The sequence below is a fragment of the Nocardioides pantholopis genome (assembly GCF_003710085.1).
Lineage (GTDB): Bacteria > Actinomycetota > Actinomycetes > Propionibacteriales > Nocardioidaceae > Nocardioides > Nocardioides pantholopis.
In genome coordinates this window covers 227621-283672 of the sequence record NZ_CP033324.1, presented here as the reverse complement: position 1 = coordinate 283672, position 56052 = coordinate 227621, and the positions used below count along the sequence as shown (strand labels likewise).

The window sequence follows — 56052 nt, the reverse complement described above, 5'->3', positions numbered from 1 at the left end:
CCACGGTCGCCGGCGTCCTGCTCGGCTTCACGGTGCCGGTGCTGCGCAGCCACGCGGCCGGCGGGCCGGACGCCGGTCCGGGGCTGGCCGAGCACTTCGAGCACCGGATCCGGCCGCTCTCGGCCGGCTTCGCCGTCCCGGTCTTCGCGTTCTTCGCCGCCGGGGTGGACGTGGGGGGCCTCAGCGGCCTGGTCGAGGCGCTGGCCGACCCGATCGCGCTCGGCATCGTCGCGGGACTCGTCCTCGGCAAGACCGTCGGCATCACCGGCGCGACCTGGCTGCTGGCCAGGTTCACCCGCGCCACCCTCGACGAGGAGCTGTCCTGGGTCGATGTCGTGGGGCTGGCGATGCTCGGCGGCATCGGGTTCACGGTGTCCCTGCTGATCGGCGAGCTCGCCTACGGCCACGGCTCCGACCAGGTCGACCACGTCAAGGTCGGTGTCCTCGTCGGCTCGCTGCTGGCGGCGCTGCTGGCCTCGGTGGTGCTGCGGGCCCGCAACCGGGCCTACCGCCGGCTCGCGGAGCTCGAGACTGTCGACGCCGACGGCAACGCGATCCCCGACGTGTTCGAGACCGACCGACCGGGCACCGAAGGGCCGGCCTGACCCCGACGGCCCGTGTCGTAGGGTCAGCACCACGCCCAGACCCACGAGGAGAACCCCCGCATGGCAACCGCACCGGCCCCGGCTCCGTCCCCTGAGGACCCCACGATCGGCCGCCTCGTCGCCGACGCCAGCCGGGACATCTCGACGCTCATCTCCAAGGAGATCCAGCTCGCGAAGTCCGAGCTCAAGGTGAGCGCGCGTTTCGGCGCGCTCGGGATCGCCCTCTTCGCGGCGGCCGGCTTCATCGCGGTCCTCGCGATCATCATGCTCTCGGTCGCGATCGCCTACTTCATCCACTGGAACGGCAGCGGCCTGTCGCTGCACTGGGCGTTCCTGATCGTCTTCGGCGCCTACGTCCTGCTGGCGGGCCTGCTCGCCTTCGTCGGCGTGAAGAAGATCAAGCGGGTCAGCCCGCCCACCCGGGCCATCGAGCAGGGCCGGGAGATCCCCCGGGCACTCCAGGGCCACGCCTGATCCCTCGGCCCCGCCAGGGTCCGCTCAGGCGCACCACGCCTCCTCCACGCGGCGCACCGTCGGGTCGGTCACCGGCCTGAACTCGACGGTGGCGCCGCCGCGGTCGACGAAGCGAGCCTCCCGCTCGCCGACGCGGGCCATGACCCCGACACCCCGCCACCCCCTGGGCTGACCGCCTCCCCACCCGAACTGGCCCTCGAACGGCACGTTCCACAGCTCCCCGTCGAACTCGACGGGGAGCACGAAGCAGTGCCCCACCGCGACCTCCCCCCGGGCCGACGCCGGTGTCGGGGACGGGGAGTCAGCCGCCACCGGTGCGGGCTCCGCCCGCTGGGGTGGCGGCCCGCTGTCGGTGGTGGCCGCGCATCCGGTCAGGAGGAGCGCCGCGGCCGCGGCCGGGGCGAGGAGTCGACGCATGCCGGTGGGACGCGCGTGGGCCCCGTCCGGTTCCGTCGGCCCGCTCAGCCGGCACAGGCGCCCGTCGACACCTCGGCGGTGCGGTCCCGGCCGGCGTCCCCCGCCGCCGACACCTGGTCGGCCGTGAGCGCGTAGCCGGTCTCGCTGTCGGTGACCGACGCGGCGAAGACGACGCCGACGACGTCGCCGTCGCGCGCCACGATCGGCCCGCCGGAGTTGCCGGGCCGGACCAGGCCGCGCAGGGAGAAGACCTCCCGGGTCACCGACCCGCTGCCGTAGATGTCGGGCGAGCGCAGCCGCTGCTCGGATCGGATCCGGGCGGCCTGGGCGTCGTACGGGCCATCCTCGGGATAGCCCAGGATCACCACCGACTCCTTGGGCTGGGCCGAGGAGTCCAGATCGAGGGCCGCGCGGTCCCCGCTGTCGAAGGCCAGCACCGCGAGGTCGAGGCGGGAGTCGTAGAGGACCACCTCGGCCGGGATCGGGGAGCCGCCGTCGACCACGACCTCCGGGTCGGACACCCCGGCGACGACGTGGGCGTTGGTCATCAGCCGGTCCCGGGCGTAGACGAAGCCGGTGCCCTCGACGCCGCGTCCGCAGCTGTTGGAGCCGCGGATCTTCAGCACGCTCTCCTCGGCCGCCGCCACCCGGGGCTGGCCGAGGAGCGCCTGCTCGCCGGGGGCCACCTGGACGATCCGCTCCGGCGCGAACGGCTCGAGGTAGCGGGGGAAGAACGTGGTCCCGACGACCGAGTCGAAGGAGCGCAGCAGCGAGGAAGCCGACAGCGGCAGCGTGTCGTTGACCTTCGCCAGCACCGTCGACTCCCGCACCACCGGGGTGATCGCCCCGATCCGGCTGCCGGAGATCGCCACCCCGAGCGCCCAGGCGACCAGCAGCACGGCGACCGCGCTGAGCGCGGCGCCGCCGACGGCGTCCAGGGCCCGGGCCGGCTGCCAGGTGATCCGCGAGCGGATCCGGGCGCCGGCGTACTGGAAGAGGGCCTGGCCCAGGGACGCGGACAGGATCACGATGAACAGGGCCGCGAGCGAGACCACCAGCGACTGCTCGGCCTCGCCGAGGGCGATCGGCGCGAGCCAGATGCCGAACAGCCCGCCGAGGAGCAGCCCGGCGGTCGCGAAGGCACCGGTCACGAAGCCCTGCCAGTAGCCGGACAGGGCGTAGGCGAGCACGACCACGACCAGCAGCCAGTCGAGGACGTTCACGGCCGCTCCCGTCGTTCGTGCTCCTCGTCGGAGATGTCGAGGAGCCCGGCCCGCGCGTTGCGCTGGGTCCGGGAGTCACCCTGCAGCATGTACGCCGGCAGGTCACGCACCCGCGAGGAGTCCCAGGGACGGGTCCAGCCCAGGTAGTCGAAGAGCCGGGCGACGATACCGCCGGTGAAGCCCCAGAGGATGACGTCCTTGTCGGTCCCGATGAGGAAGCCCGGGCTGGTGTAGCCGTTGGGGTGGCGCACGGTGACGCGGTGCTCGGGGTCCATCAGCTCCGCGATCGGCGCGTGGTGGATCGCGTGCACCTCGGCCTCGCTCACCACACCGACCTCGGCCGGCTCGCGCCACCAGCCCAGCACCGGCGTGACCGCGAAGTTGCTGGGCGGCAGCCACAGCTCCGGCAGCATCCCGAAGACCTCGACCGAGCTCGGCACGACGCCGACCTCCTCCTCGGCCTCGCGCAGCGCGGCCTCGACGACCGACTCCCCCGGATCGACCGAGCCGCCGGGGAACGAGACCTGGCCGGGGTGGGAGCGCATGTCGTGGGCCCGCTCGGTCAGCAGCACCTCCCCGCCCAGCGGCCCCTCGCTGAAGAGCATCAGCACCGCGCCGCGGCGCACGTCGGCGCCCTCGGGCGGCACGTAGCGGGTCAGCTGCTCGGCCTCGATGGTGCCGCAGGCCTCCCGGACCGGGAGCAGCCAGGGCGGGAACGGCTTCACAGCGCGATCCCCAGGTGCTCCTCGACGAGCTCGACCAGCTCCTCGGCGGACTCGATCCCGCCGCCGACCATCGTGGTCTCGCCGTCGGCGTCGAGGAAGGCGAAGGTGGGATAGCCGATCGCGCGCAGGTCGGTGCCCTGCAGGTCCCCGCCCGGGTCGGCGAGCTGCGGGTAGCGCGCGCCCGTCTGCTCGGCCAGCTCGAGCGCGGCCTTCGGCATCACGTCCATGATGTCGATGCCGATCACCGGCACCCGGTCGCCGTACCGCTCGTAGAAGTCCTGCACGGCAGGCATCTCCTTGCGGCACGGCCCGCAGGCGGCGTACCAGTAGTTGAGCACGAGCGGGCCCTCGAGGCTGGCCAGGTCGACCGCCGGCCCGCCGCCCAGGCAGGCCAGGGTCAGCGAGGGCAGCCCTCCGTCGGTCGCGGGGCCGGGGACGCACGGCTCGATGCCGGCCCGCTTCTTCAGCGCCCGCAGCTCGGGGGTATCCACGTCGATGTTGGACGCCGAGGGTCCCCCGGACTCGCCGTCGCCGGGCTCGTCGGCCTCCGGCGCGCAGGAGCACAGCAGCGCGGTCAGCAGCAGGCCGACCACGGCCAGGATGCGGACCCTCACGCGCGGCCCTCGGTCTTCACCAGCTTCGCGGCCTCGGCCGCGTCGGTCGGGCCCTCGCCGTACGCCGGGCACCAGCGGGCGACCGGGCAGGCGCCGCAGGCCGGGCGGCGGGCGTGGCAGACCCGGCGGCCGTGCCAGATCAGGTGGTGGGAGAGCATCGTCCAGTCCCGGGGCGGGAACAGCGCGCCGATGGCGTGCTCGACCTTGACCGGGTCGGTCTGCTCGGTCCAGCCGAAGCGGCGCGCCAGCCGGCCGAAGTGGGTGTCGACGGTGATCCCGGGGATTCCGAAGGCGTTGCCGAGCACGACGTTGGCGGTCTTGCGGCCCACGCCTGGGAGCTTGACGAGGTCGTCGAGGCGGGGCGGCACCTGGCCGGCGTACTGCTCGACGAGGACGGCGCTGAGCTTGAGCAGCGACTCGGCCTTGGCCCGGAAGAACCCGAGCGGCCCGAGGATCTGCTCGAGGTGGGCCCGGTCGGCAGCGGCCATGGCGGCCGGGTCGGGGTAGGCGGCGAACAGGGTGGGCCGGACCGCGTTGACCCGCTTGTCGGTGGTCTGCGCGGACAGGACCGTCACGACCAGCAGCTCGAAGGGGTTGTCGAAGTCGAGCTCGCAGCGCGCGTCGGGGTAGGTCTGCGCCAGCACCCGGTCGATCTTGCGGGCGCGGCGCACCAGTCCGGTGGCGGTCTCGACGGCGGGCACGGGGCAAGGGTACGGCGCGGCTCCGACAGGCCGCCGCGCCGGCCGAATACGTTCCTTGGGGGACCAATGGTTCCTGTGATCTAGGGCACTGGATAGGATTCCCGCGACGCCGCGCATGCCAGCCGGCGCAACCAAGGAGGAACCGTGGACAACGACGTGCTGCGTCAGGCACCGCTTTTCAGTGCTCTGGACGACGAGGCCGCGACCGCGCTGCGCGCCTCCATGACCGAGAGCCGACTGCGACGCGGCGAGGTGCTCTTCCACGAGGGAGACACCGGCGACAAGCTCTACGTCGTGCTCGACGGCAAGGTGAAGCTCGGGCGCACCTCGGCCGACGGCCGCGAGAACCTGCTCGCGATCCTCGGCCCCGGCCAGATGTTCGGCGAGCTCTCGCTCTTCGACCCGGGCCCGCGCTCCGGCACCGTCACCGCCGTCACCGACGCCGGCTTCGCCTCGCTCTCCCACGAGGACCTGCTGCGCTGGCTCGACGGTCGGCCGATGGTCGCCCGCGGCCTGCTCGCCCAGCTCGCCAGCCGGCTGCGCAAGGCCAACGACGTGGTGGCCGACCTGGTCTTCTCCGACGTACCCGGTCGCGTGGCCAAGGCGCTGCTCGACCTCGCCGACCGGTTCGGCCGCACCGCCGACGACGGCGTCCACGTCCACCACGACCTCACCCAGGAGGAGCTGGCCCAGCTGGTCGGCGCCTCCCGCGAGACCGTCAACAAGGCGCTGGCCGACTTCGCGGCCCGCGGCTGGCTGCGCCTGGAGCCCCGCTCGGTCGTGATCATGGACGTCGAGCGGCTGGGCCGCCGGGCCCGCTGAGTTGAGTCGGGACTTGCGCGGGTCGAGTCGGGAGTCCTGACGGTCGAGTCGGGACTCCTGGTCACCACCTGCGGTTGGAGTACGCCGGAGCAAGCGCCGCGCTGAGCTCGGCGAGCCACCGGTCCCGCGCCTCGCCGGTGAAGTCGCCGGCTCGCACGACGATCACCACCCACCCGTGCTCGCGCAGCCACCGCCGGCGACGCTCGTCGTAGGCGCGCTGCTCCGGGCTCGAGTGGGCCGCGCCCCCGTCGTACTCCACGCAGACCTTGCGGTGCTCGTAGGCGAGGTCGAGGCGGTATGTCGGCACCCCGTCGACCTCGACCCAGACCTGGGGCTCCGGAAGCGGCAGCCCGGCGTCGGCTATCTCGAGCAGCGTCCACGCCTCCCGCTGGGACTCGATCCGGGGATCCACCAGGCCGGCGAGCTCGCGCAGCTGGACCACGCCGCGGCGGCGGCGATATCGCCGCATCTCCCGGACCAGCTCGGAGGCGGTCAGGTGATGCAGCCGGGCGAGCATCACCATGGCGGCGAAGGCCTCGCGCCGGCGCAGGCAGCAGCCGAGGTCGAGGGCGGTGCGCAGCGGTGTCGTCACGCGTACGCCGTGGAGCGCCATCACGTCGCGGGGAGCGAGGTCGCGGGTGCGACCGTCGACCCCGGGGAGGGTGGTCGGCTCGTGCCAGCGCAGGGCGCACGACTCGATCAGGGGCGGACCGTCGTGCTCGGCGTACCCGTGCGTGTCGACGCCGTGCAGCCAGGCGGCGGTGCGGTCGGTGACGACGTGGTGCGGGCTGACCACCTTGGCCACCGCCCGAGCGCGCAGCTCGATGGTGTCGGGCAGGTGCGCCGCCAGGAACGCGCCACGCACCACCGGACGGACCTCGCCCTCGGCCAGCCCGCGCCGCAGCTCGGCGGCGGTGATGTCGAGCCCGGACAGCTCCGCACGTGTGAACGGCTCGTCAGGCCATCGGCTCCGCATGCCGCGACGATGCGTCGGCCCACGCCCGCGGAGGCGCCGGACGCCGTAGCGCTGTGGACAGGGGTGCGCCCCCACCGGCCTGTGGAGAGCAAGCGGCGCGCACTGCCACCAGAAGTCCCGACTCGAAGGTCACAACTCCCGACTCGGCCGTCAGAGGTCCCGATTCAACGGGAGGAGAGGTAGGCGAGCTGGGCGCGCACCGAGAGCTCGGCGGCGTCCCAGAGGACCGGGTCGACCTCGGCGTACACGACCTCGACGACCCGACGGGGCAGGGAGTCGTCGTCGGCGAGGTGGGGCGAGACGGCGACCGAGAGGTGGGCGAGCGCGGCCTCGACCTGGGCCAGCCGGTCGCGGCGGTGGGCCAGGTAGAAGTCCAGGACCGCGCCGGCGTCGTCGAGGACCGGGCCGTGGGCGGGCCAGATGGTCTCGACCTCGCCCGCGGCCACCAGCGCCCGCATCCGCTCGATCGAGTCGAAGTACGCGCCCAGCTGCCCGCCGGGGTGCGCCACGACAGTGGTGCCGCGGCCGAGCACCATGTCGCCGCTGAGCAGCACCCGCTCGGCGGGCAGCACCAGCGAGATCGAGTCGGCGGTGTGGCCCGGCGTGGTGAGGACCCGCAGCCGCAGCCCGTCGACGTCCAGCTCCTCGCCGTCGGCGACCGGGTCGCCCGCGAAGCAGTACGCCGGGTCCAGGGCACGCACCGCGCAGCCCTTGGCCCGCGCGAAGGTCTCGGCCACCTCGGAGTGGTCGAGGTGGAGGTGGGTCAGCAGCACCAGCCCCACCTCGCCGGTCTCCGCCACCAGGCGGTCCAGGTGGCCGTCCTGGATCGGGCCCGGGTCGACGACCACGGCGCGCTGCTGGTCGGGGCCGGCCCCCGGCTCGCGCAGCACCCAGGTGTTGGTGCCGTCGAGGGTCATGATCCCAGGATTCGGGGCGAGCAGGCACTCGGCCCGCGGCGGATAGCTGCCGCCGTTCCAGGCGCCGCTCATCCGCGCTCCCGCGAGGCCAGCAGGTCCCGCAGCCGGGGCGGCACCGAGAGCGTCCAGTCCGCGCCGTACGGCTCGGCGGTGGGGCAGAACATCCGCACCGAGCGGGACGCCGCGGTCGCCAGCACCTCCTCGGGGTCGGCGTGGGTGCCGACCTCCAGCGAGGTGAGGTACGTCGGGGGCATCAGCGCCAGCTCGCCCGCATCGGCCTGCTCGGCCGCGACCCGCGCGGGGAGCCAGGTCACCGAGGAGGACTCGGTCGAGACGTCGCGGGTGCGCTGGCCCTGCGGCAGCGCGGCGACGAAGAACCAGGTGGCGAAGCGCTTCGGCTCGAAGACCGGCGTCACCCACGCGTCCCAGACGCCGAGCAGGTCGGTGCGCAGCACCAGCCCGCGGCGGTTGAGGAAGTCGGTCATGGCCAGCTCGCGCGACTCCAGCGCCACCCGGTCGGCCTCCCAGTCCGCGCCGGTGGTGTCGGCGACGACCTCGTCGGCCGACGGGCCGGCGAGCAGCACCCCCGACTCCTCGAAGGTCTCCCGCACCGCGGCGGCGACCAGCGCCCGCGCGGTCTCCTCCGCGCACCCCAGTCGGCTCGCCCACTCGGCGGGACCGGGCCCGGCCCAGCCGACGCTGGCGTCGAAGTCGCGCGGGTCCACGCCGCCGCCGGGATAGACAGCCATGCCGGCCGCGAAGTCCATCGAGACCTGCCGACGCATGTAGTAGACCTCCGGCCCGCGCTCGGAGGGGCGCATCAGGATCACCGTGGCCGCGTTGCGCGGCTCGGTGGGCGTGCGGGCCCCCTCGGCGTACTGCTGGGCGAGCGCGGCCACCTCGGCCGGCAGCGGCACCGGCGGGAGCGGGACCCGCATCAGCCGGCCGCCACCCGGACCATCAGCTCGACCTCGACCGGCGCGTCCAGCGGCAGCGACGTCACCCCGACGGCCGACCGGGCGTGCACGCCGGCGTCCCCGAAGACCTGGCCGAGCAGCTCCGAGGCGCCGTTGGCCACCTGCGGCTGCCCGGTGAAGTCGCGGGTGGAGGCGACGAACACGACCACCTTGACCACCCGCTCGACCAGGTCCAGGTCGCCGAGCTCGGCCCGCACGGCGGCGATCGCGTTCAGCACGCACTGCTGCGCGCACGCGTAGGCCTCCTCGGTCGTCACCTCGGCGCCCACCTTGCCGGTGGCCATCAGCTCGCCGACCCGCATCGGCAGCTGGCCGGAGGTGAAGACGTGGTCGCCGGAGCGGACGGCGGGGACGTACGCCGCGACGGGCGCGGCCACCTCCGGCACCGACAGGCCCAGCGCGGCGAGGCGCTCCTCCGCGGCGCTCATCAGCCCGCCAGCGGCCGCTTGAAGTAGCCGACCATGTTCTCGGGGTTCATGCCGGGTGCGACCTGCACCAGCTCCCAGCCCTCGGCCCCGAAGTTGTCCAGGATCTGCTTGGCGGCGTGCGTCAGGATCGGCGCGGTCAGGTACTCCCACTTCGTCATGGCGCGACCCTACTCCGCGCCGGCAGCCCGGCGCCGGGCCCCGGGTCGGGTCATCCCGTGGTCGGACGCCCGGACCCGGCCGCGGGGTCTAGCGTGACCGCCGTGGACCGTCTGCTCACCCCGCACCAGCCCTGGCGCCTGGACGAGCGCGGCCGCCGCTGGTTCGACCGGGCCCTGGTCGCGGGGCTGATGCTGCCGGTCCTGGCGATGCTGGTGGCCGGGAGCGAGCCGGTCGAGGTGCTGCTGAGCACCGCGCAGATCCTCCCGCTGCTCTGGCGGCGCACCCGGCCGGTGGCTGCCTTCGCCGCCGTGGCCGTGGCGAGCGCGGTCCAGGTGGTGCCGCTGGATCTCCCGCTGTGGGGCCAGGTGGCCTTCCCGATCGCCGTCTACTCGGTCGCGCGGTTCGGCTCGGCGGTCGCCGGGGCCGCGGCGCTGGCGGTCGGCGTGTGCGCCGCCGCGGTGGCGACCGAGGACTGGCTGGACGGCTTCGGAGGGCAGGTCACGGCGGGTCCGATCGCCATCTACTTCCTCCTGATCAGCACGATCGTGATGACCGCCTGGGCCCTCGGCACCCTGGGCCGGACCCGCGCGGCGTACGTCGCGGCGCTGGTCGAGCGCGGCGAGCAGATCGCGCGGGAGGCCCGCCAGCAGGTCGAGCTGGCCGCGACCGAGGAGCGCGCCCGGATCGCCCGGGAGATGCACGACGTGGTCGCCCACGGCCTGAGCGTGATCGTCGTCCAGGCGGACGGGGCGAGGTACGCCGCCGAGCACGACCCGCAGGTCGCTCCGCGGACCCTGGAGACGATCGCGGCGACCGGGCGCGAGGCGCTCACCGAGATGCGCCGCCTGCTCGGGCTGCTGCGCACCGACGGCGCGACGGGGACCCGCCCGCAGCCCCGCCTCGGCGACATCGCGGTGCTGGTGGCCGAGACCCAGGCGTCCGGCGTCGCGCTCCAGGCGCGGCTGCCGGACCCCGCCGCCGAGGTGCCGCCCGGCGTCGCGCTCACGGCGTACCGCGTCGTGCAGGAGGCGCTCACGAACGTGCGCAAGCACGCCGGGCCGGGGGTGCGCACCCGGGTCGAGGTCGCGGTCGGCCCGGAGCTCACCGTGCTGGTCGAGGACGACGGGCGCGGCGCCGCCAGCCTGGACGACGGGCGCGGGCTGGGCCTGGTCGGGATGCGCGAGCGGGTCGCCGTCCACGACGGCGAGCTGGAGGCCGGACCCCGCCCCGCCGGCGGATACCGGGTCTCGGCGAGGATCCCCCTGTGAGCTCCCCCGACGCCCCGATCCGGGTCTTCCTCGTCGACGACCAGCAGATGGTGCGCGCCGGGTTCGCGATGCTCGTCGGCAGCCAGCCCGACCTGGAGGTCGTCGGCGAGGCCGGCGACGGCCGTGAGGCCCTGGAGCGGCTCGCGGCGACCCGCGCCGACGTGGTGCTGATGGACGTGCGGATGCCGCGCCTGGACGGCGTCGAGGCCACCCGGCTGCTGGCCGCCCGGCACCCTGCCGGCGAGGGCCCGCGGGTGATCGTGCTGACCACGTTCGACCTCGACGAGTACGCCTTCGCGGCGCTGCGCGCGGGCGCCGCGGCGTTCCTGCTCAAGGACGCCGCCCCGCCGGACCTGCTGGGCGCGATCCGCGCCGTGCACCGCGGCGACGCGGTGGTCGCCCCGAGCACGACCCGCCGACTGCTGGAGCACTTCGTGGCCGCGCTCCCCGAGGACCCCGGGGCGGCCGGCGACCCGCGCGAGGACCCCCGACTGGCCGCGCTGACGGATCGGGAGCGGGAGGTGCTGGTGCTGATCGCGCGCGGCCTCTCCAACACCGAGATCGCCGCGGAGCTGGTGGTCGCCGAGACCACCGTCAAGACGCACGTGGGCCGGCTGCTGGCGAAGACCGGCTCCCGGGACCGGGTCCAGCTGGTCGTCCTGGCGTACGACACCGCGCTGGTCTCTGCGACCTGAGTCGTACGCCGGGTCCCGCCCGCGGGCTGACGCCCCGGGCCCGGCCGGCTGGAAGCGTCGTGGCCATGACGACCACGACCGCGGGGAGCACCCCGCCCGCCACCACCCACCTGGCCGCGACCGCCCGGGGCCTGACCCGCACCTACGGCCGCGGCGACGCCGCCGTGCACGCGCTGCGCGGGGTCGACCTGAACCTGCCCGCCAGCCGGTTCACCGCGATCATGGGCCCCTCGGGCTCCGGCAAGTCCACGCTGATGCACTGCCTGGCCGGGCTCGACCAGCCCAGCGCCGGCACCGTCACCGTGGCCGGCCGCCCGCTGCACGGGCTCGACGACGACCAGCTGACCCTGTTCCGCCGCGAGCACCTCGGCTTCGTCTTCCAGGCCTTCAACCTGTTGCCGATGCTCACCGCCGGGCAGAACGTGCTGCTGCCCCTGGAGCTGGCCGGCCGCCGGGTGGACCGGGACCGCTACGAGCGGCTCACCGCCACCCTCGGCCTCGCCGACCGCCTCGGGCACCGGCCCGGGGAGCTCTCCGGGGGCCAGCAGCAGCGGGTGGCGATCGCGCGGGCGCTGATCACGAACCCCGCGGTGGTCTTCGCCGACGAGCCGACCGGCAACCTCGACAGCGAGGCGTCCGCGGAGGTGCTCGGCCTGCTGCGCACCTCGGTGCGCGAGCTCGGCCAGACCGTGGTCATGGTGACCCACGAGCTGGCCGCGGCGGCGTACGCCGACGACGTGGTCGTGCTCGCCGACGGCGCGGTCCGCGCCCACCTCGTGGACCCGACCGCCGACACCCTGATCGCGACCCTGCGGGGGGACCGATGAGGACCGTGCTGCTGGCCTCGCTGCGCACCCACGCGCGCCGCTACGTCGCCGCCGTCGTGGCGATCACCATCGGCGTCGGCTTCATCGTGGTCACCGGGGCGCTCGCCTCGGCGACCCGCAACGGCGTCACCGCCGGCGTCGGGCTGCCCTACCGCAACGCCGACGTGGTGGTCTCCGAGCTCGACGGCAGTGCGGCGGCCGAGGTCCTCGCGCACGCGGCCGAGAACGGCGGATCCGCCGCGGTGCTGGGCTGGAGCATCCAGCCGGTGACCTCCGCGGGCCGGCTGCTCGACGAGCGTGCCGACGTCGGGGTGCTCGCCGAGGACCCCGCCCTGCGCTGGCAGGAGCTCCGCTCGGGCCGCTACCCCGGGGCCGTCGGGGAGACCGTCGCCGACACCAACGCCGCCAAGGTCTACGACATCGAGGCCGGTGACGTGCTGCGGGTCGGGACCGGATCCCGGGCCACCGAGGTCACGGTGGTCGGCCTGGTCGACACGCCGTCCGCCTGGGCCGGGGCCGCGTTCTACCTGCCGTGGAGCACCGTCGGCGCCTGGGCCAGCAGCCTGCAGGTGGACTCCGTCGCCTACGCCGGGCCCGGGTCCGCCGCGGACCAGGTCGAGGAGCTGGGCGCCCTGACCGGGGCCAGCGTGCAGCCGCGGCGCGAGTTCGTCGAGCAGCGCCAGACCACGCTCAACAACGAGATCGACGTGATCGCGGGGGTGCTGCTGCTCTTCGCCGCGATCGCGCTGTTCGTCTCGGTCATCGTCATCGCGAACACGTTCGCGATCCTCTTCGCCCAGCGCACCCGCGACTTCGCGCTGCTGCGCTGCGTGGGCAGCACCCGCCGCCAGCTGCTGCGGGCGGTGCGCGTGGAGGCCCTCGCACTGGGCGTGGTCGCCTCGGCCCTCGGCCTCGCGGCCGGCACGGCCGGCGGCCACGGCCTGGTCGCGCTCACCGCCGACCTGCTGCCCGAGGGGATCATGGGCGCGGTCGAGATCTCGGCCCGCTGGTACGCCGCGGGGGCTGTCGTCGGGATCGGCGTCACGCTCGTGGCCGCCTGGCTGCCCACCCGGCGGGTGGTCCGGGTGAGCCCGCTAGCCGCGCTGCGCCCCGACACCGGCGTCGACCTGCGCACCAGCGCGGGCCGGTGGCGCACGGCCACCGGCGCGGTGCTGGTGCTCGGCGGCGGGGCCGCGCTCGCCGCGGCCATCGCCGCCCACTCCGCGCAGCTGATGGTGGCGGGCGGGGCTGCTTCGTTCGGCGGCGTCCTGCTGCTCGGCCCGCTGCTGGTGCCGGCCCTGATCTCGGCCGCGGGCGCGCTGACCCGCCGGCTCGGCGGCCCCGCCGCCCGGCTGGCGACCGGGAACGCCGTCCGGCACCCGCGCCGGACCGCGGCCACGACCGCCTCGCTGCTGATCGGCGTCACGCTCACCACCGCCGTGCTGACCGGGCTGGCCAGCGCCCGCGGCTCCGTCGCCACCGACATGGACCGCTCCCACCCGCTCGACGCGGCGCTGACCACCACCGACGGGCCGCTGCCCCCGACCCTGCTGCCCGACGTGCGGGCGGCGTACGGCGTCGTCGACGCGGTCGCGCTGGACGGGACCGACGCGGTGGTCTCCGGCGTGGGGCCGCTGCAGGTGCTCGCCCCGCCGGCCGCCGCCGCCGACGTGGTGCGCGACCGGCGGGCACCCTCGATCGCGGCGCCGCGCCCCGGCCGGATCTGGCTCCCCTCCGAGGAGCTGAACGGCGACGTGCCGTCCCGGGTGCGGGTCACCGCCGGGGACCGCACCGTCACCCTGGACGTCGACACCGGCGACACCTGGGGCAGCGCGGCCCTGGTGGCCCCGGCGACGCTGGCCGCGCTCACCGACTCCCCGACCCCGCGGGCGGTGTGGGTCCGCGCCGGAGCCGGCACCGACGCCGAGGACCTGGCCGGGGACCTGACCGCGCTGGCGGCGGCCGCGGGCGCCGACCTGGTCAGCGGGCTCTCCAGCCGGGCCTGGGTCGACCTCCAGCTCGACGTGCTGACCGGCGCGGTCGTCGCGCTGCTCGGGATCGCCGTGCTGATCGCGCTGGTCGGCATCGGCAACACCCTGGGGCTGTCGGTGATCGAGCGGGCCCGGGAGAACGCGCTGCTGCGGGCGCTCGGTCTGACCCGGCGCCAGCTGCGGCGGATGCTCGCGACCGAGGCGGTGCTGCTCTCGGTGGTGGCCACGGTGCTCGGCACCGCGATCGGGGTGACGTTCGCCTGGGTCGCCGTGCAGACGCTGGTCGCCAACGCGGTCGACGAGGCGCCGCTGGTGCTCCCGTGGGGTCAGCTCGCGCTGGTGGTCCTGGTCGCCGGCGTCGCGGGCCTGCTGGCCGGCGTACTGCCCTCCCGCCGGGCGGCCCGGGTCGCCCCGGCGGCCGGGCTGGCGCTGGACTGAGGCCGGACTTCTGGGGCACTCCCCGCGCTCCTGGGGGCGTGCAGTGGCCGAGAACCCCGAGGATCCTCGGCGGGCCTCACCCCGGCCGGCGCCGCTGCGGGTACGGCGTCTCGTGGCGGGCCAGCATCTCGACGAACGTCGCGATCCGCCGGGCCCGGGTCTCCGGGCGCTTGGCCTGGCCGACCCGGTGGATCAGCGCGAAGCGGTTGGCGGAGGTCAGCACCTCGAACATCGCCTGGGCCCGCGGGTCGGCGGCCACGGCGGCCGCGAGGTCGGCCGGCACCTCGGCGGTGGCCGGGCCGGCGTACGCCGCGTCCCACCGGCCGTCGGCCCGGGCGGCCTCGACGGCGGCCCGGCCGGCGTCGGTCATCCGCCCCTCCGCCTCCAGGCGGGCCACCCGGGCGACGTTGACCGCCGACCACGCGCTGCGCGGGCGCCGCGGCGTCATCCGGATCAGGCTGGCGTGCTCGTCGCGGCGCCGCTGCTGGCCGTCGATCCACCCGAAGCACAGCGCCTCGAGGACCGCGTCCTGGTAGCCGAGCGCCGTGGCCGTGCCGCCCTTCTTGGTCAGCGTCAGCCAGACCCCTGCCCGGTCCGCGTGGTGCTCGGCGAGCCAGGCGCGCCAGCCAGCGGCGTCGGGGACCAGCAGCTCCTCCAGCTCGGGTGTGGTCTCAGGCACCGGCCAGCCATTCCTCGAAGGTCACCGAGCCGCGCGGGCCGCCGGCGGCAGGGGTGAGTGCGCCGCCGCGCATCGCCCGCCCGGACGCGCCCGGGACCGGGACGCCGACCACCCGCCGGCCCAGGCCGTGGGCCTCGGAGACCCGCCGCGCGAGGTCCACCATCTGCAGCCGCTCGGGCCCGGCGAGGTCGGGCGCCAGCCCCGACGGGCCCGCCTCCACGACGTCGACCAGCGCGTCGCCCACCTCCCGGGCCGCGACCGGCTGGCTCAGCATCTGCGGCACCAGCGAGACCGGGCCGACGCGGGCGAAGCCGAGGACCTGCTCGGCGAACTCGTGGAACTGGGTGGCGCGCAGGATGCTCCACGGCACCGGCCCGAGCGCCACCAGCCGCTCCTGCAGCTTCTTGCCGGCGTAGTAGCCCAGCCCGATGTGGTCGATCCCGACGATCGAGAGCGCGACGTGGTGGCCGACGCCAGCGGTCTGCTCGGCGGCCAGCAGGTGCCGGGTCACGTTCCCGAAGAACGCCTCGGCCGCCCCGCGCCGCTGGGTGCTGATGTTCGTGGTGTCCACGACCGCGGCGACCCCCGCCAGCCGCTCCTCCAGGACGCCGGCCGCCGTCTCGGTGGTCAGGTCGACCCCGGCGGCCCGGGTCAGCTCCACGACGTCGTGACCCCGCTCGCGGGCCGCCGCCACGACGTAGCGCCCCACCACACCGGTCGCACCGGCCACCGCGATCCTCATCGGCCCAGGGTGCCGCAGGCGATGGCCCCGCCGCCAGACCAAATCGGTCGGGACCGGTCAGAGGAATGACAGGTTCTCGACCAGGACGTCGCGCAGCTCGTTGGCGCCCAGTACCAGGAAGAGGACCGCGCACAGCCCCAGCAGCAGGTTCGACAGCCACCCGTTGCGCCACCGGTCGGGCACCTCGGAGTGCGGCAGCGCGCCTGCGCGGCGCTTGTTGAGCAGCACCAGCAGCGTGATCGCGAGGAACGGCATGAACAGCGCGCCGAGCATGCCGTAGGCGAGGATCAGGCCGACCGGCTCGTCGAGCAGGAGCAGCAGCATCGGCGGAAAGGTCAGCCACAGCAGGTACGCCCGGAAGTACCGGCCGCCGGTGCGGGTGTCGGGGTGGCCCGACGGGAGGTCGCGCAGATTGCCGACGAAGTCGGCGAACATCAGGCTGACGCCGCTCCACACCCCGATCAGCGAGGAGAACGAGGAGGCGAAGAAGCCGATCAGGAACACCTTGCCGAAGACCTCGCCGTACCGGTCCTCGAGCACGTCGGCGAGCTGGACCAGCGCCTGGTCACCGGTCTCCACGGCGATGCTGGCCGAGTAGTACAGCTCGGCCCCGACGATCAGCATCGAGACCACGAAGACGCCGGTGACGGCGTACGCGACCCCGTTGTCGAGGCGCATCACCCGCATGAAGCGCGGGGTGGACCAGCCCTTCTCCCGCAGCCAGTAGCCGTACGCCGCGAGCGTGATCGTGCCGCCGACGCCGCCCGCGATCGCCAGCACGTTGACGACCGAGTCGTCGGGGAGGATCGGCCGCAGCCCGAGCAGGATCTCGCCGAGGTTCGGCGTGGTGAGCGCCGCCGCGCCGATCACGGTCACGAACATGACAGCCACGAGGACTGCCATCACCTTCTCGAAGGCGGCGTAGGAGCCGAACCAGACCATCGCCAGGCCGACCAGCCCGATCGCGACCGCCGTCCAGCGCAGCGGCAGGTCCGGGAAGAGCGCGACCAGCGGCAGCGCAGAGGACGACATCGCGGTCGCGCCGTACACGATCCCCCAGATGACGATGTACGGCGCGAAGTACCACGTCGTCCACCGGCCGAGGCTGCGCCAGCCCTCGAAGATCGTGCGGCCGGTCGCCAGCGAGTAGCGGCCCGCCCCCTCGACCAGCACCACCTTGATCACGGCGCCGAGCACGGCCACCCACAGCAGCGTGTAGCCGAACTTCGCCCCGGCGACCAGCGTGGCGACCAGGTCCGCGGCGCCGACGCCGGTGGCCGCGACCACCAGCCCGGGCCCGACGACCTTCCACCGCGGTGGCTGCTCGGCGCTCAGGTCCGGACCGGCGTGCTCGGTGCTCATGACCCCAGGGTGCCCACGGGACTCAGCGCGTGAACACGCAGAACTCGTTGCCCTCGGGATCGGCGAGCACGCTCCAGGAGATCTCCCGGTCGGGGGGCCGCACCATCCGGGCGCCGGCGCCGACGAGCAGGTCCACCGAGGCGGTGTCGACGTCCCAGTGGATCCGGTTCTTCACGGCCTTGCGCTCCGGGACCGCGGCGAAGACCAGGCTGTCGAACGGGGCGCCGGGGATGTCGGCGACGGCGTACCCCTCGCCGTGGGGCTCGGGACGCACCGGCGCGCCGAGCACGTCGCCCCACCAGGTGGCGAGCCGCTCGGGGTCCGCGCAGTCGACAGCGATCTCGTAGAGCCGCTCCTGCGGGACCTCCTGCCGCTCGAAGACGCACAGCTCGCCACCCTCGGGGTCGCGCAGCACCCGCCAGTCGAAGCTGTCGGGGTCCAGCGGCGTGGCCCCCAGGTCGAGCACGTCGTCGACGCTGGCGGCGTGCACGTCGAGGTGCACGCGCTGCTTGACCGTGACCGGCTCCGGGACCGGGTTGATCCAGACGCTGTGGCCCGGGGTCGCGCCCGTGAGGAGTCGCAGGTCGCCGCGGCTCTCCACCTCCCGTCCCAGCAGGCCGCCCCAGAACCGAGCCATCAGGTCGACGTCGACGGCGTCGATGCAGAGGTCCTTCCACGAAGCGATCACCGACCCATCCTCCACGGAACCCGGTTGACCTCAAGCGCGATCGAGGTCCTACCGTCCGGGGGTGACCGTCACCGCCCCACCGCCGTCTCCCCGGCTGCTCTCCCCGGCGTACGCCGCGACGACGGTCGGCATGTTCGCGCTGTGCGCCTTCGTGGCGTTCGAGGCCACGGCCGTGACCACGGTGATGCCGACCGTGGCCCAGCGCCTCGACGGGGTCGGGCTCTACGCGCTCTCGTTCGCCGCGCCGCTGGCCAGCGGCGTGGTGGGCATGGTGGTCGCGGGCGGCTGGAGCGACCGGCGCGGGCCGGCGGCGCCGCTGGCCACGGCGCTGCTGCTGTTCTCGCTCGGCCTGGTGGTCTGCGGGACGGCGCCGTCGATGGAGGTGCTGGTCGCCGGCCGGGTGCTCCAGGGACTCGGCGGTGGCGCGGTCACTGTCTGCCTCTACGTGCTGGTCGGGCTGGTGTTCCCGGCCGTCCTGCAGCCCGCGGTGTTCGCCATCTTCGCCGCCGCGTGGGTGCTGCCCTCGTTGTTCGGCCCGGCGCTCGCCGCGCTGGTCGCGGACACCCTCGGGTGGCGCTGGGTGTTCCTGGGCGTGGTCGTGCTCGTCGCGCTGGCCGCGGGGCTGGTCGCCCCGGCGCTGCGCCGGGTGGCTGTCACCCGCACCCAGATCCCGTTCCCGACCGGCCGCCTGGTCTGGGCACTCGCCGGCGCCACGGCCGTGCTCGGGTTCGAGCTCCTGGGCTCGCGGAGCGGGGCCCTGCTCGGGCTGGCCGCGGCCGCACTCGTGGTGGCGGTGCTGAGCCTGCGCCGGCTGCTCCCGGCCGGTGCGCTCGTCGCAGCGCGCGGGCTGCCGGCGGTCGTCGGGACCCGCGGGATGCTCAGCGCCTCGTTCCTCTCCGCCGAGGCGTACCTCGTCTTCGTGCTCCAGGAGCAGTGGGGCCAGAGCCCGGGACAGGCCGGGATCGCGCTGATGATCGTCGGCGTCGTGTGGGCGGCGGCGAGCCAGGTCCAGGCGTGGCTGGGCGACCGGGTCTCCGACACGGGCGCGATGTGCTGGGGCACCGGCCTGGTGCTCGGCGGGACGGTCGCCCTCGCGCTGGTCGTGGCCGAGCACCTGCACCCGGCCCTCGCGGTGGCGTCGTACGTCGTCGCGGGCGCCGGCATGGGCTTCGGCTATCCCCGGACCGGCGTGGCGATGCTGGCCGCGTCCTCCGACGCCGACCGCGGCTTCAACTCCTCGGCCCTCACGATCGCGGACTCGCTCGGCGCCGCCTTCGCCCTGTCGACCTCCGGCATCGTCTACGCGACGGCCGAGCGCGCCGGCACCGACCCGTTCCTGCCGGTCTTCGTGCTCGCCGCCGCGCTCGCCGTGCTCGCCACCGTCACCGCGGCGCGGACCCGCCCGCCGGCCTGAGCCCCGCCCTACCCCACCAGCTCCGGCTCGGTCTTGTCCCGCACCTCGGCCTCGGTCACCCCGGGCGCGAGCTCGACCAGGACCAGGCCCTCGGGGCGTACGTCGAGCACGGCGAGGTCGGTGATGATCCGCTGGACGACCCCGCGGCCGGTGTAGGGCAGCGAGCACTCCTCGACGATCTTGTAGGAGCCGTCGCGGGCGACGTGCTCCATCAGCACGATCACCTTCTTCGCCCCGTGCACCAGGTCCATGGCGCCGCCCATGCCCTTGACCATCTTCCCGGGGATCATCCAGTTCGCGATGTCGCCGGCCCGCGAGACCTGCATGGCGCCGAGGATCGCGGCGTCGATCTTGCCGCCGCGGATCATGCCGAAGGAGGTCGCGGAGTCGAAGAACGACGCCCCGCGGCGCAGCGTGACGGTCTCCTTGCCGGCGTTGATCAGGTCGGGGTCCTCCTCGCCGTCCAGCGGGTACGCCCCGACGCCGAGGATCCCGTTCTCCGACTGGAGCACCAGCTCGACGTCGTCGCCGACGTAGTTCGGCACCAGCGTCGGCAGCCCGATGCCGAGGTTGACGTAGGAGCCGTCGGTCAGCTCCGAGGCGGCCCGGGCCGCCATCTGCTCGCGCGACCAGCTCACGACTCGCTCCCCTCGCGCGGACGGACGGTCCGCTTCTCGATCCGCTTGTCGGCCGCCTGCTCGGGGGTCAGCTCGACCACCCGCTGCACGAAGACGCCCGGGGTGTGCACGTCGTTGGGGTTCAGCTCGCCGGGGTCGACGAGGTGCTCGACCTCGGCGATCGTGGTCCGCCCGCACATGGCCGCCAGCGGGTTGAAGTTGCGGGCGGAGTCGCGGAAGACCAGGTTGCCGTGCCGGTCGCCCTTCCAGGCCCGCACCAGCCCGAAGTCCGCGACGATCGCGTGCTCGAGCACGAACTCCTTCGGGCCGTCGGCGGTGTCGAAGACCTGGGTCTGCTTGGCCGGCGAGGACACGACCACGTCGCCGGACGCGTCGTAGCGCCACGGCAGCCCGCCGTCGGCGACCTGGGTGCCGACGCCGGTCGCGGTGAAGAACGCCGGGATCCCGGTGCCGCCGGCGCGCATCCGCTCCGCGAGCGTGCCCTGCGGGGTCAGCTCGACCTCGAGCTCCCCGGAGAGGTACTGCCGGGCGAACTCCTTGTTCTCCCCGACGTACGACGCCACCACGCGTCGCAGCCGTCCGGCGCCGAGCAGCAGCCCGAGGCCCCAGCCGTCGACGCCGGCGTTGTTCGAGACCACCTCGAGGTCGCTCGTCCCCGCGTCCAGGATCGCCTGGATCGTCACCGACGGAATCCCGCACAGCCCGAACCCGCCGACCGCGAGCGTCGCCCCGTCGGGGATGTCCGCGACCGCCTCGGCGGCCGAGCCCAGCACCTTGTCCATGCCCCGCATTGAAGGAGGGCCAGGGCCTCCCGTCAACGCCCGACCGGTCAGCTGACGCGGATCAGTCGCAGACCGAAAGCCCCGACGCGGTAGCGTTCACTGGATGGACACTCCCGTCGACGTCGTCGGCCGGGCCGCGGTGGTGCTCCGGGCCGTCGCCGGTCACGAGCCCCGCGGCGCCACCACGACCGCGATCGGCCGCGACTGCGACCTGGCCCGGCCGACCGCGCACCGGTTGCTGACCTCGCTGGCCCGGGCCGGCCTGACCGACCGCGACCCCGAGACCGGGCGCTGGCTGCTCGGGCCCGAGCTCTACCTGTTGGGCAACGCCGCCGCGACCCGCTACGACGTGACCGCGCTGGCGCACCCGTTCGTGCGCCGACTGTCCGAGGCGACCGGGGAGAGCGCCTTCCTCTCGGTACGCCGCGGCGAGGAGACGATCTGCCTGGTGCGCGAGGACGGCAGCTTCCCGATCCGCTCCCACGTGCTCGCCGAGGGCGTCCGGTTCCCGCTGGGGGTCGCGTCCGCGGGCATGGTGCTGCTGGCGCACCTGCCGGACGCCGAGGTCGAGGAGTACCTCGCGCACGCCGACCTCGGCCGCGACTGGGGCCCCCAGCACGCGCCGGCGCAGGTGCGCCGCCACGTGGACGCGACCCGGGCGTCGGGGTACGCCGTCAACCCCGGCCTCGTGGTCGAGGGCAGCTGGGGCATGGCCGCCGCCGTCTTCGACGCCCAGGACCAGCCCCGCTGGGCGCTCAGCCTCACCGGGATCGAGCGCCGGTTCGGCCCGGAGCGGCGCCCCGAGCTGGGCGAGCTGCTGCTCACGGTCGCCCACGACCTCTCCCGCAGCCTGCGCCGCCGCGGGCCCCGCCCCTGAGGGCCGTCCCCTACTCTTCATGGGGTGAGCGCGACGACCCCGCACTGGCCGCAGGTGCGCCTGCACGTGGTCACCGGCAAGGGCGGCACCGGCAAGTCCACCGTGGCCGCCGCGCTGGCCCTGGGGCTCGCCTCCCACGGCCGCAACGTGCTGCTCTGCGAGGTCGAGGGCCGGCAGGGCATCGCCCGGATGTTCGACGTCGACCCGCTGCCGTACGCCGAGCGCCGGATCGCCACCGGCCTGCCCCGTGAGGGCGAGCGGACCGCGGGGTCGGTGCACGCCCTGCACGTCGACCCCGAGGCGGCGCTGCTGGAGTACCTCTCGATGTACTACAAGCTCGGCCGCGCCGGCCGGGCCCTGGACCGGTTCGGGGTCACCGAGTTCGCCACGACCATCGCGCCCGGCGTGCGCGACGTGCTGCTGACCGGCAAAGTCTACGAGGCCGTCGAGCGCAACAGCCGCAACCGGGGCGCGTTGCGGTACGACGCGGTGGTGCTCGACGCGCCGCCGACCGGCCGGATCGCCCGGTTCCTCAACGTCAGCGGGGAGCTCGCCGGCCTGGCGAAGGTCGGCCCCATCAAGAGCCAGGCCGACACGATGATGACGCTGTTCCGATCCCCGCGGACCGCTGTGCACCTGGTGACGGTGCTGGAGGAGATGCCGGTGCAGGAGACCGCCGACGGCATCGCCGAGCTGCGCGCCGCTCGGCTGCCGGTCGGGGGCGTCGTGGTCAACCAGGTCCGCTCCCGCGACATCGCCGAGGCCGACCTGGTCTCGGTGCGGGACGGCTCGCTGGACCGGGAGGCGATCGAGCACGACCTGGCCGCGGCCGGGCTCGACGTCACCAAGACCCTCGTCGACGGCCTCCTCGCCCAGGCCCGCGACCACGCCGACCGCCGGGCGCTCGAGGACGCCCAGCGGGAGGTGGTCGCCGGTCTCGGGGTCCCGACCTACGAGCTGCCCCGGATCCCCGCCGAGATCGACCTGGGCGCCCTCTACGCCCTGGCCGCCGAGCTGCGCGAGCAGGGCCTCGCATGAACCGCAGGAGGACCTCATGAGCCCCCGCGAGAGCCGGCCCCGAGTGGGCCCGCTCGCCGCCCGCCCCGGTCAGGTGCCCCCGCTCGACGTGGACGCGATGCTGGACGACCCCGGCACCGGGATCATCGTGTGCTGCGGCTCCGGCGGGGTCGGCAAGACGACCACCGCCGCCGCGCTGGCGCTGCGCGCCGCCGAGCGCGGCCGCAAGGTCGTGGTGCTCACCATCGACCCGGCCCGCCGGCTGGCCCAGTCGATGGGCATCGAGAAGCTCGACAACACCCCGCGGCCGGTGGCCGGCATCAAGGGCACGGCCGGCGGCAGCCTGGACGCGATGATGCTGGACATGAAGCGGACCTTCGACGAGGTCGTGGAGTCCCAGGCCACCCCGGAGAAGGCCCGCCAGATCCTGGAGAACCCCTTCTACATCGCCCTGTCCAGCTCCTTCGCCGGCACCCAGGAGTACATGGCGATGGAGAAGCTCGGGCAGGTGCGGGCCGGGGCGCAGCGCGACGGCAGCTACGACCTCATCGTCGTCGACACGCCGCCGTCCCGCTCGGCGCTGGACTTCCTCGACGCCCCCGAGCGGCTCTCCAGCTTCCTCGACGGCCGGTTCATCCGGCTGCTGCTGGCTCCGGCCCGCGGCCCGGCGAAGCTGATGAGCGCGGGCTTCGGATTGATCACGGGGGCCCTGAACAAGGTCCTCGGCGGGCAGATGCTGCGCGACGTGCAGACCTTCGTGACCGCCCTGGACACGGTCTTCGGCGGGTTCCGCCAGCGCGCCCAGCAGACCTACGCGCTGCTGCAGGCCGACGGGACGGCGTTCCTCGTGGTCGCCGCGCCCGAGCCGGACGCGCTGCGCGAGGCGGCGTACTTCGTGGAGCGGCTCGAGGAGGACTCGATGCCGCTGGCCGGGCTCGTGGTCAACCGGGCCGGGGCGCCGCCCCGGGGCCGGCTCTCGGCCGACGAGGCGATGGCCGCCGCCGCGCGGGTGCGCAAGCGCGACCCGCAATCGGTGACCGCCGGCGTGCTGCGACTGCACGCCGACCAGGCCCGGCTCGTCGAGCGGGAGTCGCGGCTGCGCGAGCGCTTCGCCGCGGCGCACCCGAACGTGCCGACCGTCGTGGTCCCGGCCCTGCCCACCGACGTCCACGACCTCGCCGGTCTGCGCCGGATCGGCGCGTTGCTGGCGAAGGGAAGCTGAGCGCTGTCAGCCGGTCCGAACGACCGAGGCGTCCTTGACGCGCGCGGTCTCCAGCACGGTGCGCCACGAGGCGTTCGGCCGACGACGCAGCAGCGCGCGGCGCTCACGCTCCGTCATGCCGCCCCACACACCCCACTCGATCTGGTTGTCGAGCGCCTCGGCCAGGCACTCGGTCCGCACGGGACAGCTCGAGCACACCTGCTTGGCCTTGTTCTGCTCCGCGCCGCGGACGAACAACTGGTCCGGCGACGTCCCGCGGCATGCTGCGCGCGGCGTCCAATCCTCAACCCACATGAAATTCGGTCCCCATGTCACTCGCGATAGGTCTGCGCCCCATGACGCCCACCCGGGTCACCCCTCTGTGCCAAAGGTAAAGACTCCGGGCGCCCAGGTAAAGACCCATAGGGCCCAGATGGCATAGTCCGAAATGACTAGTTCCTCCAACCGGCCGATCCCCGGGGTCGACCGGTCCACGTACCCTGATCTCATGTCGCAACCCCCCACCGAGCCGCTGGGCGCCCGCCGGGTGGTCTCCCACCTCGCCGTGATGCTGGCGGTCTCGGCCGTGCTCGGCGTCGTCGTCGCCGGCCTCGCCATCCCCTTCGCGGGGGTCGCCGGACTTGGCGCCAAGAACGTCGCCGAGACGATGGACAACCTCCCGGCGGAGCTGGAGACCACCGCGCTCCCCCAGCGGACCCGGATCCTGGACAGCAAGGGCGAGCTCGTGGCCACGCTGTTCGACGAGAACCGGATCGAGGTGCCGCTGCACCAGATGTCGCGCACGATGATCGAGGCGATCGTCGCGATCGAGGACTACCGCTTCTACCAGCACGGCGCGCTGGACCTGAAGGGCACGCTGCGCGCGTTCCTCACCAACGCCGCCAACGACGGCGCCGCCGTCCAGGGCGGCTCCTCGATCACCCAGCAGCTGGTGAAGCTGACCCTGCTGAGCCAGGCCAAGACCGACGAGGAGCGGCGCGCGGCCACCGACGACAGCTACGCCCGCAAGGTCCGCGAGCTGCGCTACGCGATCGCGATGGAGGAGAACTACCCCAAGGACTGGATCCTCGAGCGCTACCTGAACATCGCCTACTTCGGCGACGGCGCCTACGGCATCCAGTCGGCCGCGAAGCACTACTTCAACGTCAACGCCCGCCAGCTGAACCTGCGCCAGGCCGCGACCCTGGCCGGGCTGGTGAAGAACCCCACCGGCTACGACCCCACGAACGCCCCCGACCGCGCCCTGGCGCGCCGCAACGTCGTCCTGGACCGGATGGCGGGGCTGAACGTGATCACCCAGGCGAAGGCCGAGCAGGTCAAGGCGAAGGGCCTCGGGCTGCGACCGACCCGCGCGAACAACGGGTGCGTCGCCTCCGCCGCGCCGTTCTTCTGCGACTACGTCATCAACTACCTGCTGCAGGACAAGTCGCTGGGCAAGACCAAGGCCGAGCGCCGCGACCTGCTGTACGCCGGCGGACTGACCATCCGGACCACGCTCGACCAGCGGTTCCAGAAGGCCGCCGATGACTCGGTCGCCACCCACGTCTACTCCACCGACAACGCCATCGGCGGCCTGGCGATGGTCGAGCCCCGCACCGGCGACGTCCGCGCGATCGCGCAGTCCCGGCCGATGGGCCGCGACAAGAAGCAGGGCCAGACCTTCCTCAACTATGCGGTGAACCAGAAGTACGGCGACTCCGCGGGCTTCCAGCCCGGGTCGACGTTCAAGGTCTTCGTGCTGGCCGCCGCGATCGAGCAGGGCCTGCCGCTGACCACCGCGTTCAACTCCCCCGAGACGATCTCGGTCCAGGAGTCCGGCTACGAGGACTGCGACGGCGAGCCGTACGGCTACGGCGTGTGGCAGCTGAAGAACTCCACGACGTCGGGCTACAAGAACATGTACTCCGGCACCCGGGAGTCGGTGAACACCTACTTCGCCCAGCTGGAGCAGAAGACCGGCATCTGCGAGCCCTACGCGCTGGCCAAGGCGATGGGCGTCGACCTCGACAACCCCACCGGCAAGAAGCCCGGCCTGCCCGAGCGGGTCCCGTCGTTCACGCTCGGCATCACCGACGCCAGCCCGCTGGAGATGGCCGAGGCCTACGCCACGTTCGCCGCCCGCGGCCTGCACTGCGACAGCCGGCCGGTGACCAAGATCGAGGACCCCCGGGGCAACACGCTGAAGGACTACCCCAAGCGCTGCAACCAGGTGATCGAGCAGAAGACCGCCGACGCGGTCAACGACATCCTGCGCGGCGTCATCGAGGGCGGCTTCGCCTCCGCGCAGGCCCTCGACCAGGACGCGGCCGGGAAGACCGGCACGACGAACGGCGGCCGGGCGGTCTGGTTCATCGGCTACACCGCGAACCTCGCGACCGCCTCGATGATCGCCGGCGCCAACGAGTTCGGCACCCCGATCGGCCTGGAGGGTCAGACCATCGGCGGCGACTACATCGGCAACGCGTCAGGCTCCGGCTTCGCCGGTCCGATGTGGGGCGACGCGATGAGGGTCATCGACGACTACCTCGACGACGAGTCCTTCGTCTACCCCTCCGAGGTCGCCGGCGCCGGCGCCACCTCGGCGGCGCCGCCGCCCAGCAGCACTGGTGGCGGCGATGACGGGGACGGGGATGACGACGGTGGGGACGACGACCGCGGGGGCGACCCGGGCCGCGGCGGTGGCCGCGGCGGCGGGGGTCGCGGCCGCTGAGAACCGCCGGGGTGCGCGTCAGCCGAGCTGGCGGCGCACCTCGGCCGCCACGGCGGCCCCGTCGGCACGACCCTTGGTCTGCGGGGTGAGGATGCCCATCACCTTGCCCATGGCCCGCATGCCCTCCTCGGCCGCGCCGGTCTGCGCGATCGCGGACGTGACGAGGTCGGCGATCTCCTCCAGGCTCAGCTGGGCAGGCAGGTAGTCGGTGAGCACCTCGGCCTCGGCGCGCTCCTTGGCGGCCATCTCGGGGCGGTGACCGTCTTCGAAGGCGACAGCGGCCTCGCGGCGCTTCTTCGCCTCGCTGGCGAGCACCGAGACGACCTCCTCGTCGCTGAGCTCGCGGGCGACCTTGCCGGCCACCTCGGCGTTCGTCACCGCGGAGAGGACCATCCGCAGGGTGGAGGAGCGCACCTCGTCACGGCCCTTGATGGCGGTGGTGAGGTCGGCGCGGAGACGGTCCTTGAGAGCACTCATGCGGGCCATTGTGGCAGCCTTGCCCCATGTTCCCGGCCCGCCTCCTCGCCACTGTCGGCGGCGCCGGGGCCCTGGCCGCCGCTGCGGTCACCGCGTACGCCGCCGCCGAGGCCCGGGCCTACACGCTGCGCCGCGTCGAGGTCCCCGTGCTGCCCCGCGGCCACCGCCCGCTGCGCGTGCTGCACCTCTCCGACCTGCACCTCACCCCGGGCCAGCAGCGCAAGCGGGAATGGCTCTCCGGACTCGCCACGCTGCGCCCGGACCTGGTGGTCAACACCGGCGACAACCTGGCCCACCGCGACGCCGTGCCGGCGGTGCTGGAGTCCCTCGGCCCGCTGCTCGAGGTGCCCGGCGTCTTCGTCCTCGGCAGCAACGACTACTTCGAGCCGACCTTCCGCAACCCGGTGCGCTACCTGCTGCCCGACGACGGCACCCGGCGCACCGACGCACCCGAGCTGCCGTGGCGCGACCTGGTGCGCGACTTCCGCGAGGCCGGGTGGCTCGACCTCACCAACACCACCGGGTCCCTCAAGCTCGACGGCCTGACGATCGCCTTCGCCGGGGTCGACGACCCGCACCTGCGCTACGACCGGCTCAGCGCGGTCCCGCCGGCCGACCCGGGCGCCGACCTGCGCCTGGGCGTGACGCACGCGCCGTACCTGCGGGTCCTCGACCACTTCGCAGCGTCGGGGTACGACGCGGTGCTGGCCGGGCACACCCACGGCGGGCAGGTGTGCCTGCCGGGCGGGCGCGCGCTGACCACCAACTGCGACCTGGAGCCGGCCCGGGCCCGCGGCCTGCACCGGCATCCGGCCGCCTCCCGGGACGGTGACCCCGGGTCGGCGTGGCTGCACGTCTGCGCCGGGCTCGGCACCAGCCCCTACGCCCGGGTGCGGGTGGCCTGCCGCCCGGAGGCCACGCTGCTCACGCTGGTCGCCCGGGACTGAGCCCGATTACGGGGTGCCGGGCAGGCTCCGGTATGCTCCCCTGCTTGTGAGCCCGGTTCGCCGAGCACATGATCGGGCTGTGGCGCAGCTTGGTAGCGCGCCTCGTTCGGGACGAGGAGGCCGCAGGTTCAAATCCTGTCAGCCCGACCGGTCGACGCCGATGGCGTCAGCACAGGACCCGGACCCGCACTGCGGGTCCGGGTCCTGCTGCGTCCGGGCCCGGATCGGCCCGCGATCTCTGCCACACTGGCGCCATGGCTGACGCCGACCGTGATCGCGACGAACCGTCCCCGGCCCCGCCCTCCCTGGCCCCACCGTCGCTGGCCCGGCTGGGTCGGCTGCGCCGGCCGGGTCGGCTGGGCAAGGCTGCCCCGCCGGCGCGTGCCACGCTGCCGCCGGTGCCCGAGCCCGAGCCGGTCCCGGAGCCAGAGCCGCAGCCGGTCCCGTCGCCGGAGCCGGTCCCGTCGCCGGAGCCCGTGCCGACACCGGCCCCCAGCCCCACGCCGGTTCCCGAGCCCGCGCCGGTTCCCGCGCCCGCGCCCGTGCCGGAGCCCGCCCCGGTGCCCGAACCGTCGCCCGTGCCGACGCCCGTGCCGGAGCCCGGTCCCGAACCGCTGCCCGGGCCCCGGGCAGCGCGCCTCCAGCTGGCCGGGATGGCCGCGGTCGTCGTCACCGGCGTCCTCGTCGGCCTCGGCACGATCGGGCTGACCGCCGGCGGCCTGCGGGGCTGCGAGGCCGCCCGCGGCACCGCCAGCTGCGGTGGCGCCGGCGTCCCGCTCCTGGTCGTGATCCTCGCCGCCGGGGTCGTGCTCGGCGGCTGGCTGCTGCAGACCTTCGCCGTGCCCGACCCCGTCAGCACCAGCGTCCTGGCGGTCGGACTGCTGGCCGTGCTCACGCTGCTGTTCCTGGTCGACCACCTGACCGCCTGGTGGGCGGTGCTGGTGATCCCGGCCGTCGCGGCGCTCAGCTACACCGTCAGCCACTGGGTGACGACGTCGGCCGCGGAGCCGGCCCGGGAGTGACCCGGCCGGCCCGCGGCGGCCTCAGCGCCGGGCGAGCAGCTCGGCGATCTGCACGGTGTTGAGTGCGGCGCCCTTGCGCAGGTTGTCGTTGCTGATGAACAGCGCCAGGCCCCGGTCGCCGTCGACACCGGGGTCCTGCCGGATCCGGCCGACGTACGACGGGTCGCGACCGGCCGCGAGGAGCGGGTTCGGCACGTCGGCGAGCTCGACGCCGGGCGCGTCGGCCAGCAGCTCCTTGGCCCGGGCCACGGTCAGCGGGGAGGAGAACTCGGCGTTGATCGCCAGCGAGTGGCCGGTGAAGACCGGCACCCGCACGCAGATGCCGGAGACGCGCAGCTCGGGCAGGCCGAGGATCTTGCGCGACTCGTTGCGCAGCTTCTTCTCCTCGTCGGTCTCGTCGAGGCCGTCGTCGACGATGGAGCCGGCCAGCGGCACCACGTTGTAGGCGATCGGCGCGACGTACTTGACCGGGTCCGGGAAGGCCACCGCGGAGCCGTCGTAGGCCAGCTCACGCGCCTTCTCGCCGGCGGCCTCGACCTGGGTGGCCAGCTCCTCGACGCCGGCGACGCCGGAGCCGGAGACGGCCTGGTAGGTCGAGGCGATCAGCCGGACCAGGCCGGCCTCGTCGTGCAGCACCTTGAGCACCGGCATCGCGGCCATCGTGGTGCAGTTCGGGTTCGCGATGATGCCCGTGCGGGCCTCGGCGATCGCCTCCGGGTTGACCTCGGAGACGACCAGCGGGACGTGGGGGTCCATCCGGAAGGCCGAGGAGTTGTCGACGACCGTGACGCCGGCCGCGGCGAACCGCGGCGCCTGGGCCCGCGACGTGGTGGCCCCGGCCGAGAACAGCGCGATGTCCAGGCCGCTGGGGTCCGCCGTCTCGGCGTCCTCGACGACTACCTCGCGCCCGGCGTAGGTCAGCACCTTGCCCGCGGAGCGGGCCGAGGCGAAGAACCGGATCTCGTCGGCCGGGAAGTCCCGCTCCTCGAGGATCTGGCGCATGGCGACACCGACCTGGCCGGTGGCGCCGACGATCCCCATGCGCACGCCCATGTCAGCGGCCCGTCCCGCCGTACACGACAGCCTCGACCTCGTCGGAGTCCAGGTCGAAGGCGGTGTGGGTGGCGCGGACGGCCTCGTCGACCCGGGCCTCGTCCACGATCACCGAGATCCGGATCTCGGAGGTGGAGATCATCTCGAGGTTCACGCCGGCCGAGGCGAGCGCGGCGAAGAACTTCGCGGTGATGCCGGGGTGGCTGCGCATGCCGGCGCCGATCAGCGAGACCTTGCCGATCTGGTCGTCGTAGAGCAGCTTCTCGTAGCCGATCTCCTCCTGGAGCTTGGCCAGCGTGCCCATCGCGGCCTGCCCGTCGGCGCGCGGGAGCGTGAAGGAGATGTCGGTGAGCGCCGTGGCGGCGGCGGAGACGTTCTGGACCACCATGTCGATGTTGACCTCGGTGTTCGAGAGCGCCTCGAAGATCCGGGCGGCCTCGCCGACCTTGTCGGGGACACCGACGACGGTGATCTTGGCCTCGCTGCGGTCGTGGGCCACGCCCGCGATGATCGCCTGCTCCATGTGTTCGTCTCTCTGCTGAGCGTCGGGGATGACCCAGGTGCCCTCCTTGGTCGAGAAGGAGGAGCGCACGTGGATCGGCATGTTGTAGCGGCGCGCGTACTCGACGCACCGCAGGTGGAGGATCTTGGCCCCCGAGGCGGCCATCTCCAGCATCTCCTCGGTGGAGACCCGGTCGAGCTTGCGCGCCGCGGGCACGATCCGGGGGTCGGCGGTGAACACGCCGTCGACGTCGCTGTAGATCTCGCAGACGTCGGCACCCAGCGCCGCCGCGAGCGCGACCGCCGTGGTGTCGGAGGCGCCGCGGCCCAGCGTCGTGACGTCCTTGGTGTCCTGGGAGACGCCCTGGAAGCCGGCGACGATGGCGATCGCGCCGTCGGCGATCGCCTGCTCGATGCGGCCCGGGGTGATGTCGATGATCTTCGCCCGGCCGTGGACCGAGTCGGTGATCACGCCGGCCTGGGAGCCGGTGAACGACTGCGCCTTGTGGCCGAGCTGGGCGATCGCCATCGCGACCAGCGCCATCGACATCCGCTCGCCGGCGGTGAGCAGCATGTCCAGCTCGCGCGGCGGCGGCAGCGGCGTGACCTGCTCGGCGAGGTCGCGCAGCTCGTCGGTGGTGTCGCCCATCGCGGAGACGACCACGACGACGTCGTGGCCGGCCTTGCGGGTGTTGACGATCCGCTGCGCGACCCGCTTGATGCCGGCCGCGTCAGCGACGGACGAGCCGCCGTACTTCTGCACGACAATGCCCACGGTGCAACCTCTGTCGGTGTGTGGCGACGGGCCGCCCGGACGGACTCCCGGGTCCCAGCCTGAACCAAGGCCGGCTACGACCACACTGGAGTTTACCGGTGCCGGACTCCGCGCCCGGCCGGCATCTCACCGGCGACGGCAAGCGCCCGGCCCGGTCACTCCGCGGCGCGCCGTCCGGCGAACGCCCGGCCCAGGGTGACCTCGTCGGCGTACTCCAGGTCGCCGCCCACGGGCAGCCCGCTCGCCAGCCTGGTCACCCGCAGCCCCAGGGGCCGCAGCATCCGGGTGAGGTAGGTGGCGGTGGCCTCGCCCTCGAGGTTCGGGTCGGTGGCCAGGATGACCTCGACGATCGCCCCGTCGGCGAGCCGGGTCATCAGCTCGCGGATGTGCAGCTGCTCGGGGCCGATCCCGTCGATCGGCGAGATCGCCCCGCCCAGGACGTGGTAGCGCCCGCGGAACTCGCGGGTGCGCTCGATCGCGACCACGTCCTTGTACTCCTCGACGACGCACAGCACCGCCGGGTCGCGCCGCGGGTCGGCGCAGATGCGGCAGCGCTCCTCCTGGGAGACGTTGAAGCACACCGAGCAGAACTGGACCTTCGCCTTGACCTCGATCAGCACGTCCGCGAGCCGGCGTACGTCGGTCGGGTCGGCCTGGAGCAGGTGGAAGGCGATCCGCTGCGCGCTCTTCGGTCCCACTCCCGGGAGCCGGCCGAGCTCGTCGATGAGGTCCTGGACCACGCCTTCGTACAACGCGAGCCCCTAGAAGCCGAGCTTGGCTGCGCCGCCGCCGGGCAGCTCGCCGCCGGGCATGCCCCCGGCCAGCGGGCCGAGCGCCTCCCCGGCCAGGGCGTCGGCGCGGGCCTTGGCGTCGCGGTACGCCGCGACCACCATGTCCCCGAGGTCGGCGAGGTCGTCGGCGTCGCCACCGTCGAACTGGCCGGACTTGATCTCGACACCCACCAGCTCGCCGACGCCGTTCACCTTGACGGTCACGGCCCCGCCGGCGACGGTGCCGTCGACGACCGTCTCGGCGAGCTGCTGCTGCGCGCTGGCGAGCTGCTCCTGCATCTGCTGGGCCTGCTGGAGCAGCGCGTTCATGTCGAATCCGCCGCCGCCGAGGGCCTCGAAGGGGTTCTGGGTCATCGTCTGCTTCTCTCTGGTCGGGTGGGGTGGCCGGTCACTGGTGGCGGATCTCCTCGATCAGGCGGGCGCCGAGCTCCCGCTCGAGGAGCTGGGCGCCGCCCAGACCGTCGGTGTCCGCGTCCTGGTCGTCGGGGTGGGCGTCGGCGTCGGCCTCGATGAGGTCGTCGGGCCGGCCGGGCTCCTGTCCGGCGGGACGGGTGCGCTGGACGGCCTCCCGGGCCCGGGCGACGGCGTCGGGGTCGGGAGCCCGCCTGCTCTCGGGCGCCGGCGCGGTGGTCTCCGGGGGCGGGCCCTCGGCGCCGAGGTCGGCCGGAGCCTCGGGCGGCGGCCCGTCGGCCCAGGCGGGCGCAGCCGGCGCCGCACCAGCGGCGGGCCCGGGCTGCGGGGCGGCCGGGGCGGGCGCGGCCGACGGCGCCGGGCGCCCGGCGTCGGGCTGCGCGCCGGGGTCGATGATCGTCTCGATCTTCCAGTCCGCCCCGACCACGTCGATCGCGGCCTGGCGCAGCACCTCGTCGCATCCGCCGGACACGAACGAGTCGCGGGCGCCGGCGTTGGAGAAGCCCAGGGTCAGCACCCGGCCCTCGATGCCGACGACCTGACAGTTGGTGGTGAGGATCATCCAGGCGACCCGGCGCCGCAGCTTCGTCGCCTCGACGATGTCCGGCCACAGCCGGCGCACCTCGACCAGGCTGAGGCCGCCCGCGGCCGGAGCCGACACCGGCTGGGCGGGCGCCTGAGGAGCCTGGGTCTGGGGCGCGGGGGCCGGCGGGGCGGCTGGAGCCTGGGGCTGGGGCGCCGGGGCCGGCGGGGCGGCTGGTGCCTGGGCCGCCGGGGCGGGGGCCGCCGGTGCGGGCGCCGGCGGGTCGACCGGGCGCCGGCTCGCGACCGGGGGGCTCGGCGGCGCGGCGGCCTCGGTGGCCCGGTCGCTGGCCAGGCTGACGTCGGCGGGCCGGTCCTGCGCGGGCGGAGCGTGGTCGGCGGCGGGGGTCGAGGGCACGCCGGTGATCGTGAGCCGCTTCTCCAGCCGCTCGACCCGGGCCATCATCCCCTCGGTGGAGTGGTCGGCACCCGGGAGCAGGACCCGGGCGCACACCAGCTCCAGCAGCAGCCGCGGCGCGGTGGCCCCGCGCATCTCGGTCAGGCCGGTGGCCACGAGGTCGGCCGCCCGCGACAGCTCGGTGGCACCGAAGCGGGCCGCCTGGGACACCAGGCGCTCGCCGAGGTCCTCGGAGACGTCGATCAGGCCGCTGGCCGTCGCCTCGGGCACGGCGGAGACGATGACGAGGTCACGCAGCCGGCGCAGCAGGTCCTCGGTGAACCGGCGCGGGTCCTGCCCGGTCTCGATCACCTTGTCGACGACCCCGAAGACCGCGGCGCCGTCGCCGGCGGCGAAGGCGTCGACCACCTCGTCGAGCAGTGTGTCGGGGGTGTAGCCGAGCAGGCCGGTGGCCAGGTCGTGGGTGACGCCCTCGGGACCGGCACCGCCCAGCAGCTGGTCGAGCACGGAGAGCGTGTCGCGGGCGGAGCCGGCGCCGGCCCGGACCACGAGCGGCAGCGCGGCCGGCTCGATCTGCACGCCCTCCTTCTCGCACAGCTCGGAGAGGTAGGAGGAGAGCAGCCGCGGCGGGATCAGCCGGAACGGGTAGTGGTGGGTGCGCGAGCGGATCGTCGGGATGACCTTGTCCGGCTCGGTCGTGGCGAAGATGAACCGCAGGTGCGGAGGCGGCTCCTCGACGAGCTTCAGCAGGGCGTTGAAGCCCTGCGGGGAGACCATGTGCGCCTCGTCGATGATGTAGACCTTGTAGCGGCTCTTCACCGGGGCGAAGAACGCCTTCTCGCGCAGGTCGCGGGCGTCGTCGACGCCACCGTGGGACGCGGCGTCGATCTCGATCACGTCGATCGATCCCGACCCGCCCCGGGCCAGGTCGCGGCAGCTCTCGCACTGCCCGCACGGATCGGCGACCGGGGCCTGCTCGCAGTTCAGCGCGCGGGCCAGGATCCGGGCCGAGGTGGTCTTGCCGCAGCCACGGGGCCCGGAGAAGAGGTAGGCGTGGTTGACGCGGTTGTTGGCCAGCGCCGCGCGCAGCGGCGTCGTGACGTGGTCCTGTCCGATGACCTCGGCGAACGACTCGGGCCGGTAGCGGCGGTACAACGCGAGGGGTGACTCCACGGATGAACCCTAACGACCGGCACCGACAGCCGGTAGCGCGGCAGCCACGGGCCCGTGGTCCGCGGCACGTCCGGGAACGAAAAGGCCCCCCGCGCACCCGACAGAGCTCGCTTACCCTTGCTGCCTTCCGGCCCTGGGGGAGTTGGGCAAGATGTCGCCACACGGGGGGTTGGCCCAAACTCTAGGCGACCGCCCGCTCCGAGGCCAAGACGGGGTTCACCAGGCCTCGCCTCCGGCCCCGGGCGGCCCGCCCGCGGCGTCCTGATGGGCTGCGAGCGCGCGACGGCAGGGGGGATTTCGTCCACTCCCGTGCCGACCGGTACGCTCCTGCGCGGAGGATTCGCCTAGTGGCCTATGGCGCTCGCTTGGAAAGCGGGTTGGGTTAACAGCCCTCAGGGGTTCGAATCCCCTATCCTCCGCCACCACCGCGACCAGCGGCACAACGCCGGTCCCGCCCCGAGGGGCGGGACCGGCGTCTTGTGCTTACGGGGTCCTGCCCACCACCCCGGCGTCGTCGGACGCCCTCAGCCGCCGATCGGCAGGAGGGTGGAGAGATCCGGCGCGCCGGTCCCGCGGTACGTCCCCCAGGTCGGCGGCACCAGGATGCCGGGCTTCGCGGCGAGCACCTCGGGAATGGCGCGCACGACCGGACCCGCCGTCGCGAACTGGACCGCCTTGGACCTCTCCGGAAGTCCGATCGGGTCCAGCCACTCCAGGTCCATGTGCACGCGGGGCGCCCCGTCGATGCGGATCTGCCAGCCGTCCTTCCAACCGTCCTCGGGCTCACCGCAGAACCAGACCATGCGGACGGTGATCGTCCGCTCGGTGCCGGTCATCGCGTGCCACTGCCAGACCACCCCCCGCACGGTGCCCGCAGGGATCGCGCCCGCTGCCGTCTGCACCTCTTGGTCGGCGACGACAGCCCGGTGCTCCTCCTGGATGCGGTCGACAGGCATCTGCAGCGTGTCGATCAGGTAGCCGAGCGTCTCGCCGAACAGGCTGGAGAAGAAGCTGCGCCGTCCGTCCGAGGCGTTCCAGTACTCCTCTTCGCTCACGCCGAAGCCGCAGAGGTCGTAGATGAAGCCGGGCGACGTCACCGGCGTGCAGTCGTAGGTCTCCTGCACGCTCAGACTGTTGACCTGGGTGCACATCCCGGTGAGGAGCACGCCGAGGCGCTCCCCCAGGAAGCCCGGGTTCATGCCCGTGCCGAAGAGCGTCACGCCGCCAGCGCGGGCCGCCGCCTCCAGACGTGCTGCCCGGGTTCGGTCGACCGCTCCGGGATAGGTGGAGCCGACAGTGGTGATGACGTTCTTGCCCGAGCGGAGCAGACGGTCCAGGTCGTCGGTGTGCTGGTCCGGCGACTCGCCGTTGAGCGGGAGGTGGAGCACGACGTCGGCGTCCAGCGCCAGGATCTCCTCGATGTCGTCGGTGCCCAGCACCCCGGTCGTCCCGCGTCGCACGATGTCACCGGCGTCGCGACCGACCTTCGAGGGGTTGTGCACCTTGAGTCCGACCAGCTCCAGCTCCGGGGAGTCGATGACGTGTCGCAACGCGACCCGGCCGATCGCTCCGGTGGCCCACTGGATCACTCGTGTGGTCATTGCTGCTCCTGCTCTTGCGGTGTCGGAATGGCAGATGCCGAGCCCGCCGGGCGGGCCGGCTCAGTCGCCCTGCGGCAGAGGGGCGGACGGCGCACGAAGCGTGGGTACGGCCTCGAGCAGCTGGCGGGTGTACGGCTCGCTGACCTTCTCCACGGTGAGGTCTCGCGCGCTGCACTCCTCCACGATCCGGCCCGCCTGCATGACGATCACCCGGTCGCAGACCAGCTGCAGAACGCTGATGTCGTGACTCACCAGGACCTGGGTGAGGTCACGTTCGGCGCGCACCCGCATGAGCAGCTCGAGGATCTGGGCTTGGACCGACACGTCGAGTGCAGAGACCGACTCGTCCAGCAGGAGGAGCTCCGGCTCGGCGGCGAGTGCGCGGGCTATCGAGACGCGCTGGCGTTGTCCGCCGGAGAGACTCGCCGGCCGCCGCTCGGCGACCGTTCCCCCGAGGCCGACGAGCTCGAGCAGCTCCCGGGCCGCACGTCGGGCCGCGGCGTCGTCGAGCCGCTTCCAGAAGCGGAGCGGCTCGGCCACGTTCTGCTCGACGGTCATCGCCGGGTTGAGCGACGTGTAGGGATCCTGGAAGACGAGCTGCATGGAGCGCCAGGCGCGGCGGTCGAACCGTCGGCCCCGATAGACGTCCTTTCCACGGAGCTGGATCGATCCGCGATCGGGGCGGACCAGGCCACAGAAGGCCCCGATCAGCGTCGACTTCCCGGAGCCGGACTCACCGGCGATCCCGACGGACTCACCGGGCTCGATGCGCAGGGAGACGTCGTCGATCGCGACGGTGCGCAGGGGCGTCGCCGGCCAGCGCGAGGTCTTGAAGACCTTGGTGACGCCCTCGGCGAGGAGCAGCGGCCCGGTCACGGGGTCACCCTCTCCTCGTCTGCGAACCCCGCCACCCGCTCGGGCCACCGGATGCAGCGCACGTCCCGGCCGACCGAGGCGGTCTCCAGCGGCACAGCCGCCTCCCGGCACGCCGGGAGGACCAGGTGACATCGGTCGGCGAAGCGGCAGCCGGTGACCACGTCCTCGGGGGCCGGGACCTGCCCCGGCAGCGGCTCGAGCCGCCCGGAGATCAGCGCGTGCTCGGGGATGCACCGGATCAAGCCGTCGAGGTAGGGGTGCAGTGGCGCGTCGAGCACGTCCCGGGTCGCGCCGACCTCGACCAGCTCGCCCGAGTACATCACCAGCAGCCGGTCACAGCGTTCGCTCACCACGCCCAGGTCGTGCGAGATCAGCAGCACCGCCAGGCCCATGTCCCGGCGCAATCGGTCGACCAGGTCCATCACGCCCCGCTGAACGGTGACATCGAGAGCGGTGGTCGGCTCGTCCGCGATGAGGACAGCCGGATCCCGGGCGATGGCGATGCCGATCATCGCGCGCTGGCGCATGCCACCGGAGAACTCGAAGGGGTACTGCCGGGCGCGTTCCGCCGGGCGGGTGACCTCTACCTGGTCGAGGATGTCGACGGCCCGGCGACGCGCGTCCTGACGCGAGGTCCCCCGGTGTCGAAGCCGGACGGTCTCCGCGATCTGGTCGCCGATCCGCATCGACGGGTTGAGGCTGGTCATCGGATTCTGGAAGATCATCGCCACGTCGGGGTGGCGCACGTGCGCTTCGACCCGGACCCCACCGACCTCGACCACCCCCGCTGACCTCCGGACCCCCGCAGGGAGCAGAGAGGCGACAGCCGAGGCGGTCAGGCTCTTGCCCGAACCCGACTCGCCGACCAGGCCGACCATCTCACCCGCCCCGACGTCGAAGGAGACATCACGTACCAGCGGCAGCGACGCTCCGGGAGCCGAGTGAGGATCGTCGGTCTCGATGGCGAGTCCGCGCAGGCGGACGGCCGGCGGACGGCGCCGTGGATCGACGTCGCCGACAGGGACGTCTTCGGTCCGGATGCTCACTTCTTCCGCTCCTCGGTCAGGGAGTCGCCGAACAGGTTCAGGCTGAGGATCAGCAGTGTCAGGACCGCGGCCGGGACCAGAACCACCCGGGGCTCGCTGGACAGCAGCCCCGAGGCTCCGATGAGCAGCGTTCCGAGAGAGGCCTCCGGCGGTTTCACTCCGACGCCGAGGAAGGAGATCCCGGCCTCGATCACCATCGCGAGCCCGAGCAGGTAGCTGAGCTGGACGACGAGCTGAGCCCGCACGCCGGGCATCAGATACCGCCCGAGGATCCGGCTGTGCGAGCACCCCGACATGCGGCCCGCGAGGACGAACGGGGCCCGGGACAGCCGCATGGTCTCCGCGCGCACGACCCGGAGGACGCGGGGTGCGAAGATCCCGCCCAGCACTGCCATCTGCCCCTGGATGCCGGTGTCGAGGGCAGTCTGGGCGGCGAGGAGCAGGATCAGTGCCGGAACCGCCAGCACCACGTCGGCGAGCCGGGAGAGGACCTGGTCGACCCAGCCCCCCAGGTAGCCGGCGAGGAGTCCGAGGGGCAACCCGACCAGCATCGCCACGCCCACCGCGGTGAGGCCGGCGAGGAACGACGTGTGGACGCCCCACAGCAGCCGGCTCAGCAGGTCACGACCGAGGTCGTCGGTCCCCAGCCAGTGGCTCCCGGTGATCGGGGCGAGGGTGTTCGCGAGGTCCTGCTCGTTCGGGCCATGGATCGGCAGGAACGGGACCAGGACGGTGACGAGCACGGCCAGCGCGACGTACGACCCGGCAACCACCACGACGAGCGGGCGGCGCCCGACGCGCGATCGGGTGCGCCCCACCGGCTGGACGGACGGAAGGGTCCCGACGATCTCGGTCATGCCTTGCTCCTCGACACGGGGTTGAGCCAGAGGGCGACCAGGTCGGCCAGCAGGTTCGCGAACAGGATGATCGCGCCGAAGAGCGCGACGAGCGTCTGCACCACCGGGAAGTCCTGTCCCCGTACCGAGTCGATGGTCAGACTGCCGATGCCGGGGACCGCGAAGACCACCTCGACGAGGAGGGCGCCGGTGATCAGCACGCCGACCTCCAGCCCGATCACGGTCACCAGCGGTGCCGCCGCATTGCGGGCCACGTGCCGAAGGAACACTCGGCGTTCCGGGACGCCCTTCATACGAGCGGTGCGGACATAGTCCTGGCGGTACTCGGTCAGGAGGGACGCGCGGAAGGTCCGCGTCTGCAGGCACATCAGCGAGAGGGCGAGCGCGAGCGCGGGCAGCACGAGGTACTCCAGCGAAGCGACGAGCCCCACCTCGGACGCCTCCCGATATCCACCGGACGGGAACAGCGGGATCCAGATCGTGAAGACCAGGATCAGCGCGAGCCCCACCAGGAAGTTCGGAACGGCCAGGCCGAGGAGCGAGATGCCCTGGGTGATCCGGTCGAGCCAGCCCCCCGGGCGCAGTCCGATGGCGACGCCGGCCACGAGCGTGACGACGATCGCGATCCCCATGGCCATGGCGGACAGCTGCAGCGTCGGGGGCAGATGCTGCCCGACGAGGTGGCTCACAGTGCCGCGGTTCTGGATCGACTCCCCGAGGTCGCCTCGGAGCACCTGCCCGAGCCAGTCGGCGTACTGGACCACGGCCGGTCGGTCGAACCCGTTGTCGACCCGGATCTGCTCGATCTCCTCGGCGGTGGCACTGTCGCCCGCCATCGCCGAGGCGGGGTCGCCGACGGCGAACAGCAGCAGGAAGGTGCCGAAGGTGACGGCGAGCAGGAGCGGGACCGCGACCAGGACACGGCCGGCGAGCTGGCGCAGGACGAGCATCGTCATCGGCGACTCCCTTCGGTTCGGGTGCTCCGGTAGGGGCCACTCGGGCCCCTACCGGAAGCGGGTGGTCAGGTCAGCCCGTGACCCCGCGGAAGCTCGGGAAGGAGGGAGCCCAGGGAGACTTCCAGCCCTCCACGTGGTCGGCGATGACGTACGCCGTCTCCGGGCTGGCCACGGGCACGATGAAGGAGCCGGTGTCGAGCGAGCCCGAGAGCTCCTGATAGATCTCGATCCGCTTCTCCTGGTCGGTCTCGAGTCGAGCCTGGTCGGCGAGCTCGACGATCTCCGTGAGCTCGTGCCCGCCCGGGTTGTAGAGACCGGTCGGCATCACGTAGCGGTCGAGCGACTCGGACGGGTCGAACGCGTTGCCGGTCGCCCCGAAGGCGATGCCGACGCTCTTCTGGACGGCGAAGCCGCTGACCACCTCCGGCGGAGCGACCGGCTTGACGACCACCTCCAGCCCGATCTGCTCCAGCTGGTGCTGGAAGACCGTGGCCAGCTGCTCGAAGATCTGGTTGCCGGCCACGGTCGCGATCTCCACCCGCGCCCCGGTCGCGCCGGCTTCGGAGATCAGGCTCTTGGCCCGATCGAGGTCGAAGGAGAAGTTCTCGAGCCCGAGATCCGCGTCGTAGACCTTGGTCCCGGCCCCGAAGATCTGGCCGGTCGGCTCGCAGGCACCGTCCAGGACGCCGTCGCAGATCGCCTCCCGGTCGATGGCGATGTTGAGCGCCTCGCGAACGCGCGGGTCGTCGAAAGGCTTCATGGCGGTGTTGACCGAGAACGTGTAGTTCTCGGCGCTGAAGGCGTGCTCGACCGAGTAGCCGGCGTCCTCGGCAGCCTTGGTCATCTCCTCGGGGAGGATCGTGATGTCCACGTCCCCGGCGCGCACGGCGTTCAGCTTGGCGTCGTCGGCCAGGTACGTGATCTCCAGCGTCTCGACCGCCGCGGCGTCCTCGTCCCAGTAGTCGTCGTTGGCGGTGTAGACCACGCGATTGGGCTGCACGCTCTCCAGGTCGAAGGCACCGATCCCAGCCTCGGCCTCGGTGAGGTCGACCTTGTCGGCGATCGCCTGGTCCGAGATCATCATGCCGGCCTGGCCGGCGAGGAGGCGCGGCAGCGGGCCCACGCCGCGCTCATCGCGCAGCCGCACGTGCGTCTCGTCCACCTCCTCCACACTCACCCCGGCCAGGACGCCTGCGTTGGTGCTGCCCTCGAGCTCCTGCGAGCGCTTGACGTTGGCCGCCACGGTCGCTGACGTGAACGGCGTCCCGTCGTCGAACTCCAACCCCTCCCGAAGGGTCAGATCCAGGAACGGCCCCTGGTCGTCCGAGCCGGACTCCCAGTCGGTGGCGAGCATGGGCTGGACGGACTCCTCCTCGTCCAGGCGCAGCAGCGTGTCGTACGCCGGAGCCGTGTACATCGCCATCTGGCGCAGCGGCATCAGGTCCGGGTCCATCGTCGCGTTCGCGAAGGGCGAGGCGAAGGTCAGGGTCCCATCCCCACTCCCCGAGTCCGATCCGCCACCGCCTCCACAGGCCGAGAGTGAGGCGAGCACGAGGACCCCGGCGGCAAGGCCAGCAATCTTGCGCATGTGTTCCAACTTTCGAGGAGAGCCGGTGCAGGGAGACGCCGAGCCATCGCAGGTGCGATGTGTCACCCCTCACATCTGAACTGAATCTGAGGTTAGACTCAGTTCTGGGTCCAGCGCAAGAGTCTCCGTGATCCAGCGACTATCGATGGACCGGCGAGTCACTCCTGCGTGCGGGTTGCGGGGGTTGGGACCGACCCCGGGCGGGCGTGCCGGGGCTCGTCGGCGAACCGGCGCCCCTCGCCCGCGAGCCGAGGCAGCGCGTCGCCGGCCGGGAAGGCGGCCCGGTCCAGACCGTCGAGACGCCGCAGCACCTCGGCTGCCCCCGTTCGATCGATCCAGTGGAACGGGCCACCGAGGCGGCGCGGGAAGCCGATCCCGAGCACCGCCGCGAGGTCGCCGTCGTCGGGGTGGCACAGCGTGGCGTCGTCCCAGCAGAGCAAGGACTCGGTGACGAATGCCAGGAGGAGCCGCTCCCCCGCTTCGCCGGGCGCCACCCCGGCGCCCGGGCCCGTCAGCCCGGCGAGGCCGGGGTCGAACCCGGCCCGCCGGCCGGCGTCGTAGGCGTAGAAGCCGCGACCGAAGCGCTTGCCCCGGATCCCTGCGGCGATCAGCCGCTCGAGAAGACCCTTCACCGCTGGTACGTCGACCCGGCCGGTCAGCACCCTTTCGGCGACCTGCACGACGCTTGCCTTCAGCACCAGCTCGAGGGTCACCTCGTCGCTGGCCTGGAGCGGGCCGACCGGGAAGCCGACGGCCTTCGCCTCCTGCTCGATCGCCGCGGGGTCTGCTCCGTCGGCGAGCAGACGCAGTCCCTCGACCAGCCAGCGGGCGTAGACGCGCGAGGTGAAGAATCCGGGGAAGTCGGCCACGACGACCGGCACCTTGCCGAGCGCGCGGGCGAGGCCGCCGGCGCGCGCGAGCGCGACGTCGCTGGTGCCGTCGTGGGGCACCAGCTCGACCAGGGGCATCTTCTCGACCGGTGAGAAGAAGTGGGTGCCGAGGAACCGGTCTGCGCCGGAGACGGCGTCGGCCAGGCTCGCCACCGGGATCGCCGAGGTGTTGGTAGTGATCAGGGCGCCCTCGCCGACCTGCCTGTCCACCAGGGCCAGCGTCTCGCGCTTCAGCCCGGGCTCCTCGAACACCGCCTCGACCACGACATCCGCGTCCGCGAACCGGTCCCAGTCGGCGGTGCCGGTCCACCGGCGCTCCGCGTCGGCGCCGCCCACGGCCCGCACCCGGTTGCGCGCCTCCTCGATCCGGGCCTCGTCGATGTCGCGCACCGCCGCGGAGATGCCGTGGGAGGCGGCGGTCGCGGCGATGCCGGCGCCCATCTGTCCTGCGCCCACCACGGCGATCGCGTCGGGACGACCGCTGGTCCCGCGGAAGCGGCGCTTGGCCGCCGTCTCGACGTGGAACATGTGGACCAGCGCCGCGCACTCGTCCGAGCCGAGCAGCGCCAGGAACTGCTCCCGCTCGGCGGCCAGCCCCGCCTCGCGCCCACGCGCCAGGCCGGCGGTGACGGCCGCGACGAGGGCCTCACGGGCGGCACCGCTGGGCGGGCGCCGTACCCCTGCGGCAGCCCTGGTGACCTCGGCCAGGAGCGCGGCGTCGCCGGTCGGATGGACGCGCGCCGGCGCCGTGCCCGAGGCGGCGAGGGCGATCGCCGTGGCCAGCAGGTCGTCCCGATCGACGACCCGATCCACCAGGCCGGCCTGCAGAGCTTCCCGCGCGGGCAGTGTGCGGCCCGAGACGAGGAGTTCGATGGCGGCCACCGGGTCCACCCGCGAGAGGACCAGCTGAGTCCCGGCACCGCCGGGGACCAGCCCGAGTGTCGACTCGGGCAGGCCGAGCACCGCGTCCTCGGCGACGACGATGGAGCCGCAGCCGAGCGCCACCTCGAGGGCGCCACCGAGGGCGTAGCCGTGGACGGCCGCCACGAACGGTTTCGGCGAGTCGGCCATCGTCGCCATGAGGTCGTGGGTGCGCTGCAGGAACTGCGGGGTGCCGGGGTCACCGGCCAGGGCCGGCAGCGAGGTCAGGTCTGCTCCACCGCCGAACGCACCGGGCTTGCCGGAGGCCAGCACGAGGCCACGCACCGACGGGTCGGCCAGCGCGTCGTCGACGACCCGGCGCAGCTCGTCGAGGACGCTCGCGTCGATGACGTTCATCGTTCGGCCGGGGACGTCGAGGATGGCGACGCGGACGCCGTCCTGCTCGGTCAGGGTGAAGTGCTGCAGCGTGGGCACGGGACAGGAACCTCCGTGGTCGGTGGGGCGAGGGGATGACGAACGTCGCCGACGACGCCGGCGACGTGGGCAGTGGCGTCCGGCCGTCAGGAAGCGCCGGCGGGGAACCCGCCGGCGTGCAGCACCATGGCCGGAAGCGGCCGGCCGATCTGGGCCTCGAGCCACTCCCCGGCGGACTGGAGCGCCACCGGGTCGAAGCCGTGGTGGATGCCGGAGCGCGCCAGGGCGTAGGCGAGGTCCTCGGTCGCGACGTTGCCGGTGGCGCGTGGCGCGAACGGGCAGCCACCGATGCCGCCCAGGCTGGCGTCGAGGATCGTGATGCCGGCCTCGACGGCAGCGAGGGCGTTGGCGACGCCGCAGCTGCGCGTGTCATGGAAGTGCGCCCGTAGAGCGGTGCCGGGCGACAGGAGGCGATGGGCGGCATCCGCACGGGCCGCCACGTCGCGCGGGACCGCGACGCCGATCGTGTCGGCGAGCGAGAGCTCCGCGGGAGGCTCCTCGAGCACGCGAGCGGCGACGTCGCGGACGACGTCGAGGGGCACCTCGCCCTCGAACGGGCAGCCGAACGCGACCGCCAGGGTCACGTTGGCCCGGACGCCGGCGGCGCGTGCGGTGCGCGCGACCCGCTTCCAGATCTCGATGCCGCCGGCGACGTCGGTGCCCTGGTTTCGGCGGCTGAAGGTGTCGGTGCAGTGCACGACGGCGTTGACCTCGGTGATCCCGGCGGCGATCGCCCGGTCGAGGCCGCGCTCGTTGAGGATGAGCGCGCTGTAGGTGACGCCGTCCACGGCCGGCAGCGCCGCGACGAGGGCCTCGGCGTCCGCCATGGCCGGCACCTTCCCGGGGTGCACGAAGCTGGTCACCTCGACGTTGCGTGCGCCGAACGCGACAGCCCGCTCCACCAGCTCGCGCTTCTGCTCGGTGGTCAGTCGGGTCGACTCGTTCTGCAGGCCGTCCCTCGGGGCGACCTCCACGACGCGCACGGCGTCCGATGCGGCCGGGGCGGTCATCGGGCAGCGCCCCTCGTGCGTCCGAAGCTGCTGATCCGCTCCCTGGCGGCGTCGGTCGTGATCACCGCGACCTGGTTGTCGGTCTCTGCCTGCAGCGCGTCGGCGAGCCCGCGGGTCCAGGTGTCGTTGAGCAGCTGCTTGGTCCCCGCCAGCGCCGGCGGGGAGTACGACGCCAGACGGGCCACGACCTCGTCGACCCGGGCGTCGAGGGCGTCCGCGGGCTGGACCTCGGTGACCATGCCCATGTCGTGCGCGGCGGCGGCCGGGAGCGGGTCGCCGAGGAGGCACAGCTCGCGCGCCCTCCGCTCGCCGACCAGCCGCGGCAGCAGCCAGCTGGCGCCGCTGTCGAGCGAGAGTCCGCGGTGGACGAACAGCTGCGCGAACCGGGCGCGGTCACTGGCGTAGACCAGGTCGCAGGCGATGGCGAGGTTGGCCCCGGAGCCGGCGGCGACGCCGTCGACCTTCGCAACGGTCGGAATGGGCAGCTCACGCATGGCCAGGACGCACCGATTGGAGACGGCGATCCGGCCGGGCAGCGAGGCGAGGTCGTCGAGCAGGCCACCGACGTCGGAACCCCCGCAGAACGCACCGCCGGCGCCGGTGACCACGAGGACGCGATCGGCACCACCCGGGTCGAGCGCGGCGAGGTGCTCCTCGAGCTGCGACCACATCGCGTCCGTCATGGCGTTGCGCTTCTCCGGGCGGTCGATCGTCACCCGCGCGACGCCGTCGTACCGCTCCAGCCGGACGGTCATGCCACTCCTCCCGATCCGTAGGTGCCCTCGAGCGTGCGGCCGATGATCTCGCGCATGACCTCGTTGGTGCCGCCGAAGATGGTCTGGATCGGGGCGTCGAGGTAGGCGCGCGCGATCGGGTACTCGCGCATGAACCCGTAGCCCCCGTGCAGCTGCAACCCCTGCTGGACCACCGCCTGCTGCAGCTCGGTCGTGAGCAGCTTGCCCTTGGCAGCGTCCTCGCCCGTCAGCTCGCCGCGGTTGTGCAGCTCGACCAGGTGGTCGACGAAGCACTGGGTCGCGTCGAGCCGGGCGGCGAGCTCGGCCAGCCGGAAGCGGGTGTTCTGCATGTCGAGCACTCGCGTGCCGAACGCCCGGCGCTGGGCGCAGTAGTCCACTGTCCAGCCCAGGGCGGTGCGCGCCGCGGAGATCGCGGAGACGCACAGGCCGAGGCGCTCCTGGGCGAGGTTCTCCATCAGGATGCGGAACCCCTGACCGTCATCGCCGATCAGGTTGTCGGCCGGGACCCGGGCGTCGTCGAAGAACAGCTCGGCCGTGTCCTGGCTGCGTAGTCCGATCTTGTCGAGGTGCCGGCCGCGGCGGAACCCGGGCGTGCTGTCCTCCACGGCCACGAGGCTGATGCCCTTGTGCCGCGGCTGGGGGTTCGTGCGGACGGCGACGATGTACAGGTCGGCGTTGAGGCCGTTGGTCACAAAGGTCTTGGCGCCGTTGAGCACCCAGCTGTCGCCGTCGCGGCGGGCGCTCGTGCGCAGCGCCCCGAGGTCGGAGCCGGTGTCGGGCTCGGTCATGGAGATGGCGCCCATGATCTCGCCGGTGACCATGCGCGGCAGCCAGCGCCGTCGCTGCTCCTCCGTCGTCGCGTGCATCAGGTAGGGCAGCACCACGTCGTTGTGCAGGGTGATGCACATGCCGGAGCCGATCGCACCGACGCGCTGGAGCTCCTCCCCGATGATCGCGTTGAAGCGGAAGTCGGCCTGCCCGAGGCCGCCGTACTCCTCGGGGACCGCCATCCCGAGGAATCCGGCGTCACCGGCCGCGGAGAACATCTCGCGGTCGACCCGGCCGGCCTCCTCCCACTTCTCGTGGTGCGGCACGATCTCGGCCTCCACGAAGCTGCGAAAGCTCCGACGGAAGTCGTCGTGGGTCTCCTCGTACAGTGCGCGTCTCATCCGTCCTCCACTCAGCGTGCGGTCCAGCCGCCGTCGACGGCGATGACCTGTCCGGTCAGGTAGCTGCTCGCCGGCGAGGCCAGCAGCAGCAACAGCCCGTCGAGCTCATCGAGCCGCCCCGGCCGGCCGGCCGGGGTGTTGCGCTTGATCCAGGTCATGGAGCGCTCGTCGTCGAACATCTGGTCGGTCTGCTCGCTCGGGAACCACCCGGGCGCGATGGCGTTGACCCGGATGCCGATCCCGGCCCACTCGGCGCCGAGCTGGCGGGTCAGGTTGACCACACCGCCCTTCGCGGCGCAGTACGCCGCCTGGGTGACCGGCCAGGAGCCGACCAGACCGAGGATCGAGGCGATGTTGATGATCGAGCCGCCGTCGGGCATCGCACGGGCGGCGAGCGTGGAGACCTGGAAGGTGGCGGTGAGGTCGACGTCGAGGGTGCGACGGAAGTCCTCGACCGACGTCTCGAGCGCAGGCCGGGCGTCACCGAAGCCCGCCGCGTTCACCACGACGTGGGGTCCGCCCAGGTCCTGGGCAGCCTCGATCAGCCGGGTGCAGTCGTCGGCGTCGGTCACGTCGCACACCTGCGCCGTGATCCGGTCGTCGGCTTCGGCGAGCTCCGCGAGCCGGTCTGCCCGCCGCGCCGCCGCGACCACCCGGGCGCCGTTGCGGGTCAGGACCGAGCACATGTGCCGGCCGATGCCGCTCGACGCCCCGGTGACGACGGCGACGACGCCGTCCAGGTCGGCGGTCAGGCTCACGTGAGCCTCTCGATGACTGTCGCGTTCGCCATGCCGCCGCCCTCGCACATGGTCTGCAGCCCGTAGCGGCCACCGGTGCGCTCCAGCTCGTGCAGCAGCGTCACCATGAGCTTGGCGCCGGAGGCGCCCAGCGGGTGCCCCAGCGAGATTCCGCCGCCGTTGACGTTGACCTGGGCCATGTCGGCCTTGATCTCGCGCTGCCAGGCGAGGACGACCGGCGCGAAGGCCTCGTTGACCTCGTAGAGGTCGATCTGGTCGGCGGTCATTCCGGTGCGCTCGAGCGCCCGCTGGGTGGCGGGGATGGGCGCGGTGAGCATGGCGACGGGATCGTCGCCGAGCACTGTCATGTGCCGGATGGCGGCGCGCGGTGCCAGGCCGAGCCTCTCCGCGACGTCCTCGCGCATGATCAGGACCGCGGCGGCACCGTCGACGATCTGTGAGGCGTTGCCGGCCGTCACGCGGCCTTCGGGGAGGAACGACGGCTTGAGCCCGGCGAGCGCCTCGGCCGAGGTTGCGCGGATGCACTCGTCGGCCGACAGCAGCTCGTCGTGCTCGGTGACCTCGCCGGTCTCACGGTCCCGGACCTTGCGCCGGACCGGGACGATCTCGCGGTCGAACCGTCCCTGGTCGCGGGCGGTCGCCGCTCGCTGGTGGCTCTGCAGGGCGTAGGCGTCGAGCTCCTCGCGGGTGAGGCCCCACCGGTCGACGATGAGCTCGGCGGAAAGCCCCTGCGGGACCAGCCCGGGCACGCCGTAGGTCTCCCGCTCCGCGTAGCGGGCCTGCAGGCGGTCGCCGTACACGGCCCGGATGTCGCCTCCCGGCGCGTTGGAGAACATGGGAACGGTGCTCATGCACTCGATGCCGGCGGCAATGACGACGTCCATCGCCCCGGACGCGACAGCCTGGGCGGCGAAGTGGATCGCCTGCTGCGAGGAGCCGCACTGCCGGTCGACCGTCGTGCCCGGGACGGTCTCGGGGAGGCCGGCGGCGAGGGCTGCGTTGCGGGCGATGTTGGTGCTCTGCGGGCCGACCTGCGAGACGCAGCCCATGATCACGTCGTCGATGCGCTCGAGGTCGATGCCGGACTGGGCCACGAGGGCCGCGATGGTCTCTGCGGCGAGCTCGACGGGGTGCCAGCCGGACAGGGATCCGCCCCGCTTGCCGGCGGGGGTGCGGACGGCGTGGACGATGACAGGTGCAGACACGATGGTCCTCTCGGTGGAGTGGTCAGGAGGTCGGGGTGCCGAGCAGGTCCAGGCATCCCGCCTCGACTGCGCGGTGCCGGTGGTGCTCGGGGGTGCCGCCGACGGAGGCGGTCGCCCGGGCCCTGCGGAAGAAGAGGTGGGCGTCGTGCTCCCAGGTGAATCCGAGCCCGCCGGAGACCTGGATCAGTCCGCTGCTCGCGGCCAGGAAGCAGTCGCCTGCCTCCGCCCGGGCCAGCAGGCCGAGCCGGAGCGCCGCGGCGTCCTCACCGCCGTCGACGGCGGCGGCACCCGCCGTGACCAGCCCGCGGGCAGCGGAGGTGTGGATGACGATGTCGGAGCAGCGGTGCTGGATCGCCTGGTAGGTGCCGATCAGGGTGCCGAACTGCTCGCGAACGGCAGCGTAGGAGACCATCGCGGCGAGACAGCCCTCCGCCCCGCCGACCTGCTCGGCCGCCAACAGCAGCCGGGCCACGGTCAGGTGGCGCTCCACGTCGTCCTCGTGGGGAGCCGTCACCGCCACGGCGGGGGCGCCGCGCAGCACGACGTCGGCCCTTGGGGTGGTGAGGTCGATCGTGTCGACCCCGATGCGAGCGGCGTCCCGCGAGACCGCTGCGAGTGCGACGACCGGCCCTTGGTCGGTGCGCGCCAGGCAGAGAACCAGGCCCGCGGCGTGACCGTGCGTGACGCGGACGGCGGTCCCCGTCAGCCGGCCGTCGACCAGCCGGGGGGCGCGCTCGGGGTCGGCGGCCGTGGACCAGCCGGGCACGACGTCGCCGGCGAGAAGGCCGTCCACGGCACGGGTGACCTCCTCGGGAACCGGTGCTCCGGCGGGCACGCCCGCCAGGGACCACCCGGCGAGGAGGGCTGCCCTGGCCGGGCCCGGGTAGAGGCTCGTTCCGCACTCCTCGACGGCGGCGACCAGATGGGCGACATCCAGCCCGAGGCCGCCCCAGTGCTCCGGGACGCCCATCGCGGCCAGCCCGAGCTGCTCGGCCGCCCTCGCCCAACGGTCCCGGTCGAAGCCGTCGCGGGTCAGCGCGTCGTCCTCGGCCGCGTCGCGGATCCGGCGCGCCTCCGCGACACCGGGACGGTCGGCGAAGAAGGCACGCAGGGACACCCGGACCTCGTCCGGGCTCAGGTCTTGGGTCATCACGACTCCTGTTGGGGGACGATGCTCGTCAGACCGGAGCGGGTGATCTTGCCGGTCGCGGTCTTCGGCAGCTCGTCGAGGAAAGCGATGGCACGCGGCACCTTGTAGCCGGCGAGCCGGGAACGGCAGTGGGCGACGAGGACGTCCTCGGTCAGCGCCGGCGAACGGCGTACGACGGCGGCACAGACGCGCCGCCCCCACCGATCGTCGGGCGCGCCGAAGACCGCAACCTCAGCGACGTCGGACAGCTCCGAGATCACCGACTCCACCTCGAGGGGGTGCACGTTCTCGCCGCCGGTGATGATCATGTCGTCGGAGCGGCCCTCGACGTAGACGTAGCCGTCCTGGTCGAGGCGTCCGACATCGCGAGTGTTCAGCCAGCCGCCGACGAAGACCGCGGCCGACTCCTCGGGCCGGTCGAGATAGCCCTCCGCCATGAACGGAGTCCGGAACCAGAGCTCACCCGATTTTCCGGCGGGCACCGGCTGGCCGGTCACCATGTCACGGACCTGCACCTCGACGCCGGTCGTGCACCGGCCGGCCGAGGTCAGCCGCTCGGCGTGGCTGCCGTCGGTGCGGTGGTCCTCTGGGGGGAGGTAGGTCACCACGCCGCCTGCCTCGGTCATCCCGAGGACCTGGCACATCTCGCAGCCGAAGACGTCGATCGCCTCGCGGAGCATGGGCAGCGTGATGGGTGAGGCGCCGTAGGCCAGGTGCCGGAACGAGGGCAGGCTCACCGGCGAGGCGCGGAGCTGGTCGATCAGGGCACGGATCAGCGTCGGCACGAAGACCGCGTGGGTGATCCCGTGGTCCGCCATCGCGCCGACGATCCCCGGCGGGCTGGGGTCGGCGACGTAGATCTGGCGGGCGCCGTAGAGCAGCCCGTACTGCGCCCAGTAGGCCCCGGCGAGGTGGAATACCGGCGGCACGATGAGCAGCCGCGAGTCCGGGTCGAAGCCGTGGACCACCGGCGTCGCGGCACCTACTTCGACGGCGAGCCGGTCAAGCGGCACCGCCTTGGGGACCCCCGTCGATCCCGAGGTGAAGAACACCATCGCCAGGTCGGTGGCCACCGGCTCGAGCGACTCGACACGCTCCCGATCGGGCCAGGGCTCGGCAGTCGCCTGGTCGACGACCTCGACGTGCACCCCGTCCCCGACGGCCGCCCGGGCGCGGTCGGCGAACGCCTCGCTGGTGAAGACATGGGTGACCCGGACCTCGGCGCACGAGGCCGCCAGCGCCTCGTCGGGCAGCCGCCAGTTCAGCCCGACCAGCGCGGAGCGTTGTCGCCAGGCACCGAGAAGAGCCAGCACGTAGCCCAGGTCGTTCTGCCCGAGCCACGCGACGCGCGACCCGGCGCCGCCGGTCGCGGCGATCACTGCCGCCGCACGGTCGGCGGCCGCGTCCAGCTGCGCCCAGGTCAGCGTCGCCGCCGTGCCGACGACGGCCACCTCGTCCGGACGCTCGGCGGCGTGTCGCCGGACCGCCTGCTCGACGGTGGTCGAAGGCCAGGCCGGCCGGCGGCCGTCCGACACCGGCGTGGCGACGGAGCTCACAGCGCTGTCCACGACCGCTCCCCGAGCCACGTCGTGATGGTGCCGACGGCCTCGCGGAGATAGGGGAGCTGCGTCGCGCCGGAGTAGTAGTGCGTGGCGCCCTGGATCGTGTGCAGCTCCTTGTCGGGGTGACCGACGGCGTCGAAGAGCCGCTGGGTATGGCTGGGCGTGCACGCGTCGTCGGCCGAGTTGCCGATGACGAGGGTCGGCACCTCCAGGTCCGCGGCGCAGCGCGGCCCGTCGCCGTTGGCGTCGTCGTAGCTCCACTGCGACAGCCAGCTGCGCAGGGTGCTGAAGCGAGCGAGGCCGACGGGGCCCATGTTCACGATCCGCGGATCGCCCAGGTAGCAACGACCAGCGACGCGGTCGTTGGGGTCCAGCGTCGGGTCCAGCCAGCGCGGGTCGGCCATCGTGCCGTGCACGACGAACGCCCGTTCCATCAACGGCTCCCCCTGCCCCTTGAGGTCGGCGAGCGTGTCCTTGACCCAGGCGGTGATCCGGCGGTTGCGGTCGATCTGCGCCGCCCGGTAGCGCTCCAGGAACTCCGGCGAGTACGGCGCCTGGTTCGGGTTCGCCGGGTTGTAGAGGTCCAGCTCGGGGTCACGCTTCGTCGGGTCGGACTCGTCGATGATCGACGGGTCCATCCACTCGGTGAGCGTCTCGTGCCGGCTGACGTGCGCGGCGAGCAGCATCATGCCGTCGGCCGCCGGCAGGTCCAGCCGGGTCAGGTCGGGTGCGTCCCCAGCGGGGGTCTGGGTGACCGTCGCGTGCTGCGCCTGCTGCTGGTAGTACAGCGACAGGGCGCCGCCGCCGCTCCACCCGGCGAGGACCACGTTCCGGTAGCCGAGCCGCTCGCGGGCGTCCTTGACGCAGGCACCGAGGTCCTGGACCACCTTCTCCATGATCAGCGCGTTGTCCACGCCCCGGTAGCGGCTGTTGCAGTAGATGACGTGGTGCCCGGCGCGCGGGAGCGCGTTGCTCATGGGCAGATACGCACCGCCGCCGATCGGATGCATGAAGACGATGACGGTGTCCGACGGCAGGCCCTTGGGCCGGAGCAGGTAGCTCTCCAGCACCACGCTCTCGGTCACCCCGCCGTAGGTGTCGCGGTACGCCGAATCGTCGTCGAAGACGATGAGGTACGGCGTGCGCTCGTACTCGAACTTCTGCTGCGGGTTCACACCTGCACCTCTTCTGCCACCTCGGCAGTCTCGGCGCCCAGCATGGCGGGGGTGGGAGTGAGCCGGCGACGGGTGTCCACGGCGATCACCTGCCACTCCACGCGCTCGTCGACCTCGAACCGTCGGCGGGCCCGCTCCCGCGCCCGCTCCGGGATGCCGTGGTGCACGCCCTGGGGGGCGTGGGAGATCAGGGCGGGAGGCATCTCGACGCCGAACACGCTGCCGCCGTGGTAGAAGGCGATCTCGTCGAAGTCGGCGTTGCGGTGGTACCAGGGGATCCGCTCCACCCCCGGCTTCCCCTCGACCGGACGCGGCAGGAAGTTCATCACGTAGACGCCGGTGGCCTGCATGAACAGGTGCACGGTCGGCGGCAGGTGGACGTCGTCGGAGGTGAGGACGTCGTAGTCGGCGATGTTGAACGTGAAGGCGAAGTTGTCGCCCTTCCAGCCCTCCACGTCCAGCGGGTTGAACGGGTAGAAGAGCGAGGTGCGGCCGTCGCGGTGGCACAGGCGAACCTCGTACTCCTCCCGCTCGTCGTCCGGGAAGGCCTCCGCGTCGGGAATCCCGATGAGCGAGGAGTCGAAGGGGAAGAACCGGCCGAGCGCGCCGGCGTCCGGCACCCGGAACTCCTCGGTCGCCTCGATGATCAGCAGGTGCGACCGATCATCGGGGACCTGGCGATGGGTGGTGCCCTTGGGGATGTAGATCCAGTCCCCGGGACGGTAGGGCAGGCGGCCGAACTCGGTCTCGTAGTGGCCGGTGCCGGCGTGCACGAAGATCAGCTCGTCGCCGTCGATGTTGCGCGTGTAGAACGGCGCGGCCTCGCCCCGACGACTCAGGGAGATCCGGCAATCGTCGTTGTGGAACATCAGCAGCGGCTCGCCGTCCGCCTCCAGATCGCTCGGCCTGAGGTCGAGCGTCTGCGTGTCGATCCCGCGGAGGTCGCCCTCCATCCGGAACTTCGTCGGGTCGTTGCGCCGGTAGAGGTGGGCAGCACGACCGGTGAACCCGGAACGGCCGAGCTCGTCGTCCTTCAGGTCGCCGACGTCGCGGTGGATCTGCCGCGGGGTCTTCCCGCTCCGTAGCTGGACGAACGATTCCATTGTTCTACTCCTCACTGAGCATGTGCTGGATCGGGACGAGCGACTACGTGGCGCGCGGTGCGGAGACCCGTGGTAGGCCGAGGCCGCGCTGGGCGATGACGTTTCGCTGGATCTCATCGGTGCCGCCGGCGATGTGCAGGGCCGGCACGCCGAGGACGAACTCGGACCAGGCGTAGGCGTCGGCCTCGCCGAGGTCGACGAAGGCGCCCTCGCCGAGCACGTCCTGCGCCAGGCGGGCGATCTCGTCGGCGGCCTGGCTCATCAGCATCTTGAGCACCGAGCCGGAGACCGGCTCGAGGCGGTGCGACCAGGACCCCGGGCTGAGGTTGGCCACCGCCCGCATCGCCGCGACGGCGGCGACTGCGCGGGCGATCTGGGGGCGGTGCACGGCGTCTGCCTCCGCGCCGAGTCGGCGCACCAGGCCCACCACCCGCTCCATGACGTACGGCGTGAGCGGTCCGGCCGCGCCGCCCATGGTGCTGCGCTCGGAGCCGAGGCTGGTCCCGGCGACGCGCCAGCCCTCGCCGAGCCCGCCGATGCGGCGGGCGTCCGGGACGCGCACCTCGTCGAGGAACACCTCGTTGAAGGCGGCGCCCCCGGTCATCTGGCGGATCGGGCGGACCGTGACGCCGGGGGCGTGCATGTCGATCAGCAGCATGGTGAGCCCGCCGTGCTTCGAGGCCTCCGGGTGGGTGCGCACGAGGGCCTCCCCGACGTCGGCGAGGTGGGCCATCGAGGTCCAGACCTTCTGGCCGGAGACCACCCAGTCGTCGCCGTCGCGGACGGCGCGGGTGGTCACGCCAGCCAGGTCAGAGCCCGCCCCCGGCTCGGAGAAGAGCTGGCAGCCCACGATCTGCGCGCGGTAGAGCGCTGGCAGCACCTCGTCACGCAGCGCCGGCGCAGCGTGGTGGAGCAGCGCCGGGGCGACGATGCGGAGCCCCACGAAGAGGGCCTCGCGCGACGGGAACCCCAGCTCGCTCAACAGGTCGTCGAGCACCGCGTCGTGCGCGGGCGTCAGCCCCAGCCCGCCGTGCACCACCGGACCGCTGGGCCAGGCAATGCCGGCCTCGTACAGCGCGGCCTGGAAGCGGCGGACCCAACGGATCTCCTCCTCGTGGCCCTCCCTCAGCTCCTCCACGGCGGCGATCCGGTCGTCGCCGGGCGCTCGGTCGGCTGCGTCGCTCGGACGGGCGAACTCACCCGAGAGCACGGCGAGCCGCTCGCGCAGGAACCCGGCGAACGCGGCCAGGTCGCTCGGCACCTCGGTGGTCGTCATGCCAGCCCGGCGAGCTTGAGAGCGAGGCCCTTGGCGTTCTCCATGTCGTAGTGCTTGCGCGCCACCAGTCGCTGGGCGTAGAGGCCGCCGCCGGACTGGATCATCGTGACCAGCTGCCAGCCACCGTAGGCATCAGCGGTGAAGTCGCGGATCGCGTGGAAGAGGCGGGTGCGGTACTCGCCGCCGATGCCGTCCTTGGTCGCCATGTACTTCTTCACGAACGGGCCGACCTCGTCGTTCTCCAGGTCACGCAAGGACGGCGCCGTGACGATCGACCCGCCTCCGATGTCGTGAAGGTGGCGGACCATCAGACTGAAGTCGGCCGCCGCGTAGTGCTTGGCGGCGTTGGTGAAGAGCTCGTTCGGGAAGTACCAGCCCTCGGGACTCGGCTCGGCGTTCGCGATGGCCGCCTCCAGACCCGCGCGGACCAGGGTGGTGTAGATGACCATCTCGGCGATCTTCTCCCGGATGTGGTGGATCTTCTCGGTGCCGTTGGCCTCGGCGATGAGCTGGGCCAGACCGACCAGGGTGTCCCCGTACTCGGACATGTGGGCGGTTCCACCGAGCCGCTCCCAGAGGCCGAGGGCGTGGGCGAACGTGGCGGAGTGGCGGGTCTCGCCGGCGAGGAAGATCCGCTCGTTGGGCACGAAGACGTCATCGAGGATGACGAAGCCCTCCGGCATGTTGTGGTGCGCGCTGACCGGGAAGTCCTCCTCCCGCTCCCGCGGTGCGTAGTTCGTGTTGACGATCCGGACACCGGGGGCGTTGACCGGGATCGCGCACGCAACTGCGTAGTCCTCCTCCCCCTCCTTCATGTTCTTCGTGGGCATCACCACCAGCTCGTGACTGACCGAGGCCGAGGAGATGTGCAGCTTCGCGCCCCGGATGACGATGCCGTCCGCACGCCGTTCGACGATCCGGGTGTAGGCGTCGGGGTCGTCCTGCTTGCTCGGGGGGAGCCGCCGGTCGCCCTTGGCGTCGGTGATCGCCTGCACACAGCGGAGGTCGTTGTCCCGGCAGTACTCGAAGTAGGCCTCGATCCGGTCGGCGTACTCCGGGGACGCCGGGCGCATCCGGGCGGCCGCCGTCAGCAGCGCCAGCAGGCCCTGGCTCGTGGTCACGGTGACCATGTCCCAGTCGAGCAGGTCCTTGAGGAGGCCCTTCATGTCCTCACGGCTGCGCGGGATCTTGAAGTAGGGGCCACTGACGTCGGCACCGGGCTGGTAGTGCGCCTCGTACCC

At 73.1% G+C, this 56052-nt stretch carries 55 protein-coding genes, 2 tRNA genes and 1 other RNA gene (2 of these 58 only partly in view); 16 read left to right on the top strand and 42 right to left on the bottom strand.

What is annotated here, in order from left to right; genetic code table 11:
• Both nhaA and EBO35_RS01300 read left to right on the top strand, forming a co-directional pair.
• A protein-coding gene (gene nhaA / locus EBO35_RS01305) for a Na+/H+ antiporter NhaA (protein ID WP_122816127.1) crosses the window boundary here: on the top strand, positions 1–605 show its 3' portion. Its footprint begins 724 nt before the window's first position; the window shows 605 of its 1329 coding nt (coding positions 725–1329); its start codon lies off the left edge, out of view; the stop codon is at positions 603–605.
• 60 nt (positions 606–665) lie between these two features.
• Positions 666–1079, top strand: a complete 414-nt coding sequence (locus EBO35_RS01300) for a phage holin family protein (RefSeq protein WP_122816126.1) — start codon at positions 666–668, stop codon at positions 1077–1079.
• A 24-nt stretch (positions 1080–1103) separates the two neighbouring features.
• Here EBO35_RS01300 and EBO35_RS01295 read toward each other — a convergent pair whose 3' ends face one another.
• Genes EBO35_RS01295 through nth form a run of 5 tightly spaced genes read right to left on the bottom strand, consistent with a single transcriptional unit; the run spans position 1104 to position 4759 of the window.
• Positions 1104–1496 carry a hypothetical protein gene (locus EBO35_RS01295; RefSeq protein WP_122816125.1) on the bottom strand — a complete coding sequence of 131 codons (393 nt, stop codon included), beginning with the start codon at positions 1494–1496 and terminating at the stop codon, positions 1104–1106.
• A 44-nt stretch (positions 1497–1540) separates the two neighbouring features.
• A complete protein-coding gene (locus EBO35_RS01290; protein WP_122816124.1) occupies positions 1541–2719 on the bottom strand; it encodes a MarP family serine protease in 1179 nt (392 codons plus the stop codon).
• Positions 2716–3444: an NUDIX hydrolase gene (locus EBO35_RS01285; RefSeq protein ID WP_122816123.1), complete on the bottom strand. Its 729-nt coding sequence runs from the start codon at positions 3442–3444 to the stop codon at positions 2716–2718. The genes EBO35_RS01290 and EBO35_RS01285 overlap by 4 nt, the downstream gene beginning before the upstream one ends.
• The gene (locus EBO35_RS01280; RefSeq protein ID WP_164477752.1) at positions 3441–4058 is read right to left on the bottom strand and encodes a TlpA disulfide reductase family protein; all 618 of its coding nucleotides are present in this window, start codon (positions 4056–4058) and stop codon (positions 3441–3443) included. Before EBO35_RS01280 ends, EBO35_RS01285 begins: the two co-directional genes overlap by 4 nt.
• Positions 4055–4759, bottom strand: coding sequence for an endonuclease III (gene nth, locus EBO35_RS01275; RefSeq protein WP_241153800.1), 705 nt, complete (start codon positions 4757–4759; stop codon positions 4055–4057). The genes EBO35_RS01280 and nth overlap by 4 nt, the downstream gene beginning before the upstream one ends.
• A gap of 144 nt (positions 4760–4903) precedes the next feature.
• On the opposite strand from nth, the gene EBO35_RS01270 reads away from it, so the two are divergent.
• Entirely contained in the window at positions 4904–5581 is a 678-nt protein-coding gene (locus EBO35_RS01270; protein WP_122816121.1) for a Crp/Fnr family transcriptional regulator, read from the top strand.
• A gap of 61 nt (positions 5582–5642) precedes the next feature.
• Here the strand turns inward: EBO35_RS01270 and EBO35_RS01265 are convergent, their stop codons facing one another.
• From EBO35_RS01265 to EBO35_RS19310, 5 genes are all read right to left on the bottom strand, one after another.
• Positions 5643–6557: a DUF559 domain-containing protein gene (locus EBO35_RS01265; protein WP_122816120.1), complete on the bottom strand. Its 915-nt coding sequence runs from the start codon at positions 6555–6557 to the stop codon at positions 5643–5645.
• Between the two features lie 164 nt (positions 6558–6721).
• The gene (locus EBO35_RS01260; RefSeq protein ID WP_122816119.1) at positions 6722–7546 is read right to left on the bottom strand and encodes an MBL fold metallo-hydrolase; all 825 of its coding nucleotides are present in this window, start codon (positions 7544–7546) and stop codon (positions 6722–6724) included.
• A complete protein-coding gene (locus EBO35_RS01255) occupies positions 7543–8412 on the bottom strand; it encodes an NUDIX hydrolase (protein WP_122816118.1) in 870 nt (289 codons plus the stop codon). The genes EBO35_RS01260 and EBO35_RS01255 overlap by 4 nt, the downstream gene beginning before the upstream one ends.
• Entirely contained in the window at positions 8412–8879 is a 468-nt protein-coding gene (locus EBO35_RS01250) for a RidA family protein (protein WP_122816117.1), read from the bottom strand. The genes EBO35_RS01255 and EBO35_RS01250 overlap by 1 nt, the downstream gene beginning before the upstream one ends.
• Positions 8879–9037: a DUF4177 domain-containing protein gene (locus EBO35_RS19310; protein WP_164477751.1), complete on the bottom strand. Its 159-nt coding sequence runs from the start codon at positions 9035–9037 to the stop codon at positions 8879–8881. Before EBO35_RS19310 ends, EBO35_RS01250 begins: the two co-directional genes overlap by 1 nt.
• 102 nt (positions 9038–9139) lie before the next feature.
• On the opposite strand from EBO35_RS19310, the gene EBO35_RS01245 reads away from it, so the two are divergent.
• The 4 genes from EBO35_RS01245 to EBO35_RS01230 all read left to right on the top strand — a co-directional run bounded on the left by EBO35_RS01245 (position 9140) and on the right by EBO35_RS01230 (position 14257).
• Positions 9140–10306, top strand: coding sequence for a sensor histidine kinase (locus tag EBO35_RS01245; RefSeq protein WP_122816116.1), 1167 nt, complete (start codon positions 9140–9142; stop codon positions 10304–10306).
• Positions 10303–11001 (top strand): response regulator transcription factor, encoded by a 699-nt coding sequence (locus EBO35_RS01240; protein ID WP_122816115.1) that lies wholly within the window; start codon positions 10303–10305, stop codon positions 10999–11001. Before EBO35_RS01245 ends, EBO35_RS01240 begins: the two co-directional genes overlap by 4 nt.
• A 65-nt stretch (positions 11002–11066) precedes the next feature.
• Positions 11067–11828 (top strand): ABC transporter ATP-binding protein, encoded by a 762-nt coding sequence (locus EBO35_RS01235; RefSeq protein ID WP_122816114.1) that lies wholly within the window; start codon positions 11067–11069, stop codon positions 11826–11828.
• Positions 11825–14257 carry an ABC transporter permease gene (locus tag EBO35_RS01230; RefSeq protein ID WP_122816113.1) on the top strand — a complete coding sequence of 811 codons (2433 nt, stop codon included), beginning with the start codon at positions 11825–11827 and terminating at the stop codon, positions 14255–14257. Before EBO35_RS01235 ends, EBO35_RS01230 begins: the two co-directional genes overlap by 4 nt.
• 76 nt (positions 14258–14333) lie before the next feature.
• On the opposite strand, the gene EBO35_RS01225 is transcribed toward EBO35_RS01230, so the two are convergent.
• From EBO35_RS01225 to EBO35_RS01210, 4 genes are read right to left on the bottom strand one after another with little or no spacing between them, the layout of a single operon-like run.
• A complete protein-coding gene (locus EBO35_RS01225; protein ID WP_122816112.1) occupies positions 14334–14936 on the bottom strand; it encodes a YdeI/OmpD-associated family protein in 603 nt (200 codons plus the stop codon).
• A complete protein-coding gene (locus EBO35_RS01220) occupies positions 14929–15678 on the bottom strand; it encodes an SDR family oxidoreductase (RefSeq protein WP_122816111.1) in 750 nt (249 codons plus the stop codon). Before EBO35_RS01220 ends, EBO35_RS01225 begins: the two co-directional genes overlap by 8 nt.
• 57 nt (positions 15679–15735) lie before the next feature.
• The gene (locus EBO35_RS01215) at positions 15736–17040 is read right to left on the bottom strand and encodes an Nramp family divalent metal transporter (protein WP_122816110.1); all 1305 of its coding nucleotides are present in this window, start codon (positions 17038–17040) and stop codon (positions 15736–15738) included.
• Positions 17041–17062: 22 nt separating this feature from the next.
• Positions 17063–17728: a VOC family protein gene (locus EBO35_RS01210; protein ID WP_122816109.1), complete on the bottom strand. Its 666-nt coding sequence runs from the start codon at positions 17726–17728 to the stop codon at positions 17063–17065.
• 61 nt (positions 17729–17789) lie between these two features.
• Here EBO35_RS01210 and EBO35_RS01205 point away from each other — a divergent pair, with 61 nt between their 5' ends.
• Positions 17790–19142, top strand: coding sequence for an MFS transporter (locus EBO35_RS01205; protein ID WP_122816108.1), 1353 nt, complete (start codon positions 17790–17792; stop codon positions 19140–19142).
• A gap of 8 nt (positions 19143–19150) precedes the next feature.
• On the opposite strand, the gene EBO35_RS01200 is transcribed toward EBO35_RS01205, so the two are convergent.
• Positions 19151–19780, bottom strand: coding sequence for a CoA transferase subunit B (locus tag EBO35_RS01200; RefSeq protein ID WP_122816107.1), 630 nt, complete (start codon positions 19778–19780; stop codon positions 19151–19153).
• Positions 19777–20562 (bottom strand): CoA transferase subunit A, encoded by a 786-nt coding sequence (locus EBO35_RS01195; protein WP_122816106.1) that lies wholly within the window; start codon positions 20560–20562, stop codon positions 19777–19779. The genes EBO35_RS01200 and EBO35_RS01195 overlap by 4 nt, the downstream gene beginning before the upstream one ends.
• Positions 20563–20665: 103 nt before the next feature.
• On the opposite strand from EBO35_RS01195, the gene EBO35_RS01190 reads away from it, so the two are divergent.
• The 3 genes from EBO35_RS01190 to EBO35_RS01180 are packed head-to-tail and all read left to right on the top strand — an operon-like array spanning position 20666 to position 23678.
• Positions 20666–21439: an IclR family transcriptional regulator gene (locus EBO35_RS01190; protein WP_122816105.1), complete on the top strand. Its 774-nt coding sequence runs from the start codon at positions 20666–20668 to the stop codon at positions 21437–21439.
• A 24-nt stretch (positions 21440–21463) separates the two neighbouring features.
• Entirely contained in the window at positions 21464–22477 is a 1014-nt protein-coding gene (locus EBO35_RS01185) for an ArsA-related P-loop ATPase (RefSeq protein WP_241153799.1), read from the top strand.
• A gap of 16 nt (positions 22478–22493) precedes the next feature.
• Entirely contained in the window at positions 22494–23678 is a 1185-nt protein-coding gene (locus EBO35_RS01180) for an ArsA family ATPase (protein WP_206422633.1), read from the top strand.
• A 6-nt stretch (positions 23679–23684) separates the two neighbouring features.
• Here the strand turns inward: EBO35_RS01180 and EBO35_RS01175 are convergent, their stop codons facing one another.
• A complete protein-coding gene (locus tag EBO35_RS01175; RefSeq protein WP_122816104.1) occupies positions 23685–23972 on the bottom strand; it encodes a WhiB family transcriptional regulator in 288 nt (95 codons plus the stop codon).
• A 193-nt stretch (positions 23973–24165) separates the two neighbouring features.
• Between EBO35_RS01175 and EBO35_RS01170 the strand changes: the two genes are divergently transcribed.
• Complete coding sequence (locus tag EBO35_RS01170; protein WP_164477750.1) at positions 24166–26388, top strand: transglycosylase domain-containing protein; 2223 nt, start codon at positions 24166–24168, stop codon at positions 26386–26388.
• Positions 26389–26406: 18 nt separating this feature from the next.
• Here the strand turns inward: EBO35_RS01170 and EBO35_RS01165 are convergent, their stop codons facing one another.
• Positions 26407–26865, bottom strand: coding sequence for a GatB/YqeY domain-containing protein (locus tag EBO35_RS01165; RefSeq protein ID WP_122816103.1), 459 nt, complete (start codon positions 26863–26865; stop codon positions 26407–26409).
• A 26-nt stretch (positions 26866–26891) separates the two neighbouring features.
• Between EBO35_RS01165 and EBO35_RS01160 the strand changes: the two genes are divergently transcribed.
• The 3 genes from EBO35_RS01160 to EBO35_RS19305 all read left to right on the top strand — a co-directional run bounded on the left by EBO35_RS01160 (position 26892) and on the right by EBO35_RS19305 (position 28834).
• Entirely contained in the window at positions 26892–27812 is a 921-nt protein-coding gene (locus tag EBO35_RS01160; protein WP_122816102.1) for a metallophosphoesterase, read from the top strand.
• A gap of 73 nt (positions 27813–27885) precedes the next feature.
• Positions 27886–27959: transfer RNA gene (locus tag EBO35_RS01155), tRNA-Pro, on the top strand.
• Positions 27960–28390: 431 nt separating this feature from the next.
• Positions 28391–28834, top strand: coding sequence for a hypothetical protein (locus EBO35_RS19305; RefSeq protein ID WP_127479239.1), 444 nt, complete (start codon positions 28391–28393; stop codon positions 28832–28834).
• A 21-nt stretch (positions 28835–28855) separates the two neighbouring features.
• On the opposite strand, the gene EBO35_RS01145 is transcribed toward EBO35_RS19305, so the two are convergent.
• The 6 genes from EBO35_RS01145 to ffs form a co-directional block, all read right to left on the bottom strand.
• Positions 28856–29887, bottom strand: a complete 1032-nt coding sequence (locus EBO35_RS01145) for an aspartate-semialdehyde dehydrogenase (protein WP_122816100.1) — start codon at positions 29885–29887, stop codon at positions 28856–28858.
• Position 29888: 1 nt separating this feature from the next.
• Positions 29889–31163, bottom strand: coding sequence for an aspartate kinase (locus EBO35_RS01140; protein WP_122816099.1), 1275 nt, complete (start codon positions 31161–31163; stop codon positions 29889–29891).
• A gap of 155 nt (positions 31164–31318) precedes the next feature.
• Complete coding sequence (gene recR / locus EBO35_RS01135) at positions 31319–31915, bottom strand: recombination mediator RecR (RefSeq protein WP_122816098.1); 597 nt, start codon at positions 31913–31915, stop codon at positions 31319–31321.
• A gap of 9 nt (positions 31916–31924) precedes the next feature.
• Positions 31925–32308 carry a YbaB/EbfC family nucleoid-associated protein gene (locus tag EBO35_RS01130; RefSeq protein WP_122816097.1) on the bottom strand — a complete coding sequence of 128 codons (384 nt, stop codon included), beginning with the start codon at positions 32306–32308 and terminating at the stop codon, positions 31925–31927.
• 34 nt (positions 32309–32342) lie between these two features.
• On the bottom strand, positions 32343–34478 hold the full coding sequence (locus EBO35_RS01125) for a DNA polymerase III subunit gamma and tau (RefSeq protein ID WP_122816096.1): 2136 nt from the start codon (positions 34476–34478) through the stop codon (positions 32343–32345).
• Positions 34479–34558: 80 nt separating this feature from the next.
• An RNA gene (gene ffs / locus EBO35_RS01120) (signal recognition particle sRNA small type) lies at positions 34559–34649 on the bottom strand.
• 162 nt (positions 34650–34811) lie between these two features.
• Here ffs and EBO35_RS01115 point away from each other — a divergent pair.
• A tRNA-Ser gene (locus tag EBO35_RS01115) sits at positions 34812–34900 on the top strand.
• A 102-nt stretch (positions 34901–35002) separates the two neighbouring features.
• Here EBO35_RS01115 and EBO35_RS01110 read toward each other — a convergent pair.
• From EBO35_RS01110 to EBO35_RS01025, 18 genes are all read right to left on the bottom strand, one after another.
• Complete coding sequence (locus tag EBO35_RS01110; RefSeq protein WP_122816095.1) at positions 35003–36079, bottom strand: NAD(P)H-dependent amine dehydrogenase family protein; 1077 nt, start codon at positions 36077–36079, stop codon at positions 35003–35005.
• 60 nt (positions 36080–36139) lie between these two features.
• On the bottom strand, positions 36140–36955 hold the full coding sequence (locus tag EBO35_RS01105) for an ABC transporter ATP-binding protein (protein WP_164477749.1): 816 nt from the start codon (positions 36953–36955) through the stop codon (positions 36140–36142).
• Positions 36952–38001: an ABC transporter ATP-binding protein gene (locus EBO35_RS01100; RefSeq protein ID WP_122816093.1), complete on the bottom strand. Its 1050-nt coding sequence runs from the start codon at positions 37999–38001 to the stop codon at positions 36952–36954. Before EBO35_RS01100 ends, EBO35_RS01105 begins: the two co-directional genes overlap by 4 nt.
• Complete coding sequence (locus EBO35_RS01095) at positions 37998–38858, bottom strand: ABC transporter permease (protein ID WP_122816092.1); 861 nt, start codon at positions 38856–38858, stop codon at positions 37998–38000. Before EBO35_RS01095 ends, EBO35_RS01100 begins: the two co-directional genes overlap by 4 nt.
• On the bottom strand, positions 38855–39814 hold the full coding sequence (locus EBO35_RS01090; protein WP_122816091.1) for an ABC transporter permease: 960 nt from the start codon (positions 39812–39814) through the stop codon (positions 38855–38857). Before EBO35_RS01090 ends, EBO35_RS01095 begins: the two co-directional genes overlap by 4 nt.
• 70 nt (positions 39815–39884) lie before the next feature.
• Positions 39885–41267, bottom strand: coding sequence for an ABC transporter substrate-binding protein (locus EBO35_RS01085; RefSeq protein WP_164477748.1), 1383 nt, complete (start codon positions 41265–41267; stop codon positions 39885–39887).
• Positions 41268–41560: 293 nt separating this feature from the next.
• Positions 41561–43648, bottom strand: a complete 2088-nt coding sequence (locus EBO35_RS01080; RefSeq protein WP_122816089.1) for a 3-hydroxyacyl-CoA dehydrogenase NAD-binding domain-containing protein — start codon at positions 43646–43648, stop codon at positions 41561–41563.
• An 86-nt stretch (positions 43649–43734) separates the two neighbouring features.
• Complete coding sequence (locus EBO35_RS01075) at positions 43735–44658, bottom strand: hydroxymethylglutaryl-CoA lyase (RefSeq protein WP_122816088.1); 924 nt, start codon at positions 44656–44658, stop codon at positions 43735–43737.
• Positions 44655–45413: an enoyl-CoA hydratase/isomerase family protein gene (locus tag EBO35_RS01070; RefSeq protein ID WP_122816087.1), complete on the bottom strand. Its 759-nt coding sequence runs from the start codon at positions 45411–45413 to the stop codon at positions 44655–44657. Before EBO35_RS01070 ends, EBO35_RS01075 begins: the two co-directional genes overlap by 4 nt.
• A complete protein-coding gene (locus EBO35_RS01065; RefSeq protein ID WP_122816086.1) occupies positions 45410–46582 on the bottom strand; it encodes an acyl-CoA dehydrogenase family protein in 1173 nt (390 codons plus the stop codon). Before EBO35_RS01065 ends, EBO35_RS01070 begins: the two co-directional genes overlap by 4 nt.
• A gap of 11 nt (positions 46583–46593) precedes the next feature.
• Positions 46594–47340, bottom strand: coding sequence for an SDR family NAD(P)-dependent oxidoreductase (locus EBO35_RS01060; RefSeq protein ID WP_206422632.1), 747 nt, complete (start codon positions 47338–47340; stop codon positions 46594–46596).
• The gene (locus EBO35_RS01055; RefSeq protein WP_122816085.1) at positions 47337–48545 is read right to left on the bottom strand and encodes a thiolase family protein; all 1209 of its coding nucleotides are present in this window, start codon (positions 48543–48545) and stop codon (positions 47337–47339) included. Before EBO35_RS01055 ends, EBO35_RS01060 begins: the two co-directional genes overlap by 4 nt.
• A gap of 22 nt (positions 48546–48567) precedes the next feature.
• Positions 48568–49695, bottom strand: coding sequence for an acyl-CoA dehydrogenase family protein (locus EBO35_RS01050; protein ID WP_122816084.1), 1128 nt, complete (start codon positions 49693–49695; stop codon positions 48568–48570).
• On the bottom strand, positions 49695–51281 hold the full coding sequence (locus tag EBO35_RS01045) for a class I adenylate-forming enzyme family protein (RefSeq protein ID WP_206422631.1): 1587 nt from the start codon (positions 51279–51281) through the stop codon (positions 49695–49697). The genes EBO35_RS01050 and EBO35_RS01045 overlap by 1 nt, the downstream gene beginning before the upstream one ends.
• Complete coding sequence (locus EBO35_RS01040; RefSeq protein WP_122816083.1) at positions 51248–52432, bottom strand: alpha/beta hydrolase; 1185 nt, start codon at positions 52430–52432, stop codon at positions 51248–51250. Before EBO35_RS01040 ends, EBO35_RS01045 begins: the two co-directional genes overlap by 34 nt.
• Positions 52429–53535 (bottom strand): homogentisate 1,2-dioxygenase, encoded by a 1107-nt coding sequence (locus tag EBO35_RS01035; protein ID WP_122816082.1) that lies wholly within the window; start codon positions 53533–53535, stop codon positions 52429–52431. The genes EBO35_RS01040 and EBO35_RS01035 overlap by 4 nt, the downstream gene beginning before the upstream one ends.
• Positions 53536–53578: 43 nt before the next feature.
• Positions 53579–54811, bottom strand: coding sequence for an acyl-CoA dehydrogenase family protein (locus tag EBO35_RS01030; protein WP_122816081.1), 1233 nt, complete (start codon positions 54809–54811; stop codon positions 53579–53581).
• On the bottom strand, positions 54808–56052 hold the 3' portion of the coding sequence (locus EBO35_RS01025; protein WP_122816080.1) for a 4-hydroxyphenylacetate 3-hydroxylase N-terminal domain-containing protein. It continues 132 nt past the right edge of the window; the window shows 1245 of its 1377 coding nt (coding positions 133–1377); its start codon lies beyond the right edge, outside the window; it ends in the stop codon at positions 54808–54810. Before EBO35_RS01025 ends, EBO35_RS01030 begins: the two co-directional genes overlap by 4 nt.

Excerpts from the sequence above, each read along its gene's own strand:
- EBO35_RS01255 (WP_122816118.1), bottom strand. The coding sequence starts at position 8,412 with ATGCGGGTCCCGCTCCCGCCGGTGCCGCTGCCGGCCGAGGTGGCCGCG.
- EBO35_RS01175 (WP_122816104.1), bottom strand. The coding sequence starts at position 23,972 with ATGTGGGTTGAGGATTGGACGCCGCGCGCAGCATGCCGCGGGACGTCG.
- EBO35_RS01160 (WP_122816102.1), top strand. The coding sequence starts at position 26,892 with ATGTTCCCGGCCCGCCTCCTCGCCACTGTCGGCGGCGCCGGGGCCCTG.
- EBO35_RS01300 (WP_122816126.1), top strand. The coding sequence starts at position 666 with ATGGCAACCGCACCGGCCCCGGCTCCGTCCCCTGAGGACCCCACGATC.
- EBO35_RS01230 (WP_122816113.1), top strand. The coding sequence starts at position 11,825 with ATGAGGACCGTGCTGCTGGCCTCGCTGCGCACCCACGCGCGCCGCTAC.
- EBO35_RS01075 (WP_122816088.1), bottom strand. The coding sequence starts at position 44,658 with ATGACCGCCCCGGCCGCATCGGACGCCGTGCGCGTCGTGGAGGTCGCC.
- EBO35_RS01035 (WP_122816082.1), bottom strand. The coding sequence starts at position 53,535 with ATGGAATCGTTCGTCCAGCTACGGAGCGGGAAGACCCCGCGGCAGATC.
- EBO35_RS01260 (WP_122816119.1), bottom strand. The coding sequence starts at position 7,546 with ATGAGCGGCGCCTGGAACGGCGGCAGCTATCCGCCGCGGGCCGAGTGC.
- EBO35_RS01215 (WP_122816110.1), bottom strand. The coding sequence starts at position 17,040 with ATGAGCACCGAGCACGCCGGTCCGGACCTGAGCGCCGAGCAGCCACCG.
- EBO35_RS01065 (WP_122816086.1), bottom strand. The coding sequence starts at position 46,582 with ATGAGACGCGCACTGTACGAGGAGACCCACGACGACTTCCGTCGGAGC.
- EBO35_RS01095 (WP_122816092.1), bottom strand. The coding sequence starts at position 38,858 with ATGACCGAGATCGTCGGGACCCTTCCGTCCGTCCAGCCGGTGGGGCGC.
- EBO35_RS01165 (WP_122816103.1), bottom strand. The coding sequence starts at position 26,865 with ATGAGTGCTCTCAAGGACCGTCTCCGCGCCGACCTCACCACCGCCATC.
- EBO35_RS01180 (WP_206422633.1), top strand. The coding sequence starts at position 22,494 with ATGAGCCCCCGCGAGAGCCGGCCCCGAGTGGGCCCGCTCGCCGCCCGC.
- EBO35_RS01070 (WP_122816087.1), bottom strand. The coding sequence starts at position 45,413 with ATGACCGTCCGGCTGGAGCGGTACGACGGCGTCGCGCGGGTGACGATC.
- EBO35_RS01130 (WP_122816097.1), bottom strand. The coding sequence starts at position 32,308 with ATGACCCAGAACCCCTTCGAGGCCCTCGGCGGCGGCGGATTCGACATG.
- EBO35_RS01030 (WP_122816081.1), bottom strand. The coding sequence starts at position 54,811 with ATGACGACCACCGAGGTGCCGAGCGACCTGGCCGCGTTCGCCGGGTTC.
- EBO35_RS01090 (WP_122816091.1), bottom strand. The coding sequence starts at position 39,814 with ATGACGATGCTCGTCCTGCGCCAGCTCGCCGGCCGTGTCCTGGTCGCG.
- EBO35_RS01190 (WP_122816105.1), top strand. The coding sequence starts at position 20,666 with ATGGACACTCCCGTCGACGTCGTCGGCCGGGCCGCGGTGGTGCTCCGG.
- EBO35_RS01265 (WP_122816120.1), bottom strand. The coding sequence starts at position 6,557 with ATGCGGAGCCGATGGCCTGACGAGCCGTTCACACGTGCGGAGCTGTCC.
- EBO35_RS01195 (WP_122816106.1), bottom strand. The coding sequence starts at position 20,562 with ATGGACAAGGTGCTGGGCTCGGCCGCCGAGGCGGTCGCGGACATCCCC.
- EBO35_RS01220 (WP_122816111.1), bottom strand. The coding sequence starts at position 15,678 with ATGAGGATCGCGGTGGCCGGTGCGACCGGTGTGGTGGGGCGCTACGTC.
- EBO35_RS01145 (WP_122816100.1), bottom strand. The coding sequence starts at position 29,887 with ATGGGCGTGCGCATGGGGATCGTCGGCGCCACCGGCCAGGTCGGTGTC.
- EBO35_RS01085 (WP_164477748.1), bottom strand. The coding sequence starts at position 41,267 with ATGGACCCGGACCTGATGCCGCTGCGCCAGATGGCGATGTACACGGCT.
- EBO35_RS01250 (WP_122816117.1), bottom strand. The coding sequence starts at position 8,879 with ATGAGCGCCGCGGAGGAGCGCCTCGCCGCGCTGGGCCTGTCGGTGCCG.
- EBO35_RS01295 (WP_122816125.1), bottom strand. The coding sequence starts at position 1,496 with ATGCGTCGACTCCTCGCCCCGGCCGCGGCCGCGGCGCTCCTCCTGACC.
- EBO35_RS19310 (WP_164477751.1), bottom strand. The coding sequence starts at position 9,037 with ATGACGAAGTGGGAGTACCTGACCGCGCCGATCCTGACGCACGCCGCC.
- EBO35_RS01050 (WP_122816084.1), bottom strand. The coding sequence starts at position 49,695 with ATGACCCAAGACCTGAGCCCGGACGAGGTCCGGGTGTCCCTGCGTGCC.
- EBO35_RS01110 (WP_122816095.1), bottom strand. The coding sequence starts at position 36,079 with ATGACCACACGAGTGATCCAGTGGGCCACCGGAGCGATCGGCCGGGTC.
- EBO35_RS01235 (WP_122816114.1), top strand. The coding sequence starts at position 11,067 with ATGACGACCACGACCGCGGGGAGCACCCCGCCCGCCACCACCCACCTG.
- EBO35_RS01170 (WP_164477750.1), top strand. The coding sequence starts at position 24,166 with ATGTCGCAACCCCCCACCGAGCCGCTGGGCGCCCGCCGGGTGGTCTCC.